The sequence below is a fragment of the Mesorhizobium sp. YL-MeA3-2017 genome (assembly GCF_030814575.1).
Taxonomy (GTDB): Bacteria; Pseudomonadota; Alphaproteobacteria; order Rhizobiales; family Rhizobiaceae; genus Mesorhizobium; species Mesorhizobium terrae.
The window spans coordinates 5144691-5199881 of the sequence record NZ_JAUSVH010000001.1; the positions used below are offsets into that span (position 1 = coordinate 5144691).

55 protein-coding genes and 1 pseudogene (2 of these 56 running past the window's edge) are annotated in these 55191 nt (G+C 64.1%); 22 read left to right on the top strand and 34 right to left on the bottom strand.

What is annotated here, in order from left to right; genetic code table 11:
* The 5 genes from QFZ88_RS24285 to QFZ88_RS24305 form a co-directional block, all read right to left on the bottom strand.
* Nucleotides 1-1240, bottom strand: the 5' portion of a protein-coding gene (locus tag QFZ88_RS24285; protein ID WP_024926591.1) for a tripartite tricarboxylate transporter permease. Its footprint begins 272 nt before the window's first position; the window shows 1240 of its 1512 coding nt (coding positions 1-1240); the start codon lies at nt 1238-1240; its stop codon lies off the left edge, out of view.
* 4 nt (nt 1241-1244) lie between these two features.
* The gene (locus QFZ88_RS24290) at nt 1245-1715 is read right to left on the bottom strand and encodes a tripartite tricarboxylate transporter TctB family protein (RefSeq protein WP_024926590.1); all 471 of its coding nucleotides are present in this window, start codon (nt 1713-1715) and stop codon (nt 1245-1247) included.
* Nucleotides 1716-1894: 179 nt separating this feature from the next.
* On the bottom strand, nt 1895-2872 hold the full coding sequence (locus QFZ88_RS24295) for a tripartite tricarboxylate transporter substrate-binding protein (RefSeq protein ID WP_024926589.1): 978 nt from the start codon (nt 2870-2872) through the stop codon (nt 1895-1897).
* A gap of 222 nt (nt 2873-3094) precedes the next feature.
* Nucleotides 3095-4453 (bottom strand): sigma-54-dependent transcriptional regulator, encoded by a 1359-nt coding sequence (locus QFZ88_RS24300; protein ID WP_024926588.1) that lies wholly within the window; start codon nt 4451-4453, stop codon nt 3095-3097.
* Nucleotides 4450-6294 carry a sensor histidine kinase gene (locus QFZ88_RS24305; RefSeq protein ID WP_024926587.1) on the bottom strand — a complete coding sequence of 615 codons (1845 nt, stop codon included), beginning with the start codon at nt 6292-6294 and terminating at the stop codon, nt 4450-4452. The genes QFZ88_RS24300 and QFZ88_RS24305 overlap by 4 nt, the downstream gene beginning before the upstream one ends.
* A gap of 140 nt (nt 6295-6434) precedes the next feature.
* On the opposite strand from QFZ88_RS24305, the gene ade reads away from it, so the two are divergent.
* Both ade and plsY read left to right on the top strand, forming a co-directional pair.
* Entirely contained in the window at nt 6435-8246 is a 1812-nt protein-coding gene (ade, locus tag QFZ88_RS24310; RefSeq protein WP_024926586.1) for an adenine deaminase, read from the top strand.
* 6 nt (nt 8247-8252) lie between these two features.
* Nucleotides 8253-8915, top strand: a complete 663-nt coding sequence (gene plsY, locus QFZ88_RS24315) for a glycerol-3-phosphate 1-O-acyltransferase PlsY (protein ID WP_024926585.1) — start codon at nt 8253-8255, stop codon at nt 8913-8915.
* A 66-nt stretch (nt 8916-8981) separates the two neighbouring features.
* On the opposite strand, the gene QFZ88_RS24320 is transcribed toward plsY, so the two are convergent.
* Nucleotides 8982-9866: an alpha/beta fold hydrolase gene (locus QFZ88_RS24320; RefSeq protein ID WP_244431208.1), complete on the bottom strand. Its 885-nt coding sequence runs from the start codon at nt 9864-9866 to the stop codon at nt 8982-8984.
* A gap of 45 nt (nt 9867-9911) precedes the next feature.
* On the opposite strand from QFZ88_RS24320, the gene QFZ88_RS24325 reads away from it, so the two are divergent.
* Complete coding sequence (locus QFZ88_RS24325; protein WP_024926583.1) at nt 9912-10562, top strand: glutathione S-transferase family protein; 651 nt, start codon at nt 9912-9914, stop codon at nt 10560-10562.
* A 142-nt stretch (nt 10563-10704) separates the two neighbouring features.
* Here the strand turns inward: QFZ88_RS24325 and chrA are convergent, their stop codons facing one another.
* From chrA to QFZ88_RS24350, 5 genes are all read right to left on the bottom strand, one after another.
* Nucleotides 10705-12117, bottom strand: a complete 1413-nt coding sequence (gene chrA, locus QFZ88_RS24330) for a chromate efflux transporter (RefSeq protein WP_051504839.1) — start codon at nt 12115-12117, stop codon at nt 10705-10707.
* Nucleotides 12114-12938 carry a chromate resistance protein ChrB domain-containing protein gene (locus QFZ88_RS24335; protein ID WP_024926581.1) on the bottom strand — a complete coding sequence of 275 codons (825 nt, stop codon included), beginning with the start codon at nt 12936-12938 and terminating at the stop codon, nt 12114-12116. Before QFZ88_RS24335 ends, chrA begins: the two co-directional genes overlap by 4 nt.
* 203 nt (nt 12939-13141) lie before the next feature.
* Nucleotides 13142-13543 (bottom strand): VOC family protein, encoded by a 402-nt coding sequence (locus QFZ88_RS24340; protein WP_024926580.1) that lies wholly within the window; start codon nt 13541-13543, stop codon nt 13142-13144.
* 62 nt (nt 13544-13605) lie between these two features.
* Nucleotides 13606-14769, bottom strand: coding sequence for an alpha/beta hydrolase (locus QFZ88_RS24345; protein ID WP_024926579.1), 1164 nt, complete (start codon nt 14767-14769; stop codon nt 13606-13608).
* 91 nt (nt 14770-14860) lie between these two features.
* Nucleotides 14861-15937 (bottom strand): alpha/beta hydrolase, encoded by a 1077-nt coding sequence (locus QFZ88_RS24350; protein ID WP_024926578.1) that lies wholly within the window; start codon nt 15935-15937, stop codon nt 14861-14863.
* Between the two features lie 199 nt (nt 15938-16136).
* Here QFZ88_RS24350 and ilvA point away from each other — a divergent pair, with 199 nt between their 5' ends.
* Together ilvA and QFZ88_RS24360 are read left to right on the top strand one after the other, a co-directional pair.
* Entirely contained in the window at nt 16137-17393 is a 1257-nt protein-coding gene (ilvA, locus tag QFZ88_RS24355) for a threonine ammonia-lyase IlvA (protein WP_024926577.1), read from the top strand.
* Entirely contained in the window at nt 17390-17941 is a 552-nt protein-coding gene (locus QFZ88_RS24360) for a DUF1697 domain-containing protein (protein ID WP_024926576.1), read from the top strand. The genes ilvA and QFZ88_RS24360 overlap by 4 nt, the downstream gene beginning before the upstream one ends.
* A gap of 12 nt (nt 17942-17953) precedes the next feature.
* Here the strand turns inward: QFZ88_RS24360 and QFZ88_RS24365 are convergent, their stop codons facing one another.
* Both QFZ88_RS24365 and gloA read right to left on the bottom strand, forming a co-directional pair.
* On the bottom strand, nt 17954-18244 hold the full coding sequence (locus QFZ88_RS24365; protein ID WP_024926575.1) for a DUF2218 domain-containing protein: 291 nt from the start codon (nt 18242-18244) through the stop codon (nt 17954-17956).
* Between the two features lie 100 nt (nt 18245-18344).
* Nucleotides 18345-18785: a lactoylglutathione lyase gene (gloA, locus tag QFZ88_RS24370; RefSeq protein WP_024926574.1), complete on the bottom strand. Its 441-nt coding sequence runs from the start codon at nt 18783-18785 to the stop codon at nt 18345-18347.
* A gap of 219 nt (nt 18786-19004) precedes the next feature.
* On the opposite strand from gloA, the gene QFZ88_RS24375 reads away from it, so the two are divergent.
* Nucleotides 19005-19601: a cold-shock protein gene (locus QFZ88_RS24375; RefSeq protein WP_024926573.1), complete on the top strand. Its 597-nt coding sequence runs from the start codon at nt 19005-19007 to the stop codon at nt 19599-19601.
* Nucleotides 19602-19664: 63 nt separating this feature from the next.
* Here QFZ88_RS24375 and QFZ88_RS24380 read toward each other — a convergent pair whose 3' ends face one another.
* The gene (locus tag QFZ88_RS24380; protein WP_024926572.1) at nt 19665-20597 is read right to left on the bottom strand and encodes an SDR family NAD(P)-dependent oxidoreductase; all 933 of its coding nucleotides are present in this window, start codon (nt 20595-20597) and stop codon (nt 19665-19667) included.
* Between the two features lie 237 nt (nt 20598-20834).
* Complete coding sequence (locus QFZ88_RS24385; protein WP_024926571.1) at nt 20835-21404, bottom strand: class I SAM-dependent methyltransferase; 570 nt, start codon at nt 21402-21404, stop codon at nt 20835-20837.
* 139 nt (nt 21405-21543) lie between these two features.
* On the opposite strand from QFZ88_RS24385, the gene QFZ88_RS24390 reads away from it, so the two are divergent.
* The 4 genes from QFZ88_RS24390 (at nt 21544) to QFZ88_RS24405 (ending at nt 24377) form a co-directional block, all read left to right on the top strand.
* A complete protein-coding gene (locus tag QFZ88_RS24390; RefSeq protein WP_307419330.1) occupies nt 21544-22440 on the top strand; it encodes a LysR family transcriptional regulator in 897 nt (298 codons plus the stop codon).
* A 103-nt stretch (nt 22441-22543) separates the two neighbouring features.
* Entirely contained in the window at nt 22544-23074 is a 531-nt protein-coding gene (locus QFZ88_RS24395) for a DUF192 domain-containing protein (RefSeq protein WP_024926569.1), read from the top strand.
* An 18-nt stretch (nt 23075-23092) separates the two neighbouring features.
* On the top strand, nt 23093-23860 hold the full coding sequence (locus QFZ88_RS24400; RefSeq protein WP_024926568.1) for an alpha/beta fold hydrolase: 768 nt from the start codon (nt 23093-23095) through the stop codon (nt 23858-23860).
* Between the two features lie 16 nt (nt 23861-23876).
* Entirely contained in the window at nt 23877-24377 is a 501-nt protein-coding gene (locus tag QFZ88_RS24405) for a GNAT family N-acetyltransferase (RefSeq protein ID WP_024926567.1), read from the top strand.
* Here the strand turns inward: QFZ88_RS24405 and QFZ88_RS24410 are convergent.
* Nucleotides 24374-24982 (bottom strand): hypothetical protein, encoded by a 609-nt coding sequence (locus QFZ88_RS24410; RefSeq protein ID WP_024926566.1) that lies wholly within the window; start codon nt 24980-24982, stop codon nt 24374-24376. The genes QFZ88_RS24405 and QFZ88_RS24410 overlap by 4 nt on opposite strands.
* On the bottom strand, nt 24979-25758 hold the full coding sequence (locus QFZ88_RS24415) for an enoyl-CoA hydratase-related protein (RefSeq protein ID WP_024927652.1): 780 nt from the start codon (nt 25756-25758) through the stop codon (nt 24979-24981). The genes QFZ88_RS24410 and QFZ88_RS24415 overlap by 4 nt, the downstream gene beginning before the upstream one ends.
* Before the next feature lie 125 nt (nt 25759-25883).
* Here QFZ88_RS24415 and cysE point away from each other — a divergent pair, with 125 nt between their 5' ends.
* Both cysE and QFZ88_RS24425 read left to right on the top strand, forming a co-directional pair.
* The gene (cysE, locus tag QFZ88_RS24420; RefSeq protein WP_024926564.1) at nt 25884-26732 is read left to right on the top strand and encodes a serine O-acetyltransferase; all 849 of its coding nucleotides are present in this window, start codon (nt 25884-25886) and stop codon (nt 26730-26732) included.
* Between the two features lie 246 nt (nt 26733-26978).
* Nucleotides 26979-27182, top strand: a complete 204-nt coding sequence (locus tag QFZ88_RS24425; RefSeq protein ID WP_024926563.1) for a DUF3126 family protein — start codon at nt 26979-26981, stop codon at nt 27180-27182.
* An 85-nt stretch (nt 27183-27267) separates the two neighbouring features.
* On the opposite strand, the gene QFZ88_RS24430 is transcribed toward QFZ88_RS24425, so the two are convergent.
* Nucleotides 27268-28008 carry a hypothetical protein gene (locus tag QFZ88_RS24430; protein WP_024926562.1) on the bottom strand — a complete coding sequence of 247 codons (741 nt, stop codon included), beginning with the start codon at nt 28006-28008 and terminating at the stop codon, nt 27268-27270.
* Nucleotides 28009-28189: 181 nt separating this feature from the next.
* Here QFZ88_RS24430 and QFZ88_RS24435 point away from each other — a divergent pair, with 181 nt between their 5' ends.
* Complete coding sequence (locus QFZ88_RS24435; RefSeq protein WP_024926561.1) at nt 28190-28717, top strand: gamma carbonic anhydrase family protein; 528 nt, start codon at nt 28190-28192, stop codon at nt 28715-28717.
* 159 nt (nt 28718-28876) lie between these two features.
* On the opposite strand, the gene QFZ88_RS24440 is transcribed toward QFZ88_RS24435, so the two are convergent.
* The gene (locus tag QFZ88_RS24440; protein ID WP_024926560.1) at nt 28877-29479 is read right to left on the bottom strand and encodes a transglutaminase-like cysteine peptidase; all 603 of its coding nucleotides are present in this window, start codon (nt 29477-29479) and stop codon (nt 28877-28879) included.
* 434 nt (nt 29480-29913) lie between these two features.
* Between QFZ88_RS24440 and QFZ88_RS24445 the strand changes: the two genes are divergently transcribed.
* Complete coding sequence (locus QFZ88_RS24445; RefSeq protein ID WP_024926559.1) at nt 29914-34302, top strand: PAS domain-containing protein; 4389 nt, start codon at nt 29914-29916, stop codon at nt 34300-34302.
* 94 nt (nt 34303-34396) lie between these two features.
* On the opposite strand, the gene QFZ88_RS24450 is transcribed toward QFZ88_RS24445, so the two are convergent.
* Both QFZ88_RS24450 and QFZ88_RS24455 read right to left on the bottom strand, forming a co-directional pair.
* Nucleotides 34397-35014, bottom strand: a complete 618-nt coding sequence (locus QFZ88_RS24450; protein ID WP_024926558.1) for a PilZ domain-containing protein — start codon at nt 35012-35014, stop codon at nt 34397-34399.
* Between the two features lie 110 nt (nt 35015-35124).
* Entirely contained in the window at nt 35125-35766 is a 642-nt protein-coding gene (locus QFZ88_RS24455; protein WP_024926557.1) for a PAS domain-containing protein, read from the bottom strand.
* A 395-nt stretch (nt 35767-36161) separates the two neighbouring features.
* Here QFZ88_RS24455 and QFZ88_RS24460 point away from each other — a divergent pair, with 395 nt between their 5' ends.
* Both QFZ88_RS24460 and QFZ88_RS24465 read left to right on the top strand, forming a co-directional pair.
* Nucleotides 36162-36884, top strand: a complete 723-nt coding sequence (locus QFZ88_RS24460; RefSeq protein ID WP_139116496.1) for a rhomboid family intramembrane serine protease — start codon at nt 36162-36164, stop codon at nt 36882-36884.
* Nucleotides 36885-36988: 104 nt separating this feature from the next.
* Nucleotides 36989-37420, top strand: a complete 432-nt coding sequence (locus tag QFZ88_RS24465; RefSeq protein ID WP_024926555.1) for a CBS domain-containing protein — start codon at nt 36989-36991, stop codon at nt 37418-37420.
* Nucleotides 37421-37506: 86 nt separating this feature from the next.
* On the opposite strand, the gene QFZ88_RS24470 is transcribed toward QFZ88_RS24465, so the two are convergent.
* From QFZ88_RS24470 to QFZ88_RS24485, 4 genes are all read right to left on the bottom strand, one after another.
* Nucleotides 37507-37764 (bottom strand): YjhX family toxin, encoded by a 258-nt coding sequence (locus QFZ88_RS24470; RefSeq protein ID WP_024926554.1) that lies wholly within the window; start codon nt 37762-37764, stop codon nt 37507-37509.
* 281 nt (nt 37765-38045) lie between these two features.
* Nucleotides 38046-38702 carry a methionine ABC transporter permease gene (locus QFZ88_RS24475; RefSeq protein WP_024926553.1) on the bottom strand — a complete coding sequence of 219 codons (657 nt, stop codon included), beginning with the start codon at nt 38700-38702 and terminating at the stop codon, nt 38046-38048.
* Nucleotides 38695-39801, bottom strand: coding sequence for a methionine ABC transporter ATP-binding protein (locus QFZ88_RS24480; protein WP_373426397.1), 1107 nt, complete (start codon nt 39799-39801; stop codon nt 38695-38697). Before QFZ88_RS24480 ends, QFZ88_RS24475 begins: the two co-directional genes overlap by 8 nt.
* A 119-nt stretch (nt 39802-39920) precedes the next feature.
* Nucleotides 39921-40775 carry a MetQ/NlpA family lipoprotein gene (locus QFZ88_RS24485; RefSeq protein WP_137900465.1) on the bottom strand — a complete coding sequence of 285 codons (855 nt, stop codon included), beginning with the start codon at nt 40773-40775 and terminating at the stop codon, nt 39921-39923.
* Nucleotides 40776-41093: 318 nt separating this feature from the next.
* Between QFZ88_RS24485 and gatB the strand changes: the two genes are divergently transcribed.
* Complete coding sequence (gatB, locus tag QFZ88_RS24490; protein ID WP_024926550.1) at nt 41094-42596, top strand: Asp-tRNA(Asn)/Glu-tRNA(Gln) amidotransferase subunit GatB; 1503 nt, start codon at nt 41094-41096, stop codon at nt 42594-42596.
* A 5-nt stretch (nt 42597-42601) separates the two neighbouring features.
* Complete coding sequence (locus QFZ88_RS24495; RefSeq protein ID WP_024926549.1) at nt 42602-43084, top strand: GNAT family N-acetyltransferase; 483 nt, start codon at nt 42602-42604, stop codon at nt 43082-43084.
* 54 nt (nt 43085-43138) lie between these two features.
* Here QFZ88_RS24495 and QFZ88_RS24500 read toward each other — a convergent pair whose 3' ends face one another.
* A complete protein-coding gene (locus QFZ88_RS24500) occupies nt 43139-43762 on the bottom strand; it encodes a TetR/AcrR family transcriptional regulator (RefSeq protein ID WP_051504842.1) in 624 nt (207 codons plus the stop codon).
* 102 nt (nt 43763-43864) lie between these two features.
* Between QFZ88_RS24500 and QFZ88_RS24505 the strand changes: the two genes are divergently transcribed.
* Nucleotides 43865-44386 (top strand): hypothetical protein, encoded by a 522-nt coding sequence (locus tag QFZ88_RS24505; RefSeq protein ID WP_024926548.1) that lies wholly within the window; start codon nt 43865-43867, stop codon nt 44384-44386.
* A 22-nt stretch (nt 44387-44408) separates the two neighbouring features.
* On the opposite strand, the gene panC is transcribed toward QFZ88_RS24505, so the two are convergent.
* Together panC and panB are read right to left on the bottom strand one after the other, a co-directional pair.
* Nucleotides 44409-45260, bottom strand: coding sequence for a pantoate--beta-alanine ligase (gene panC / locus QFZ88_RS24510; protein WP_024926547.1), 852 nt, complete (start codon nt 45258-45260; stop codon nt 44409-44411).
* Entirely contained in the window at nt 45257-46096 is an 840-nt protein-coding gene (gene panB, locus QFZ88_RS24515) for a 3-methyl-2-oxobutanoate hydroxymethyltransferase (RefSeq protein ID WP_024926546.1), read from the bottom strand. The genes panC and panB overlap by 4 nt, the downstream gene beginning before the upstream one ends.
* Before the next feature lie 240 nt (nt 46097-46336).
* Here panB and QFZ88_RS24520 point away from each other — a divergent pair, with 240 nt between their 5' ends.
* Together QFZ88_RS24520 and QFZ88_RS24525 are read left to right on the top strand one after the other, a co-directional pair.
* Nucleotides 46337-46735: an NADH:ubiquinone oxidoreductase subunit NDUFA12 gene (locus QFZ88_RS24520; protein WP_024926545.1), complete on the top strand. Its 399-nt coding sequence runs from the start codon at nt 46337-46339 to the stop codon at nt 46733-46735.
* 403 nt (nt 46736-47138) lie between these two features.
* Nucleotides 47139-47567: pseudogene (locus QFZ88_RS24525) on the top strand (DUF2155 domain-containing protein); the annotation flags it as partial.
* Between the two features lie 36 nt (nt 47568-47603).
* On the opposite strand, the gene ftrA reads toward QFZ88_RS24525, so the two are convergent.
* A complete protein-coding gene (ftrA, locus tag QFZ88_RS24530) occupies nt 47604-48572 on the bottom strand; it encodes a transcriptional regulator FtrA (RefSeq protein ID WP_036253300.1) in 969 nt (322 codons plus the stop codon).
* Between the two features lie 82 nt (nt 48573-48654).
* Here ftrA and QFZ88_RS24535 point away from each other — a divergent pair, with 82 nt between their 5' ends.
* Nucleotides 48655-49050, top strand: coding sequence for a rhodanese-like domain-containing protein (locus QFZ88_RS24535; RefSeq protein WP_024926542.1), 396 nt, complete (start codon nt 48655-48657; stop codon nt 49048-49050).
* 101 nt (nt 49051-49151) lie between these two features.
* On the opposite strand, the gene QFZ88_RS24540 is transcribed toward QFZ88_RS24535, so the two are convergent.
* The 5 genes from QFZ88_RS24540 to aroQ form a co-directional block, all read right to left on the bottom strand.
* Complete coding sequence (locus QFZ88_RS24540; RefSeq protein WP_024926541.1) at nt 49152-52133, bottom strand: autotransporter outer membrane beta-barrel domain-containing protein; 2982 nt, start codon at nt 52131-52133, stop codon at nt 49152-49154.
* A 235-nt stretch (nt 52134-52368) separates the two neighbouring features.
* Nucleotides 52369-52980, bottom strand: coding sequence for a leucyl/phenylalanyl-tRNA--protein transferase (gene aat, locus QFZ88_RS24545; protein WP_024926540.1), 612 nt, complete (start codon nt 52978-52980; stop codon nt 52369-52371).
* 116 nt (nt 52981-53096) lie between these two features.
* Nucleotides 53097-54443, bottom strand: coding sequence for an acetyl-CoA carboxylase biotin carboxylase subunit (gene accC, locus QFZ88_RS24550; protein WP_024926539.1), 1347 nt, complete (start codon nt 54441-54443; stop codon nt 53097-53099).
* An 18-nt stretch (nt 54444-54461) separates the two neighbouring features.
* Nucleotides 54462-54926 (bottom strand): acetyl-CoA carboxylase biotin carboxyl carrier protein, encoded by a 465-nt coding sequence (accB, locus tag QFZ88_RS24555; RefSeq protein ID WP_024926538.1) that lies wholly within the window; start codon nt 54924-54926, stop codon nt 54462-54464.
* Between the two features lie 26 nt (nt 54927-54952).
* Nucleotides 54953-55191, bottom strand: the 3' portion of a protein-coding gene (aroQ, locus tag QFZ88_RS24560; RefSeq protein ID WP_024926537.1) for a type II 3-dehydroquinate dehydratase. It continues 196 nt past the right edge of the window; the window shows 239 of its 435 coding nt (coding positions 197-435); its start codon lies beyond the right edge, outside the window; it ends in the stop codon at nt 54953-54955.

The following is a 55191-nucleotide window of genomic DNA, read 5'->3' on the forward strand; positions in this document are numbered from 1 at the left end:
GGTCGAAGGCGCTCGATTTCACCGAATAGACGCCGATGGCCGAAAACGCCATGATCGCCGGGAACAGCACGGTGTAGGGCACCGTAAGAAGCTTCACCCACAGGCCGATCAGCGGCAGGTTGAGCACGATCAGCATCAGGTTGCCGATCCACATCGACACGATCAGGCCCCAGAACAGCGCCGGCCGTTCGGCAGCCACGTCCGGGCCAGGCACGATGCCCTGGATGATCATGGCGCCGATCATCAGCGCCATCACCGGGTTGGCCGGGATGCCGAGGGTGAGCATGGGGATGAAGGAGGTCTGCGCGGCCGCGTTGTTGGCCGATTCCGGCCCGGCCACGCCCTCGATCGCGCCCTTGCCAAACTCCTCGGGATTTTTCGCGACGCGTTTTTCCAGCGTGTAGGAGGCGAAGGAGGCCAGGATGGAGCCGCCGCCAGGCAGGATGCCCAGCGCCGAGCCCAATGCCGTGCCGCGCAGCACCGGCGCCGTCATGCGCCGGAAGTCCTCGCGCGTCGGCATCAGCCCGGTCACCTTGCGGATCATCACCGAGCGGTCGTGCTCGTTTTCCAGATTGCGCAGGATCTCGGCCACGCCGAACACGCCGACCGCCACGGCCACGAAATTCAGCCCGTCGGAGAATTCGCGGATGCCGAGCGTGAAGCGCGGCGTGCCTTCGAAAATGTCGGAGCCGACCAGGCCGAGCAGCAGGCCGAGCACCACCATGGCGAGCGCCTTGACGATGGAGCCGTGCGCGAGCGCGATCGAGGAGACGAGGCCGACGACCATCAGCGAGAAATATTCGGCCGCGCCGAATTCCAGCGCGATCCTGGTCAGCGGCGGGGCGAAGATGGCGACAAGGAAGGTGGCGACGGTGCCGGCGAAGAAGGAACCGAGCGCGGCCGTTGCCAGGGCAGCGCCGGCGCGGCCGTTGCGCGCCATCTGGTAGCCGTCGATGGCGGTGACGGCGGAGGAGGATTCGCCCGGCATGTTGATGAGGATGGCGGTGGTGGAGCCGCCATACTGGGCGCCGTAATAGATGCCGGCCAGCATGATCAGCGACGACACCGGGTCGCCGATCTGGAAGGTGACGGGCAACAGCATGGCGATGGTGGCGGTGGCGCCGATGCCCGGCAGCACGCCGATCAGGGTGCCGAGCAGCACGCCGATCAGGCAGAAGCCCAGATTGGCCAGCGTCGACGCCGTCATAAAGCCGAGTGCGAGATTGCTGAAGAGATCCATCGCGTCAGGCTCCTAGCCCGGCGAGCCACGGCCCGAAACGTTGGAAGGGAAGGCCGAGCGCGTAGCTGAAGACGACGACCGAAAACAGCGTAAGCGCCGCGGCGATGATGATCGCGGTGGTGGGCCGCATGCGCTGCGAAGCGAAGGCGGCAATCAGCGCCGTGAAGAACAGCGACGGCACGAAGCCCAGCCCGCGCACGGTGAGCCCGAAGAAGATCGGGGCCGGCAGGATGAAGAACAGGCCACGCCAGGCGATCGGCCCGATCGGTTCGCCCGCCATGCGCATCGCCTGGATGGCGATGATGGCGCCGAGCAGCACGAGAACGCCCGACAGGACGAGCGGGAAATAACCCGGGCCCATGCGAAAGGCCGTTCCCATTTCCTGCCCGAGCGACTGGTAGCCGAAGAACAGGCCGGCGGCGATGAAGATCGCGCCGCACGCCGCGTTCGTTCGGTCGATGGAAAGCTTGTCCACGGTTCCCTCCCAATGCCTGGTGCGGCCATCCCTCTCACTCAGCCTCCGCATGCTGCGGCTTCGCTGCCGGACCCGGACCGACCTCTCCCCGAGGGAGAGGAGGCCGTCGGCGCCGGATGAGGGGTAGGCTCGCCTGCGATTGCCCTCGGGGTGAGGGGATGCTCGCCCTGCCGTATGCCTTAGTCGGCGTATTGGCCGGCGGCCTCGATCACCGGCTTCCAGCGGGCGATCTCGCCTTCGAGCTTGGCCTTCAGCGCCGCCGGCGTGGCGTCGGCCTCGGGCGACGGCTTGGTGCCGAGCTCGGCGAAGCGGGCGACCACGTTCTCGTCCTTGAGCGCCTTTTGCAGCGACTTGGAGAGCCGGTCGAGCTTTTCCGGCGCCGTTCCCTTGGGCGCGTAGATGCCGTGCCAGATGCCGACCTGGAAGCCGGGCAGGCCGCCTTCCTCGGCGGTGGCGACGGTGGGCAGCACGTCCAGCCGGGCCGGCGAGGTGACGGCATAGGCCTTGATGGTGCCGCCCAGGATCTGTTTGGTGGTGTTGGTGGTCTGGTCGCACATCAGGTCGACCTGGCCGCCGACCAGATCGGTCATCGCCGGTCCGGTGCCCTTATAAGGAACCGTCACGAACGGGGTCTGGATGGCGTTCATGAACATCATGCCGCACAGATGCGAGGCGGCGCCGATGCCGGCATTGGCAAGGGTGACCTTGTCCTTGTTGGCCTTCACATAGTCGATCAGGCCCTTGAGGTCGGTCGGCTCGAAATCCTTGCGTGCCACGATGGTCATCGGCACGTCGGTGACGAGGCCGACATAGTCGAAGGCGTTCAAAGTATCGTAGGCGAGCTTGCGGTAGAGCGTGGCGCTGGTGGCCATGCCGATGTGGTGGAGCAAAAGCGTATAGCCGTCCGGGTCGGCATCGGCGACGCGGGCCGCGCCCAGCGTACCGCCGGCGCCGCCGACATTCTCCACGATCACCTGCTGGCCGAGATCCTTGGACATGGCCTCGGCGACCAGCCGGGTAACGGTGTCGGTCGGGCCCCCGGCCGAGAACGGCACGATGACGGTGATGGTGCGGTCTGGATAGCTTTCGGCCATGGCCGAACCGGTCAGCATGGCAATGGCGGCAGCCGTCGCCAGCGAGGCGATGAGCGTCTTCATGGAGTCCTCCCAAATATGCGTGCCCTGCCGACGCCCTGGTTTCCTCCAGCGCAGGCAGTGGATGGCGAATAGGAGGGGCCAGAGCCGCGTTCGGCAACACGACGCAGGCGCAAAACGGCGGCATTTCCGCAAGGAGTGTCGCGCGATGGGTGGAAATCGTAACATCGCCGCTCCGGCGTGTGTGGGTTTCCACACATGCGGGCGCGGCAGTCGGAGCCGGACCTAGTCGGCGGCTTCCGAAACGCCCAGCCGCTTCTTGTCGAGCCCGTAGCGCTGCATCTTCTCATAGAGCGTCTTGCGCGAGATTCCGAGCTGTTCGTAGACCGGCTTGAGGCTGCCGCCATGGGCAAGCAGCGCCGCCACGATGACATCCTTCTCGAATTCGGCGACGCGATCGGCGAGACGCAAGTCTCCGGCGTCCGCCCCGGCCGGCTCTTCGGCGCCATGCTGCCCGAGGCCAAGGACAAAACGGTCGGCGGCATTGCGCAGTTCGCGCACATTGCCCGGCCAGTCGCGGCTGGCGACATCGGCGATGATGTGCGGTGGCACGTCGGTGTCGTCGCGGCGATAGCGGCCGGTGGCCTCGCGCACCAGTTGCAGGAAAAGCAGCGGCACGTCTTCCCGCCGCGCGGCAAGTGAAGGCATGCGCAGCGTCACCACATTGAGGCGGTAGAGCAGGTCGGCGCGGAAGCGGCCCGCCGCGACTTCTTCGTCGAGGTCGACCTTGCTGGCGGCGATGAAGCGGACGTCGAGCAGTATCGGCTCGTTGGAGCCGAGCCGGTAGATCACCCGGTCCTGGATGACGCGCAGGAGCTTCGCCTGCAGGTCGGCCGGCATCGAGCCGATCTCGTCGAGGAGCACTGTGCCGCCCCTGGCATGTTCGAACTTGCCGAAGCGCGGGCGCAGCGCGCCCGGAAAGGCGCCGGCCTCATGGCCGAACAGCTCGCTTTCGATCAGCGTGGCGGGCAGTGCCGCGCAATTGATGGCGACGAAAGGTTTGGTGGCGCGGCCGCTGATGTCGTGCAGCGCGCGTGCCGCCACTTCCTTGCCGGTTCCGGTATCGCCGATCACCAATATGTCGGCGTCGGTGGCGGCGATGGCGCGCAATTTGTAGCGCAACTCGACCATCACCTGGGTGCGCCCGGGCAGGCGGGTTTCGAGGTCGTCGTTCTTGCCGGCCGCCGCCCGCAGCTGGCGGTTTTCCAGCACCAGCTTGCGCCGGTCGATGGCGCGCATGGCCATCTCCACCAGATGCTGCGTCGCATAGGGTTTTTCGATGAAGTCGTAGGCGCCCTCGCGCATGGCGCGCACAGCAAGCTGCACGTCGCCATGACCGGTGACGAGGATGACGGGGATGTCGGCGTCGATCTCGCGGATGCGCCCGAGCAGTGTCATGCCGTCCATGCCTGGCATGCGGATGTCCGACATGACGACGCCGTGGAAACCCTGCGTGATGAAATCGAGCGCGCGCTCGGCGGAAGCGCAGTCCTGCACGGCGAGACCGGCGAGGTCGAGCGATTGGGCGGCAGCACGGCGCGGCTCCTCCTCGTCGTCGACCAGGAGCACGATGGGCGGCTTCATTCGGCCGCCTCGCGCACGCCGCTGCGCGCCGCGTCGAGCTCGATGGTGAACAGGGCGCCACCCTCGGGATGATTCAAAACAGCAAGGTCCCCGCCGAAATCCTTGACGATGTTATAAGAAATCGAAAGGCCGAGACCAAGACCCTTGCCGACGCCCTTGGTCGAGAAGAACGGGTCGAAGATGCGTTCCGCGATCGCCTCGGCGATGCCGGGACCATGATCGCGTACCGATATCGCCACCTTGCCGGCCCGCCGTTTCGCCACCAGTTCGATCCGCCGGTCCGGCAAACCTTCGACGGCATCGGCGGCGTTGGTGATGATGTTGACCAGCACCTGCTGCAGCCGCACCGAGCCGGCCTTGACCGTCAGCGGCGCGCGGCCGAGATCGACCGTGAGCGTCGCGTCCGCCGCCTTCAGCCGCCAGGCGACGATCTCCTGCGTGTCGCGGATCACTTCGGCGAGGTCGACCGGCCCGAGTTTTTCGTTCGGCTTGCGGGCGAAATTGCGCAGATGCCGGCTGATCGAGGCCATGCGGTCGGCGAGGCTGGAGATGCGCGCGACATTGTCGCGGGCCTCGGCCGCGCGCTCGCGGTCGATCAGTACGGCGGCGTTGTCGGCATAGGTTTTCACCGCCGCCAGCGGCTGGTTGAACTCATGCGACAGCGCCGCCGACATCTGGCCGAGCGCGGCGAGCTTGCCGGCCTGGATCAGGTCTGCTTGCGTTTGCCTGAGTTGCTGTTCGGTGGCGCGGCGCTCGGTGACCTCGGTCTCCAGGCGCGTGTTGACCAGCGCGAGGTCGTGGGTGCGTTCGTCGACGCGGCGTTCGAGCTCGGCCTGGGCGTTGCGTTGCAGAAGCAGCCGCTCGGCCAGCCGGGCCCGTCGCTGCAGGAAAACAAAGCCGGCCAGGGCGGCAAGGCCGAGCGCCAGCAGCGCGACGGTCACGGTGATCAAGGCCTGGGTATGCGCCGAACGTGTGTCCAGCAGCACACTGATCGTCCAGCCGGCGTCCGGCATCGCCTCCGACAGGACCAGATATTCGCTGCGCTGGCTTTCGAAATTGACGGTCATCAGCGGAAGCCGGTCACCGAAGCTGCTGCGCGTGATCGGCAGTTCACGCAGCGTGGCGGTCGCGTAACGCCGCGAGGCGGCGGTGCGGGCAAGCCGGTCCGGTGTCAGCGGCAAAAGGCTGGAATAGAGCCACTCCGGCCGTTCCGCCATGAAGATGATGCCCTCGGGGTCGGTGACGATGATCTCGTCGTCGCCGCCAAGCCATGAGGCCTCGATGGCATCGACCTCGACCTTGAACACCACGACCCCGCGGATGGCGCTGCCGACACGCACCGGGGCCGAGAAATAGTAACCGCGCTTCAGCGAGGTGGTGCCGAGCGCGAAAAAGCGGCCGCGCTTGCCTTCGATCGCGTCTTGGAAATAGGGTCGATAGGAAAAATTCTCCCCGACGAAGCTGATCGGGCGGTCGAAATTGCTGGCGATGATCGTCTCGCCGTCCGGGCCGATCACATAGATGTCGGAAGATTGCAGCAACGCGTTGATTTGCCTGAGATAGGCATTGCCCCTGGCGCGGAGTTCCGGATTGCCGGGGTCGGCCAGCAAATCCTTGATGTCGTCATTGTCGGCGATCAGCGAGGGCAGCGGTTCGAAGCGGTTGAGCTGCCCCTGCAAGGCGGCGACGGCCAGTCTCAGCGTGGTTTTGCCGCGCGATGCCGCTTGGTCGAGATAAGCGCGCGAGGCGAAGCTGCTGCCATAGAAGGCGAGCGCCACAGCCAGCGTCGCGACCGCGAGCGCAGGCCAGATCCAGCGGCGACCTTTGAGGAACTGCGGCATCGGAAGTCCATGGCAGGTCCTAAAGACCCGGAACAATTCTGTTATCGAGTATAGCCACGGTCTCAGTTCAAACAACCGAGCCGCTGTTTTCCGCGGCGGCTTTCGCTACAGTCGCGAAGAAACACGGGAATCTCCTTGCAATGCCGAAAAATTCATCCTTTTCCAAGCCGCGACCCTGGACCGAAATGGCGACGCTGCTGGTCGACGTCGCCATGGGCCGCAAGCCGGCCGACCTCGTCGTGCGCAACGGCCGCTGGGTCAATGTCCATTCCGGCGAGATTGTTTCCGGCACCGATATCGCCGTGGTCGGCGGGCGCTTCGCCTATTGCGGGCCCGATGTCTCGCACGCCATCGGCCCTGATACGCAGGTGGTCGATGCCGGCGGGCGCTATCTGGTGCCCGGCCTGTGCGACGCGCACATGCATGTCGAAAGCGGCATGGTGACGGTGACCGAGTTCAGCCGTGCCGTCATTCCGCACGGCACCACCTCCATGTTCATCGACCCGCATGAGATCGCCAATGTGCTGGGTCTGCCCGGCGTGCGGCTGATGCATGACGAGGCGCTGGCCATGCCGATCAACGTGCATGTGCAGATGCCGTCCTGCGTGCCTTCGGCGCCGGGGCTGGAAAATGCCGGTGCTCAGCTCACCGTCGAGGATGTCGTCGAGGCGATGGGCTGGGAAAACATCATTGGGCTCGGCGAGGTTATGAACTTCCCGGGCGTCGCCGCCAACAATCCGGTGATGTCGGGCGAGATCGCCGCGACCGTGCGCGCCGGCAAGACGGTGGGCGGCCACTATGCCTCGCCGGATCTCGGCCTGCCGTTCCACGGCTATGTCGCCGGCGGTCCGGAAGACGACCATGAAGGCACCCGCGCCGACGATGCGATCGCCCGCGTACGCCAGGGCATGAAGGCGATGCTGCGTCTCGGTTCGGCATGGTACGACGTCGCCGAACAGATCAAAGCCGTGACGGAACAAGGCATTGACCCGCGCAACTTCATCCTGTGCACCGACGACAGCCATTCCGGCACGCTGGTCAATGACGGCCATATGGACCGCGTCGTGCGCCATGCGATCCAACAGGGCCTGAAGCCGGTGACGGCGATCCAGATGGCGACCATCAACACCGCCCAGCATTTCAGGCTGGAGCGCGAGATCGGTTCGATCGCGCCGGGGCGGCTGGCCGATTTCCTGATCGTCTCGAACCTCGCCGAAATGGCGATCGACGAGGTCTATGGCCGTGGCGTTCGCCTCGCCGCCGCCGGCAGGCTGGAGGCCGATATCCCCGCCTACGACTATCCGGCCAGCGCCAAGAATACGGTGAAGCTCGGCAAGCGCCTTGCCGCACACGACTTCGACATCAAGGCGCCGGAAGGCGCCAACAAGGTGCGCGCCCGCGTCATCGGCGTCATCGAGAACCAGGCGCCGACCCGCGCGCTGGAGGCGGACCTCGCCGTCGAGGACGGTCTGGTCGCCATGGACCGGCGCAATGACGTCTGCCAGATCGCGCTGGTGGAGCGCCATCGCGGCACCGGCGGCGTCACCAACGCTTTCGTCTCGGGTTTCGGCTATGGCGAGGATTGCGCCATGGCCTCGTCGGTGGCGCATGACAGCCATCACATCATCGTCGTTGGTACCAACAAGGAGGATATGGCGCTGGCCGCCAACCGCCTGGCCGAGGTCGGTGGCGGCGTCGTGCTCTATTCGAAGGGCAAGGAACTGGCGCTGGTCGAAATGCCGATCGCCGGCCTGATGTCGGACGAGCGCGCCGAAATCGTTGCAGCCAAGGCCGAGAAGTTGACTGAGGCGATGCGCCAGGTGGGCTGCTCGCTGAACAACGCCTACATGCAGCACTCGCTGCTGGCGCTGGTGGTGATCCCCGAGCTGCGCATCTCGGATGTCGGGCTGGTCGATGTACGCACCTTCGAGAAGGTCGACCTGTTCGTGTGAGGTTTTATGGCGTTCTGGCTGGCAAGTGCCGTTGGATTGGTGGTCGCCTACCTGCTGGGGGCCACGCCCACCGGGTACCTGGCGGGGAAACTGCTGCGGGGCATCGATATCCGCGAGCATGGCTCCCGATCCACCGGGGCGACGAATGTACTCAGAACGCTGGGCAAGGGACCGGCGCTGGTCGTGCTTCTCGTCGATGTGCTGAAGGGTATAGCCGCCATCGTCTTCGCGCGCTGGTTTTATTCCTGGCTCGCGACGCTGCCGTCCTTCGCGCCGCCGGCGGCGATCGATCTCCAGGCCCTGGTGCCCTGGGCCGTCTGCCTGTCGGGGCTGGCGGTGCTGCTCGGGCACGGCCGCTCGATCTGGCTGAACTTCACCGGCGGGAAGGCCGCCGCCACGGGGCTCGGCGTTTTGCTGGCGATGTCCTGGCCCGTGGGGCTCGGCGCGTTCGCGGTCTGGGGCATCGTGCTCGCCGTCTCCCGCATCGTCTCGCTCAGCTCGATCCTTGCCGCGATAACGGCGATCATGCTGGTCTTCGCTTTCGAGCAGCCGCTGCCTTACCGGCTGCTGGTGATCGCCGGCGGCCTCTATGTGATCCTGCGCCATCGCGCCAACATCCAGCGGCTCCTGTCCGGGTCGGAGCCACGGTTGGGCCGGAGCGGCGGGTGAGGGACGCCGTGCCGGGGCGCCGATGTCGACACTGGCCAAGTTGCGGACATCGCGGCCGTGTGAGGCTCAGGCTTGTTTCAGCAGTATTTCCGCGAGGGCTTCGGGTTCGAGCTGCGGCACGTTGTGTCCGCAGTTCAGGGCGTAGGTTTGCCAGTCCGGGTCATTGCTCAAGCGTTCATGGAGGTCGCGAAACGGACTGCCCTCCCACCCATGCGCGCCGACATAGAGCTTGCGCGGAACGTCGCGCCAATGCCCGGTCAGGGTGATCGCCTGGAGAAAAGTCGCCATCGGATGCGGGCGGCATCGCGGCTCGCGGTTGGAGGGTGGCACGCAGGTCAGCCCGTCGGCTTGCGATCCGGCGATGAAGATATCGCGAAAATCGGGGCTGGTCAGCGACCAGACGGACTCGCCGGTTTCGGGAACATAGGCATCGACATAGACCAGGGCCCGGATTTTGGCGCGTGCCCTGTCGGCAACGCCGCTCACGACCATGCCGCCATAAGAATGACCGACCAGGATCAATTCGTCATCGCAATCTTCCGCGACTTGAACGGCTGCCTCTATGTGACTGGAGAGATTGGCCGCCGGCGCCGGAACATCGCCGAGGCCGGGGAGGGTGAGCGCGAGTACCTTGTGTCCCGATGCGGTCAACAGATCCGCGACCGGATCAAAAGTCCAGCCACCGCGCCATCCACCCGGAATGAGGATAAAAGTCGTCATTTGGCACCGATCGTTTGTCTGGCAATAGGGGATGCACCTAGGCTCAATCACGAACGGAGCAAAAGCAAGGTCGAGGCGGAGCTCGACTGGCAACGCCCCGGACGGATTGCTCTCGCCGCGAAATCTCACGAAAAATGAGCCGAGGTGTCGGGAACTGCGTCGGTCGTTCGTCCTTTGGAGGCAAAGCGCAGGAACTGGATCGCTGGCCATGGGAAGGATCGCCGCAATCATGCGCACTGGTCTCGCCAGCATCATTCAATCGTCGGGAGCGATCCAATGATCCCCACCATCACCGCCTTTGAACGGTCTCCAGATCGCGGCAGGGGACAGGCGCGCGACATGCGTGTTCGCTGGGCGCTGGAGGAAGTGGGACAGCCCTACGACGTTCGCCTTGTTTCGTTCAGCGCGATGAGGGAAGGCGCGCATCGCGCGCTGAATCCTTTCGGGCAGATTCCGACCTATGAAGCGGGTGATCTCACTCTGTTCGAGTCAGGCGCGATCGTGTTCCATATCGCCGAGCGCCATCGCGGCCTCTTGCCCGACGAGGCAAATGCCCGGGCGCGCGCCATCACCTGGATGTTCGCCGCGCTGAGCACGATCGAGCCGCCGGTCCTGGAGCGGGAAGCCGCTGTCCTCCTCGAGCGCGACGCACCCTGGCACGCCGAGCGCCTGCCTCGGGTCGAGGACCGCATCCGCCACCGGCTGCGCGCGCTCTCCGATCATCTCGGCAATGCCGATTGGCTGGACGGCGCGTTCAGCGCCGGCGACTTGGTCATGGTCGGGGTGCTGCGCAGGCTGATCACATCGGGGATACTCGACGAATTTCCCAATATCGCCGCCTATGTCGCCCGCGCCGAGGCGCGGCCGGCCTTCAGGCGCGCCTTCGCTGCCCAGTTGGCGGTTTTCACCGCCGTATGGGGCGGCTGATCGAGGCTGCGGGACAGCAACCACAAGCAGCACATGCCGTTGGGGCCGGCCGTGATCCGGCGCGCCTCCCCAAAAGTCGGGTCGGTCGATTGGGACCTTCGAGAAAGCTGCCCCGCTCGTGTGAACGGGAGCCTCGATCTCGCTAGATGGCGCCGCTCGCCAGACCATGGATCACGCCCAGCAGCGAACAGCCGCCCAACACCCAAAGCATGCCAAGCTTGAAGCGGAACACGGCGAGCAGGGCGATGATGGAAAGGCCGAGCGCCGCCGGGTTCACACTTGTGAGGACCGGGATGTCGAGGGTTGCGCCCGCCAGATGGATTTCGCGCAGTTCGCCGAACAGGACGTGCAGCGCGAACCAGACCGCGAGGTTGAGGATCACGCCGACGACCGCGGCGGTGATTGTCGCCAGCGCCGCCGAGAGCGCCTTGTTCGAGCGCAGCGTCTCGATGTAGGGCGCGCCAAGGAAAATCCACAGGAAGCAGGGCGTGAATGTCACCCAGGTGGTGAGCAGACCGCCCAGGGTGCCGGCCAGCAAGGGCGGCATCGCACCCGGTGAGCGGAAGGCCCCCATGAAGCCGACGAACTGGGTCACCATGATGAGCGGACCGGGCGTGGTCTCGGCCATGCCCAGCCCATCCAGCATTTCGCCGGGCTTCAGCCAGCCATAGGTGCCGACGGCTTGCTGGGCGACATAGGCGAGCACGGCATAGGCGCCGCCGAAGGTGACCACGGCCATCTTCGAGAAGAACATGGCGATCTCGGCAAAGACGTTTCCCGGCCCCTTCAACAGAAGCAGGGCCGCGACAGGCGTCAGCCAGAGCACCAAAAGAATGGCCGCCATCCTGAGCGACCAGGCCGTCGCATTGCGGGCATGGGCAGGAATATCATCGCCAAGCGCGGTGTCGGCATCGGCGACTTGGTTCTTACCCATCTTGCCGTGGCCATTGGCAGCGGCGAACGCTGCCCAGCCGGCCCGGCCACCGACATAGCCGATCAGCGCGGCGGAGAGCACGATCAACGGAAACGGCACCCGGAAGACGAAGATGGCGACGAAGGCGGCGGCTGCCAATGCCACCATCACCTTGTTGCGCAACGCGCGCTTGCCGATGCGGGCGACCGCTTCCAGCACGATCGCCAGCACGGCCGCCTTGAGGCCGAAGAACAGGGCCTGCACGACCCCGACATTGCCGAAGATCGCATAGATCCAGCTCAGTGCCATGATGGCGACGAGGCCCGGCAGCACGAAGAGGATGCCCGCCACCAGCCCGCCTTTCGTCCGGTGCAGCAGCCACCCGATATAGATCGCCAGCTGCTGCGCTTCCGGGCCAGGCAAAAGCATGCAGTAGTTCAGGGCATGCAGGAACCGGGTCTCGCCGATCCAGCGCTTTTCCTCGACAAGGATGCGGTGCATGACCGCGATTTGCCCGGCCGGGCCGCCAAAGCTCAGCGCGGCGATCCTGGCCCATACCTTGACCGCTTCGCCGAAGCTGATGCCATGCGCCGCACGGCGGTCCGGCGTGGTGGTCGCTTTGTTCGGAACCGACACAGTCATTGCGCGGCTCCCTGCCTGACGTTCGGCCAATTGTGAGTCTCGTCGGTCGCGTCGCGGCACCAGCGGTAAAAAGCGTCGTAAAGCAAGATGCCGGCCTCCAGCTGGGCAAGGTCGTCGGAATACATGCGCGAAAGGCCGAGCGATGCCGCAAGCAGCCCGGCCGCCTCCGGGGCAAGGTCGAGACGCGCGGTATCGGCACCGCGCACAATGGTTGCAAGCCGAAGCAAGGGATCGCTGGCGAGCCCGAATTCCTCGACCATGGTATCGAAGCTGCATGTGTCGCCGCGATGGCTCCAGAACACGCCCTCCACGTCGAACGGCGTGGCATGGAAGCGTTCAGCCACGCCCGCCACCTCCTGCGGTGCCACGAACAGGAAGGCAGCGGCCGGATCGACAAAACGCCGGATCAGCCAGGGACAGGCGATGCGGTCGATCTTCGGCCGTGCCCGCGTCACCCAGACGGTGCGGCCTGTCGCATCGCGTGGCGGCACCTTGTTGGCGGGCACCGCCGGCAAGCCAGCGGCGAACCAGGCCTCGATACCGCCTTCGAGCGACTCGGCCGGCAGCCCGAGCTGACGCAGCCAGGCAGCGCAGCCTTCGCTGAGCTTCTTGCCGCTTTGGCAGATCACCACCGCCGAAGTCTGGCTGATTGCCGAATGCCAGATTTGAACGTCCTGATATGGTCGCCTGAGCGAGCCGGGCACGAGGCGCGGGTCGAGAGCGAAGTCCTCGTCGTTGCGTACATCGATCAGCGCCGGGCAATGCGGCGTGCCGATCAGGCGGGCGAGCTTGTCGATGGATATGGTCGTTGGGGATGGCATGACGCGTCCTTCCGTTTACCGGGTTTCTGGACGCGATTCTTGGGCCGTAGCCTCGTGGGGAGATCGCAATCCCCATAATGGCGATCATTTGCCCGCCGCCGCGACAAGTCAAGCGGTGGCTTGATTGTGGCCTGCGAAAGTGCGCAACGGATCGCCTTTTCCGAGGGGCACGATCCCCGGGCGCTCTCACGAAATGGCCGGCCTCAGGACCCGGTCGAATTGCCTGGAGCGCCGAGGTTTTGCGGCTCTCCGATCTCGACCGCATGTCCGTCGGGGTCATAGAAGCGGAACACGCGTTGTCCCCAGGCTTGACGCTCGACGGGATGGATCAGCTTCACATGCGGCGTGATGGCCTCGAAAGCCGCGTCGACATCCTCATGCTCGAAATAGAGGAGCAGGTTCCGCCGCCCGTAGGGTTCCGTCGCCTGGGATACCTTGCCCCAGACAGTCTGTTCGAGCACGGGGCCTTCGTGGATCGCGAAGCCGGTCTCGAAAAGGACGAAGCTCCCAAAATCCTCCACTATCTTCAGGCCGAGTCTCTTTTGATAAAACTCCCTGGAGCGGCCGATGTCGCTGACGAAAGGGATCGGATTGATGAAACGCATTGGGCTCCGTTCGCGGCTTCAAGTCGTCATGGCATGCCAGCGCTGCAACCGCGCGCCACCTCTCACTGCCCACCGGTCACCACTGTCAGCACCTTGAACGGCGTGGTCACGACGATCTCGGCAACCGAGCCGACGGCGCGGCCGAGACCGCTGCCGAGGTTTTCGAGCGGCTGGTCGCCGCCGGGCTCGGCCGAGGCGAGCGCCGCCGGCGTGCGCAACTGTTTGCCCAGCAACTGCACCAGGAGCGGGTTGTCGGCGAATTTGGCGTGGTTGAGGCTGTCGCCGCTCTGGGTCTTGGTGAGGTCGGCCACCACCACGCCATACTGGGCGAGATCGGCGGCATTGCCATAGTCGCCGACGCGCGGCTTGTCGCCGGAAATGAAGGTGGAAAGCTGCAGGGCGCGATCGTCGGCCGAAAGCAGCACGGTGAAGGGCCGCTTCGGCTTGCCGTAGCGCAGCATCTGCTTCTTGAAGACGTCGACGTCGATATCGGGAGAGGCCAGAACGACGTAGCCCAGCTTGCCCGAAAGGTCGCGGTCGCCGGTGATCGCCAGCTGGCGCAACGCTTCCATCGCCACCCAGTTGCCCATGGAATGGGCGATGATGTCGATGCTCTTGGCCTTGGTCTTCGCCAGCATCCTCAGCGTCGCCTCAAGATCGTCGCGGGCGGCGTTGGCGCTTTCCTTGTCATAGATGTAGCCGGTGGTCTTGCCAGCCGAGGCCCAGGAAAACAGCACCGGCGTGCCGGGATAGTTTGTGTCTTGCACGATCTGCGTCAGCCGGAAGACGCCGTCGTCGAAACCGTTGTTGTAGCCATGCACGAACACCAGCACACGCCCGTCGGCGCGGGCGATGTCGGCGCCGACCGCCTGCTCGAATTCCTTGGCGTTGCCATAGAGCACCGCGCGCTGGGCGGTGAAATGCTTGGCGGGGTCGCTCTGCCCGCGACCTCTGGCCCGCTCGATCTTGCCGATTTCATGGATCTTCGGCACGGAGACGTCGACGCGCGCATATTGCGTGTGTAGCGAACGGTCGCTGCTGAACACCTGCCTGGGCTCGGTCTTCGCGGGCTTGCGGGTGGTGGCGACATAGATGTCGTGCTTGGCCGCGATGGCGGAAGCCGGCGCTTCGACAGCGGTCTTGTTCAGGAGATCGTGCGTGTTCGAGCCGGCGCAGCCGGAGGCTGCAAGCGCGATGGCGACGACGAACAATGCCTTCCAGCGCATGATGCCGTTCCCGATGTCTTCACGCCGGAGCCTGGCGTCCATCCTCGAATAGTGGCTGAACCGAGCCCAGTCCAGCGCAATCCGGCTTTGTCTACATCATGCCGAGCTGGCGGATACGGTCGGTGACCTGGCGGTCGCTGGCGAAGCCGTCGTCCTCGCGCAACCGCTGTCCGAGCAGCCTGACCATCTCGGGATTGTCGGCGAACTTGTTGTGGTTGAACGCGTCGGTGCCTTGCTTGGACGACAGATCGACCACCGAAACGCCGTACTGTGCCAGGTCGTCGGCGTTCTTGTAGTCGCCGAGCCGCGGCCGCGAACCGGCCAGGATTCCCGACAGGCGCAGCGCCCGGTCGTCGTCGGACAAAAGCACGATGAACGGCTTGTCCGGCTTGCCGTAGCGGCGCATCTGGCTCTTGAACACGTCCACGTCGATGTCGGGCGAGGCCAAAACGACATCGCCCAGCTTGCCGCCGAGATTGCGGTCGCCGGTGATGGCCAGCTGCCGCAGCGTTTCCATCGTCACCCAGGTGCCCATGGAGTGGGCCACGATGTCGATGCGGCGGGCGCCGGTCTGCGCCAGCATGCGCAGCGTCACCTCCAGCTGGTCGCGGGCGACGCTGGCGCTCTCGCGGTCATAGACATAGCTGGTGGTCGAGGCGCCCGAAGCCCACGAGAACAGGACCGGCGTGCCGGGATAGTTGGAATCGTTGACGATCTGGGCGAGGCGATAGACAGCGTCGTCGAACGAGGTGTTGTAGCCGTGCACGAACACGATGACGCGGCCGCCGCGCGCGGCGATATCGGCGTTGAGCGCGGTCTGGAATTTTGGCGACGCGTCGTAGCCGACCATCTGCGAGGCCATGAAATATTTCGACGGATCGTCGGAGGTGCCGCGGCTCTTGCGCTCGATCTGGCCGACCTGGTGCTCCTTCGGCACCGTGACGTTGACGCGCGCATAGTTCAGCGAGGCCGAGCGATCGCCGTCGAAGCCCTGGTTCGGATCGTCGGCGCGCTTGCGGGTCGTGGCGATGAAGATGGCATGATTGCCGACGATGTCGGAGACCGACGCCGTGACAGCCGCACTGCCCAGCACCTCCTGCGACGACTGCGTGGCGCAGCCGGCGGCAAGGAGCGCCGCCGCAATGATCAGGAACCTTCTCAAACGCACGATACGTCCAGCCCTGCTAATGCCGGCTCCCGCCGGTTCTCGGTTAGATGGAAGCAGCCTCCGGACAAGCGAAGTGCGGCCAAAGTAAGTCCAGGGCCGCGAAAACCATGCCCACGGCGATCTGTCGAGAGCCAACTGTTGCACCAAAGCCAAAATGGCGTCAGGAACGGTTACAACAATCGCAACAAGGGCTTGTCCGATGACCAGCTTCGCCGACCGCGTCGCCAATGCCGCCGCCGCGGTACGCCAGATCTTCCCCGAGACGCCCCTGCAGGAGAACGACTACCTGTCACGCAAATTCGGCGCGCGGGTGCTCCTGAAGCGCGAGGATTTGACGCCGGTGCGCTCCTACAAGATCCGCGGCGCCTTCAACTTCTTCCGCAAGGCGCTGGCCGAGGGCAACGAGGCAGAGTTGTTCGTATGCGCGTCGGCCGGCAACCACGCCCAGGGCTTCGCCTTCGTTTGCCGCCATTTCGGCCGCAGGGGCGTGGTCTTCATGCCGGTGACGACACCGCAGCAGAAGATCGACAAGACAAGGCTGTTCGGCGCCGAATACGTCGAGATCAGGCTGGTGGGCGATTTCTTCGACGAATGCTATCGCGCCGCCTTCGAATTCACCGAGCAGAGCGGCGCCCATATGGTGCCGCCCTTCGACCACAAGGATATCATCGAGGGACAGGCCACCGTCGCTTATGAGATCGCCGACCAGATGCCCGGCGCGCGCGTGCCCGACATCGTGCTGCTGCCGGTCGGCGGCGGCGGGCTGGCCGCCGGCGTGTCGCATTATTTCGCCGAGCGGGGCAGGGTGCCGCGTTTCGTCTTCTGCGAACCGGCCGGCGCGCCGAGCCTCAAGGAAAGCCTCGCCGCCGACAAGCGCGTCAAACTCGCCAAGGTCGACAATTTCGTCGACGGCGCGGCGGTGGCCGAGATCGGCCGCGAGCCGTTCCGGCACCTGAAAGGCTTTTCGCAGGATGACGTGCGGCTGGTGCCCGAAAACCGGCTCTGCGCCACCATGATCGAGATGCTGAATGTCGAGGGTGTCGTGCTGGAACCGGCGGGAGCGCTCGCCATCGACGCGCTCAAGGATTTTCCGCGCAAGGAGATCAAGGGCAAGACCGTCGTCGCCGTCGTCTCGGGCGGCAATTTCGATTTCGAGCGCCTGCCCGACGTCAAGGAGCGGGCGCTACGCTTCGAAGGCTTGAAGAAATACTTCATCATCCGGTTTCCGCAGCGGCCGGGCGCGCTGCGCGATTTCCTCGAAATGCTGGGACCTGACGACGACATCGCCCGCTTCGAATATCTGAAGAAGTCGGCGCGCAATTTCGGCTCGGTGCTGATCGGCATCGAGACCAAGGATCGCCGCAATTTCGATCTGCTGCTCGCCAATTTCGACACACATGGCGTGCAATATCAGGACATCACCGAAAACGAGACGCTGGCGGGCTTCATCATATGAGCGAGATTGGTTTCGTCGCGCTGTTTTCCGGCATCAATGTCGGCGGCAACCGCATCGTGAAAATGGCGGAGCTGCGCGCTTTCTTCGAGGAGCTCGGCTTCACCAATGTCGCCAGCTACGTGCAAAGCGGCAATGTCGTGTTCCGCGCGGCCAAGGCGGATGCGGTGGCGCTGACCAGGACGATCGAGGCGGCGTTCGAGAAGCGCTGGGGCTTCTATTCGCGCATCATGGTGCGCGACGCCGCCTGGTTCGAGCGGCTGGTGGCGGACAATCCTTATCCGGAAGTCGCGGAGGACCCGACCAAACTGCACGCGATGGCGCTGGAGCGGGAGCCGACGGCCGAGGAAATCGGCCGGCTCGCCGAAAAATGCACGGGACCGGAGCGTTTCGCGGTTAAGGGCGACGTGCTCTACCTTCACGCGCCGGACGGGCTCGGCAGGTCGAAATTCGCCGAAATCCTGCCGCGCACGCTGAAGGTGCCCGGTACCACGCGCAACTGGCGTTCGGTGCTTGCGCTGGCCGAGATGGTTTCGCCGGCGCCGCGCTGAGGCGGCGAAGGATCAGGCAGCCTGGCGTTGCCAGGCGAAGGCCAGTTCCTCGCGGAAGGCAAAACGCTTGATGTGGTCCTCGACCACGCTCTCCAGGCGCTCCAGCGATGCCGCATCGGCGGCGGTCAGCGCGATGCGCAGCGCGGTGTCGCCGGCGTCCATCACGGTGCGGCCGATGGTCAGCTCGATCTCGCCATGGTTCGGGTCGAAAGAGACCGGAAACTTGTGCGCCCAATGTTTGCAGAGCTGCTGCAGATAGCGGCTGGCATGTTCGGTGGCGACGTCGGCATGACTGTTGGACATGGAATTCTCCGTTTTCGATTGTCCTGGCTGGCGTCACGCTGGCTGGGTGAGGCGGGCCTGACCTGAAATAGGTCGGACCCGCCGGAAGTCAGGTATCTTGTTACCAGGTACCGGTGTTCGGCATCGAGGCCCAGGGTTCGGCCTTGCCCTTGGCCGGCCCCTTCTGCAGCAACTCGATCGAGATGCCGTCGGGCGACTTGATGAAGGCCATGTTGCCGTCGCGCGGCGGGCGATTGATGGTCACGCCCTTGTCCATCAGCTGCTGGCAGGTGGCGTAGATGTCGTCGACCTCGTAGGCGAGATGGCCGAAGTTGCGGCCGCCCTTGTAGTCTTCGGGATCCCAATTGTAGGTCAGCTCGACCAATGGCGCGCGCGCCTCGACGCCGCTTGCCTCGTCTTCGGATGCCGCCAGGAAGATCAGCGTGAAGCGGCCCTGCTCGTTTTCGTAGCGGCGCACTTCCTTCAAACCCAGCTTGTTGCAGTAGAAGTCGAGGGATTGTTCGACATTGGCCACACGGACCATCGTGTGCAGATAGCGCATATTCGTCTCCAAGCTTGGGGTGTGGCGCACCATAGGGGTCGTGAGGATACCCCGCAACGTAGAAAAACAACGCGACGGCAGTCGGCAAACAACGTTTGTGGTGGAGATTGAATGAGCCGGTGAAAAAAGGCACGTCAGCTCTTGCACACCCCGGAAGCCGCAGTGTTAATCTCATGTAAAGAATCAGTTGATGCAGTTTCGGAGAAAGGGGGCGTTCTGATGGGGGAAAAAGCCTCTCTGATCGGGCGGGGTGCGCTTCTAGGCGACACCGCCGGGCTCGACGAGATCGGTGAAACGGCGGACCTTTTGGAGGTCTCCGGCGCCATCAAATGGTTCGACGTTGCCAAGGGTTATGGCTTCATTCTTCCCGACGAAGGCGATTCCGGCGATATCCTCCTGCATGTGACCTGCCTGCGCCGCGACGGTTTCCAGACCGCGCTCGAAGGCGCGCGGGTGGTCTGCCTGGTCAAGCAGGGCGATCGCGGACTGCAGGCGTTCCGCGTCCTGTCGATGGATATCTCGACGGCGGTGCATCCTGCGGAGATGCAGGAACAGCGCACCCATGTCGCGGTTACGCCCGAGAGCGGGCTGGAGCGGGCCCTGGTCAAGTGGTTCAACCGCACCAAGGGATTTGGCTTCCTGACGCGCGGCGAAGGCACCGAGGACATCTTCATCCATATGGAGACGTTGCGCCGCTACGGTGTCACCGAATTGCGGCCGGGCCAGGTGGTTCTGGTGCGCTATGGCCGGGGCGACAAGGGGCTGATGGCCGCCGAAGTCCATCCCGATGTGGGAACCCTGCCGGTAGCGCATTAAGCGCACCGCATTCCCAAAGCGATGGCCGCCGGAAGGCGGCCTTTTGTTTATCCGCCCATGTGTTTATCCGCCATGCGCCGTTTTCCCGCCGTCGATGACGAGCGAGGCACCGGTCATGTAGGGGTGGTCGTTCGAGGCAAGCACCAGCGCGAATGCCGCGATCTCGTCGGCGGTGGCCATGCGGCCAAGGCCGGGCACGTTCGACTTCGCCCATTGCGCGGCCGCGACTTTCCAGGCGGCGTCGGGAATTGCCTCCATGCCGGCGACGCGCCGCACCAGTTCGGTGTCGGTCGTGCCCGGCAGCAGCGCGTTCACCCGGATGTTGTGGGCGGCATAGTCGAGCGCGGCGGCCTGGACCAGCCCGACCAGCGCGCGCTTGCTGGCTGTGTAGGCGGCACGCTTCGCGCTGGTGGCGATGGCGTTGGACGACGAGGTCACGACGATGGTACCGCCGCCCACCGCCATCATATGCGGGAGCTGGTATTTCATGGCCAGGAACACACCGCGCAGATTGGTGTTCACCACCCGGTCCCATTCGTCGGCGCTATATTCGTGCAGCGTCTTTTCCAGCGTGATGCCGGCATTGTTGAACGCCACGTCGAGGCGGCCGTAGCGGTCGACGACCTTGGCGATGAAGGCGCTCACGTCCTCTTCCTTCAGCACGTCGGCGGGCACATAAAATGCATCGCCGCCGGCCGCCTTGATCTCGTCTTCGACCTGTTGGCCGAGATGCTGGCGCCGGCCGCAGAAGCCGACCTTGCCGCCCTCGCGCGCAAAGGCGATCGCGGCGGAGCGGCCGATGCCCGATGTGGCGCCGGTGACGACGACGACCTTGCCTTCGAAGCGCCGGCCTTCGATGCGTGGCGGAGGCGGCGGGCTGGACGATTGGCCAAGCACCACGCCGCCGGACAGGCCGAGCGCCAGCCCGGCGCCCACGCCCACTGCCGCCGTGCCCAATATGCGCCGTCGCGAGGGTTTGCCGGTGTCTTGCGTCATTGTTTTCTCCTTTTGCGGGCGCTGACGTAAGTTCGTTCAGCGCATGTGTGGCCGTTCATCGGCGGCGATCATGGTGCAATCTCCCTTCTCCCCTTGCGGGAGAAGGTGGCCGAGCGCGGCGGCGCAGCCGCCGTAAGCGAGGTCGGACGAGGGGTGCTGGACGGAGTGCGCCCGTGCCAATGCCTCCCCTGAGATCAAGGTGTCCGACCCGCATCGCGTCGTTTCTTCCAACACCCCTCATCCGGCTTGGCGCGTGATGCGGTAGACGGCGGCCGGCGGCACGTTGCGCAGGGTCCTGCCGACCCGCTCGGCCTTGAGGTTGAGCTGCTCAAGTACGGACGGCGCAACCGGGCAGCGCGGTCCGTAGGTGAACTGGTAGAAGGCCGCCTCGGGTCGTAGCCACCGGAACGAACCGGCGAGGATCGCCGTCACCTTGGGCGGCGGCATCGACAGGAGCGGCAACCCGCTTATCGCGGCGCCAGCCATCGCGGCGTCGAACAGCGGTGACTGGCCGATCGCGGCGGCATCGATTTCCAGCACCCTTGCATCTGGGAAACGCAGCCGCAGCAATCTGGCGAAATCCCCGCCGAGCTCGACGAGGGTGAGGTCGCTTTCGACCACCTGCCGCCTGATGAGTGCGCGGGTGAAGACGCCGGTGCCGGGCCCGAGTTCCAGCACCGGTCCCGTCGCGCCGGAGATCTCGCTGGTGATCAGATCGGCCAATGCCTGGCTGGACGGCGTCACCGAAGCCACCCGCAAGGGAGCCGATATCCAGGCGAGAAAGAAGGCGAGTGCGTCGGCCGACATGGCTGATCTCCGGTAGTGTGCCGGCGCCCAACGCGCGGCAAACCCGAAGGTAGGTCTCTTGAAACTGTCCGAGAATACGACATAAACTACATGTACTATGCATTCAGGCTTCATAATTACTCGCGATCAGCTGGACGGTGTGGTTGCGTTCCTGCGCGTCGCCGAATTGCGTTCCTTTCGCGCCGCCGCGCAGGAACTCAGCCTTTCGCCATCGGCGCTGAGCCAGATCGTGCGCGCGCTGGAGGCCCGCATCGGCGTAACGCTTTTGACGCGCACCACCCGCAGTGTCGGGCTCACCGAAGCAGGAGAGCGCTTCGTCGATCACGCCCGCCCGGCGCTGGACCGGCTGATGTTGGGTTTCGAGGCCGCGCAGGCGCTGGGCGCCGAAGTGACCGGCCTGCTGCGCATCACCGTGCCGCGCCCGCTATTGCCGTTGCTGGCCGACGAGTTGCTGTCGGAATTCTGCGGCCGCTATCCGGCGCTGGAAGTCGAACTGTTCGCCGAGAACGCGCTGACCGATATCGTCGGCGAGGGTTTTGATGCGGGCGTGCGGCTGGGTGAGCTTGTCGAGGCCGACATGGTGGCGATGCGGCTGACGCCTTCCTTCCGCTTCGTCGTTGTCGGCGCTCCGCACTATTTTGCCCGCCACGGCCGGCCGCAGCGACCGGCCGACCTGCAGCTTCACCGCTGCATCCGTTCGCGCCGCGCCTCGCGACGCGCGATCTATCGCTGGGAGTTCATCGAGGATGGCCGCGACATCGAGGTCTCGGTCGACGGTCCGCTGATCGTCAATGATGGGGACTTGAACATCGCCGCCGCCATCAAGGGGCTTGGACTGGCCTATGCGCCGGAGCCGCTCGTCATGCCGCTGGTGCGCAAGGGGGAGCTTGAAGTGGTCCTCGAAAAATACGCGCCCGATTCACCTGGATTGTTCCTTTATTACCCCAGCCGCTCCCAGATGCTGCCCAAGCTGCGCGCCTTCGTCGACTTTGCGCGCGAGCGCGTGCGTGCCCGTTTCGCGAGATTGATGGCATGACGGTTGCCGGCTTGGCTTTGCCTGTTCGGCATGCTCCAACAGGCGTCGTCACGATTCCGGCCGCTTTGCATGGGTCGATGGGCGAAGCTGATGTGAGGCCGCGATGGTTCGATTGAATGCCGTGAAGGAAGCCAGACCTTCGCTTGCCGCCGTTGCCATGTTGGCGGCGCTGGTCGCCATCTGCCTCAGCCTGTTCGTGCTCTCGCCGGCCACCGCCGAGAACCAGGCGATGATGCTGCCGGTCGATGCAGCGCCTTTGGTCGCGGTCACCGCCAAGGGCGACCGCGCCTTCCAGATCGAGATCGCCGACACCGAGGACGAACGCGAGGCGGGACTGATGTTCCGGCAGACCATGCCGGACGACCGCGGCATGTTGTTCGTGTTCGATCAGACCGAGGGCGTCGGTTTCTGGATGAAGAACACGCCGATGCCGCTCGACCTGATCTTCATCGGCGAGGATGGCCGCATCAGCGCCATCCGCAAGGGCGAGCCGCAGTCGGAGGCCGTCATCGCCCCTGACGCCCCCGTGCGTTTCGTGCTCGAGCTGAAAGCCGGTACCGCGGCTCGCCAAGGCATCGCCGAGGGCGACCTGATCAAGCACCCGGCCGTCCAGGCCGTTTCCGGCACCAAGTGAAGAGAGCGGGACCACGCCATGCAATCCTTCAGCCATGAAGGCTTCGACCTTGCTTTCCTCGACCGCCAGCCCGCCTCGGGCAGCGGCGACCCGGTGCTGATGATCCACGGTTTCGCCTCCAGCCATTATGTGAACTGGGTGGCGCCGGGCTGGTTCAAGACGCTCAACGATGCCGGCTACCGCGCCATCGCCTTCGATCATCGCGGCCATGGCGCGTCGACCAAGACTTATGACGGCGCCGATTACACGCCCGACAAGATGGCGTCGGACGCGGCGGCGCTGCTCGACCATCTCGGCATCGAGCGCGCCCATGTGATGGGCTATTCGATGGGCGCGCGGGTGTCAGCCTTCCTGGCGCTGTCGGAACCTGGCAAGGTGGCGACGCTGGTACTTGGCGGGCTGGGCATCGGGCTGGTCGACGGTGTCGGCGACTGGGACCCGATCGCCGAGGCGCTGCTCGCAGACGAAGCAGCAGCTATCACCCATGCGCGCGGCCGCATGTTCCGCGCCTTCGCCGACCAGACCAAAAGCGACCGTGAGGCCCTTGCCGCCTGCATCATCGGCTCGCGTGACGAATTGTCGGAGGACCAGGTGGCGCGCATCGCCCAGCCGACGCTGATCGCCGTCGGCACCACCGACGACATCGCCGGCTCGCCGGACGAACTGGCCGCACTCATGCCCAACGCCACGGCTTTCCACATCGAAGGCCGCGACCACATGCTTTCGGTCGGCGACCGCACCTTCAAGAAGCGCGTGCTGGAATTCTATTCCGAACATCCGCTCTGAGCTCTTCAGCAGCGCGATGGTCGAACTCCTCGTCACCTATCTCGACATGACGGCGCCGCCATCGGGGCCAGCGCTGGCCAGTCCTGTTGCCACGGCCACGATCGGCCGCGAAAACCTCTCGCTGGCTGCCTATCTCGATCTTTATCGCGCCGTCGGCGAACCTCTGGATTGGGACCAGCGGCTGCGCATGCCGGCCGCCGAACTCTCGGCCCTGCTTGCCCATCCGTCGACATGGCTCAATGTCCTGCGCGTCGATGGCACCGCCGCCGGCTTCTGCGAATTCAACGGCGTCGGCGAACCGGTCGTGGAGCTGGTTCACTTCGGCCTGGTCGCGGCCTTCCAGGGCAGGCGGCTCGGACCCTATCTGCTAGACAGTTCGTTGCGCGCCGTATGGGCGACGCGGCCGCAGCGCGTGTGGCTGCACACCGACACCAACGATCATCCGAAGGCGCTGTCGGTCTACCAGCGAGCGGGTTTTACCGTCCGCGAACGGCGGATGGAAAATTTCCCCGATTAGGGGCGAGGGCCAAGCCTCAACGCCTCGATCGAGCGCTTCAGATTTTCCCGCGCCTGGCGCTCGAGGCGATCGCGGAAAATCTCGGTGTGGAAGATATGGTCGCGCTCGACGAAGGTCTTCAGCACCGCGCCGCGGCCCGCCACCCAAAGCGGCTCATCCACCCAGGCATATTCGCGCCGCACCGCCGCCTCATAGGCATCGAACACGGGCGGCGCAGCTCCCAGGATCGACAGGTCCATGTCGAGCAGCAGCGCCGCGTCGCGCCGGGCGGGCGCGGGGTCGAGAGCCGGAACCGTATGGGTAGCTGTCGCCTCGATCATTGCGACGATGCGGCCGATGCGCTGCGCGTTGGTTCGCCCGTCCAGTTTCTCGGCGGCGAGCACGGCACTTTGCGCCTCGTTGTCCTTGGCGCGGCTGTCATAGATCGCGTCATGGAACCAGATCGCCGCTTCGACCGCCTCGGGATCGGAGAATGCAGCCCGGTGTTCGTCAAGCAGCCGCAGCAGCGCCTCGATATGGGCGATGCCGTGATAGTGGCGGTCGGCGGTGCGGTAGAGGGCCGAGAGCTCGGCCTTCATCTCATGCGTGAGAAGCGGCGGTTTCATTGTCCGGTGAACTCCGGCCGGCGCCGTGCCTTGAAGGCGGCGCGACCTTCGGCATAGTCGGTGCTGGCGAAGGTAAGGTCTCCGGCCGCGCGGGCGCGTTCTGCGTCCGCAAGGTCGCCGCTCAACTCGGCGTTGATCGCCAGTTTCGAGGCCTGCACGGAAAGCGGCGCGTTGGCGGCGATCGTCGTGGCAATGGCCATCGCGCGTGGTTCAAGCTCGTCGGCGGCGACGATTTCGAGCAGCAAGCCGGCCTCAAGTGCTGCGCGCGCATCGATGCGCTCGCCGGTGAAGGCAAGATAGCGGGCCATCTGCTGGCCGGCCGCGCCGACAATGTCGCGCATGGCATCCTGCGGATAGGCGAGACCGAGCTTCGCCGCCGGCACGGCGAAGAGCGCATCGGGCGCTGCTACCCTGAGATCGGCGGCCGCGGCAAGGCCGAAGCCGCCGCCGAAACACACGCCCTTGAGCGCCGCGATCACCGGCGGGCGGGCATTGCGCACCGCCGCGAAGGCGGCCGAATTGGCCGCCTCGTAGTGACGGGCATTGTCGCCGCCGCGCAGCGTGTCGAATTCGGCGATGTCGGCACCGGCGGAAAAATCAGCGCCTTCGCTGCTCAGGATAATGGCCCGCACCGATGCATCGGCCGACAGCGCCTCGAAGGTGGCGGCCAGCGCTTGCCACATGGCGAAGGTGATGGCGTTCTTCTTCCGCGGGCGGTTGATGCGCACAGAGGCCACGTTGTCGGCGACCTTCACGATCAAGGGTTCGTTTTCCATCGCCGGTTGAAAATCCGCGTGCCAAATCCAATTGAAGATGCACTAAGGAAAATTGAGTTCACCCGTGCTATGATATGGCTTATAGCAGCGGCCGGATAAGACAAGCCTGCCCTTGGAGACTATCCATGAACAGCATCAGCATCGCCCGTCCGAGCGCCTTGCAGCCTGTCGATCCGATCTGGCGGGCGATCCGCGACGAGGCCATGGAGGCTGTGAACCGCGACCCGCTGCTGGCCGCATTCCTCTATTCCACCATCCTCAACCAGGACAGCCTGGAGGATGCGGTGATCCATCGGCTGGCCGAACGGCTTGCCCATCAGGATGTCGGCGCTGACCTGATCCGCCAGACCTTCAAGGCGATGCTGACCGACGATCCCTCGTGGTCGAGCGTCGTGCGGGTCGACATCCAGGCCTATTTCGACCGCGATCCGGCCTGCGACCGCTTCATCATGCCTGTGCTTTATTTCAAGGGCTTCCACGCCATCCAGACGCACCGGCTGGCGCACTGGCTATGGAACCATGGCCGCAAGGATTTCGCGCTCTATCTGCAGAGCCGCTCCTCCTCGGTGTTCCAGACCGATATCAACCCGGCCGCCCGCATCGGCAAGGGCATCTTCCTCGACCACGCCACCGGCTTCGTCGTTGGCGAGACGGCGGTGATCGAGGACGACGTCTCGATCCTGCACGCCGTGACGCTGGGCGGCACCGGCAAGGCCGGCGGTGACCGTCACCCCAAGATCCGCCACGGCGTGCTCATCGGCGCCGGTGCCAAGATCCTCGGCAATATCGAGATCGGCCATTGCTCGAAGGTGGCGGCCGGTTCGGTCGTGCTGTCGGCGGTGCCCCACAACAAGACGGTCGCCGGCGTTCCGGCCCGTGTCGTCGGCGAGACCGGCTGCGACCAGCCTTCGCGCCAGATGGACCAGCTGCTGCCGTCGCAGTCGATGGAGCATGTCGTTTCGTTCGACATCTGAAGTGTTTTCTCCTCTCCCCGTTTACGGGGAGAGGATGCCGGCAGGCAGGTGAGGGGCGGGAACAATCGCCGAAGACTTGCGCAGCCCCTCATCCGGCCCTTCGGGCCACCTTCTCCCCGTAAACAGGGAGAAGGAAGACAGCGTCGACCCGATTGCCTTTACATCGCCATCCTTGCCATGTCAGAAGCGCTGGACGCCGTGTGCGCCGGATGGTGCCAGGCAGCCATTTCCTAGCGGAGAAAGCCGTTGAAACCCGACGAAATCAGAAAACTCGACGCCTATTTCAAGCGTGTCTTCCAGAACCCAAGGCTGGAAGTGAAGGCGCGTCCGCGCAAGGAAGATTCGGCTGAACTCTATCTCGGCGACGAGTTCCTCGGCCTCGTCTACAAGGATGAGGAAGAAGGCGACTACAATTTCTCGATGGCGATCCTCGACATCGATCTCGCCTGATCAGGGCATCGCACTATCTTTGGAGCGCCGCACGTCCAAAGGGACGCGCGGCGCTCTAAATGTTTTTGAAGCTGTGCGCCGCCACCTACTTCTTCGGCGCGACGCCCGTTTTCAGGCCATGCGCCGCAAAGGCCAGAACGGCGGCGTCCAGCGCCTGCCAGTCGGCCAGGAACTCCTTCGGAAAACGGTAGGTGAGGCTGAGCCTCTCGCCGACGAGCACGTCCCGCTCGCAAGGCGCCAGCGACTGTTCGGCGCTCGGCCCGACAAGGCAGCGCGCGACGAACGGGTCCTTGCCCGGCCGCTCGGCCACCGCCAGCATTTCATTCAGATAGCCCGATTTTTCGTTGAAGCCGTAAAGCGTGATGCCGCCCGGGCCCGGCGTTCCTGGCTTGGCGATCAGCGAACTGTAGATCGGCCCGAAGCGGCCGCTCATGTCGCGCGACATCGACTGTTCCTCGAAGGTGAGGAACAGGATGGTCCTGTTGCCGCTGGCATTGTTGAATTCGTCGCGGGCGGCGGCGCTGTAGCCGTCCATCCTGGGATAACGCACATAAAGATCGAGCCGCTCGGCCACGCCGTTGCGCCGTGCCTTGTCGAAGCGGATGACATTGTCGGGCATGGCCAGCACATTGTTGCCGATGACGATTTCGTGCACCGTCGTCGCATCGGAATAGCCACCCATGGCGATGGAGCGGCCGTACCATTTTCCAGCGACGCTGATGGTGGCCGACAACAGCGCGACAATGGCGAAGCCGTAGAGAACCTTCATCATCAGCGTCGAATCGACAACCGTGAATTCATGACTGTCGGCGACGGGCTTGCTCATGCGGGGCTCGACGATTGCGGGTTTCGGATGGTCGCGACGCGCGATTCCGGCAGGCTGAGTATCCGGTTGGACTGTGCGGAATTATGGTAAATGGACCGTAAAGGGCGGCGCCGATGCTTGTCATCGAAGCCGGCGTTCCTCTACTGTCCGCCCGATCCGAATGGAAAGCTCAGGAAGAACAATGCCGCTCTATGCACTGGACGGAAAGGCGCCGCGCTTCGTCGATGCCGACAGCAATTGGGTCGCGCCGGATGCCACGGTGATCGGCGATGTCCGCCTCGGTCGCAACGCCGGCATCTGGTTCGGCGTGGTCATCCGGGGAGACAACGAGCCGATCACGATCGGCGACGACACCAATGTGCAGGAACACACCGTCATGCACACCGATATCGGTTTTCCGCTGACCATCGGCGCCGGTTGCACCATCGGCCACCGGGCCATGCTGCATGGCTGCACGATCGGCGACAACAGCCTGATCGGCATGGGTGCCATCGTTCTCAACGGCGCCAGGATCGGCAAGAACTGCCTGGTCGGCGCCGGCGCCCTGGTGACCGAAGGCAAAGAGTTTCCAGACAATTCGCTGATCGTCGGTTCGCCCGCCCGCGTGGTGCGCAGCCTGGATGACGGCGCAGTCGCCGGGCTGCGCGGCTCGGCCGCACACTATGTCGCCAACGGCAAGCGCTTCAAGGATGGCCTGAAACAGCTTTGAGCGGGCACGTTCCCGTGCCAGCCTCAAAAAAGGCGGAGCCGGCCCGGGGACTGGGCCGGCTCCTTTACCCGGTCTTCGGGGACGGGGAGGGTAGGGACTCGACCGGGTATTCGCTGCTCCACGAAGCGATGGGAGGCCTTGTTGTGGCCTCCCTGTGCCTCAGCGGACGCTGGCGACCGCGTCGGCGCGGCCGTCGGTGATCGTCACCCAAACGCCCGAATTCACTTCGGACTGGCGCTTGAGATAGGTGTAGGGGGTCTCGCTCCACAGCTTGACCTTGGGCTGCAGATTGTCGAGCACGAAGTCGCCCATCGAGGTACGCACGGTAAGCACGGCATGGCCGTCGCCATTCGGCTGGCGGGCAACGGTGATCAAGAGGTCGCCGGCCGGCACGCCCATCGCCATCAGCTCGCGGCGCTTCTCCATCGCATAGTCCTCGCAGTCGCCGTAGCCGTTGTCCGGGTAGGACCAATATTCCTCGACACCGTAGTTCTCGAGATCGGTGCGCGGCTTGATGCGGGTGTTGACCGAATTGTTGACCTGGATGATCTCGGCCCACAGCGGACGGCTGAGCTCAATCGGCGCGCCCTTTGGCGTGCGCTCGTTGCATTCCTGTGGCAGGCGCTGGCAAAGGTCGTAGTGGCCAACCGGCTGCGTGGTACGATCGCTGGTCGGCATGAACTTGGCACCGGCCTCGGCAGTGCCCAGAGCGCCGAACAGAAGCGCCGCCGCCAGAAGCAGTTTGCCCGTCAGTCCCGTCATTTTGCAGTCTCCCCGTTTGCGAGGATAATGACAGGGTCGAATTTATTTGACGCAAAATCGGGGAGTAGATATTGAGTAAAACATAGAATGAATTGAATTCAACATTGAATTGAATAAGTATAAAATAGTTACGATTTTTGTTGGAAATTGTTAACCATGTGAAGCTCGCGGAAACCGTGCTTCCGTTGAAGGGGCGTTTGGCGCGCAATCCGCGATAATGGACGCCGTCTGCTCACCGTCGCGGGTCAGAGCCGCGATGTTGAAATCCGCCAAACGTGGCACGTCAGCCTGCCAGGCTGGGGCGACTTCATCAGCAACATTGCAAGTTTTGATTTGCCGTCGCCAAGTTTTTACCACTTGCGGTCGGTTCGACTAAGGTCGAATATTGGCAAATGAAGGACAAAGCCTAACAACGGTCTGGTTCCGGTGAGATAATGGCTGTTCTGCAAGGCGATGGCCTCCTGCGCAGTGTTTTGGACCGGGCCGCGGTCGGCATGGCGCTACTCGACGAGGCTGGACATTGCCTCTATGCCAACAGCGCTTTTGGCGCGCTTTTCGGTTTCGAAACGCAAGAAAGTATCGACCAAACGCTTGCGGCCATCACCCATCCTGATGATCGCGGCAAGCTGGGCTCGTCTGTGGAGGCGGGCGAAGGTATCGAACGGCGCTATGTTCGCAAGGACGGCACCGCTTTCCACGGCCTCACCAGCATCTCGGCCTTGGGCGAGGCGGCCGCCGGCACGCCGTTCCGTTTCGTTTTGCAGATCGTCGACATCGAAGCCCAGAAGCAGGCCGAACTGCAGCTCGCCGAAAACGAATGGCGCTGGAACAATGCGCTGCTGGGCTCCGAGCAGGCGGTTTGGGACACCGACGTCCTCACCGGACGGATATGGATATCGCCCCAGATCAGGACGATGATCGGTCTCGAGCCCGGCGACGTCGAGATCGACGAAGCCGAATGGGCGCAAAGAATATATCCCGACGATCGCGATCGCGTGCATGACGCGGTCAAGAACATCGTTACCGGCCGGTCATCCACATTCGAGGAAGTTTATCGGCTCCGGCACGAGAACGGGCAGGCGGTCTGGATTCATGCGCGCGGCAAGGTGGTGCGGCGTTCGGCCGAAGGCAAGGCGCTGCGCTTCGTCGGCACCGTCACCGACATCACGCACCAGAAGGAGATGGAGGCCCAGCTTGCGACGGCCTCCGAATTGCTGGAGGTGGCGCTTGAGGTTGGCGGCATCGGCATCTTCCATGTCGATTATCCGAGCGGCAACCGTCACTGGGATGCGCGCACCCATGAATTGCACGGGGTAACGCCGCAGACATTCGACGGTTCGGTCGAAGCGTTCAACGCACTGCTCAGTCCCGAGGACGCCGCCAAGACCAAACGCACCCGCGAAGCGGCCTTCAAGGCGGGCAAGTCCGGCTACCAGCTCGACTACCGTATATTCCTGCCGCGAAAGAAGGCCTACAGGCACATCCGCGTTTCGGTGCGGCTGATCCGTCGCTCGGATGGCACTGTCGAACGCGCGATCGGCGCGTGTTGGGACGTCACCCAGGATGTCGAGCGCAACGCGGAACTGCGCGATACGCTGGCGCAACTTGCAAGCGTGACGGAGCGGCTGCAGCTTGCCCTGGAGGCCGGCGAGGTGGGCACCTATGATGTCGACCACACCACGGGTCTGCGCACCTGGGACGAGCGCACATTGGCGCTCCATGGCGTGGCGGCCGGCGAGTTCGATGGCTCGCGGGAAGCCTATCATCGCCTCATCCACCCGGACGATCTGCAGCGGCTTCGACAGAGCTTGAGCACGTTCGCGGCATCCGGGGACATGTTCCAGTGGATCGAATACCGGGTCGTTCATCCGCGCTCGGGCGAGGTTCATCACATTCGCGCCGCGACCAAGGCCATCCGCAAACCCGACGGCACCGTCCACCGCTTTGTCGGCGTCTGCTGGGATGTCACCGAGCAGGTCCAGCGCACGAAGCAGCTCCACGACACGTTGACCCTGTTGGAAACCGTGATGCGGGGCACACCCGACCTGATCTTCGCCAAGGATCTCGATGGCCGCTACCTCGTCGCGAACAAATCGTACGAAAAGCTGGTCGGTCGGTCGGGCTCCGACCTCATCGGCAAGACGGCGCAGGACCTCTACACCGCCGAAGTCGCGCAACAGATTACCGCCAACGACCGGCAGGTGATGGAAAGCGGCGTCGCCAGCACATTCGAAGAGACGCCGATCAACGAGGGTGTCCGGCGTGTCTTCTCGACGACCAAGGCGCCGCGACGCAACGAGAAGGGCGAGATCGTCGGCATAATCGGCATCGCGCGCGACGTGACCGAAATGAAGGCCGCCGCGGCAGCCTTGCGCAGAAGCGAAATGCGCTGGCAGTTCGCTGTCGACGGCGCCGGCGACGGCATCTGGGACTGGAACCGGGAAACTGATCAGGTCTTCTATTCGCAACGCTGGAAAGCGATGCTGGGTTACGAGGGCGATGAAATCGGTTCAACGGTCAACGAATGGTCGGACCGCGTGCATCCGGAAGACCTGCCCGGTTGCCTCGCGATCATCGAAAAGCATTTCCGCGGCGAGACGCCGGATTTCGCGCTGGAGCATCGGATGCGCGCCAAAGATGGTTCCTGGCGCTGGATCTACGATCGCGGCAAGGTGATCGAGCGTAGCGACGACGGCAAGCCGCTGCGCTGCATCGGTACGCATACCGACGTTACCGAGCGCAAGCGCGTTGAGGCGGCGATCCTTGCGCTGAACCAGCGTTTGCAATTGGCCGTCGAGGCCTCGGAGGCAGGTATTTTCGATCTCGACTTCGCCACCGGGCAGTTTACCTGGGACGAGCGCATGTACGAGCTGTACGAACTGTCGCGCGACGGATTCGACGGCACGCTCGACCATTGGATGACCTTCATCCATCCCGACGATGTGCCCGAAGTGCTTCGTCGCTACGAAGTCGGCGTCCAGGAAACGTCGGTTTTCTCAATGGATCTGCGCATCAGGCAGCAGCGCTCGGGTGCCATGCGCCACATCCGCTCGCTTGCCAAGCTGACACGAGACGACAATGGCGCGCCGCTGCGCGCCGTCGGCATGAACTGGGACATCACCGATCATGTCGAGCTGACGGAGGCGCTGTTCGAGGAGAAGGAGCGGCTGCGCATCACGTTGCATTCCATCGGCGACTCGGTGATCTCGACGGACGCGCAGGCGCGCATCACCTTCATGAACCCGATCGCCGAGGAAATGACCGGCTGGCTGGCCAGCGAAGCCGCCGGCAAGCCGCTGCGCGATGTGTTCAGGATCGTCGACGAGCAGACCGGCGACGCTATCCCGGACCCGGTCGAGACCTGCCTCGACCGGATGCAGCCCTTCTATCTGAGCGACGGCGCGATCCTGATCGCCCGCAATGGCGAGCGCCGCAGCGTTCGCGATTCCGCCGCCCCCGTGCGCACGGCGACCGGCGAGGTCATCGGTGCGGTGCTGGTGTTCCAGGACGTGACCAAGGCACGCACCCTGCAGCAGGCGCTGGAGCACTCCGCCAACCACGACAGCCTGACCGGTCTGCCGAACCGCGCCGCATTCGAACGCGAATTGCGCGTTGCCAATGAAGAGGCGCGCATGCAGCGCCGCGAACATGTGTTGTGCTTCATGGACCTCGACCGCTTCAAGCTGGTGAACGACACCGCCGGCCACGCTGCTGGCGATGCGCTGCTGCGCGAAGTGGCCAATGTGTTGCGCCGTATCTGCCGCACCGACGACATCGCCGCCAGACTCGGCGGCGACGAGTTCGGCCTGCTGCTTTATGATTGCGCCGTCGAACACGGCCAGAAGATCGTCCAGCAGCTTCTGCGTCAGCTGGCGGCGCTCAAATTCGCTTGGGATGAGCGGACCTACCAGGTCGGCGCATCGGTCGGCCTGACGGCAATAGACAGCCAGGGTTTGCGCATCGATGAGTTGATGAGCCAGGCCGACATCGCCTGCTACACGGCCAAGACCGCTGGCCGCAACCAGATCGCCGTCTATGGCGGCGCTGGCAGCGAGGCGCACCGCAACCACCGCCAGGCGCAGGTCGCCGCCGGTATCCGCAACGCCATCGAGGCAAACCGCTTCCGTTTGTTCGCGCAGGAAGTGCGGCACCTGAACGGGAAGATGAACGGCGGCCGCCACTACGAGATTTTGCTCAGAATGCTGGGCGATGACGGCAGCATCGTCGAACCGGCCGCCTTTATCCCGGCGTCGGAACATTACGACCTGATGGGCAATATTGACCGCTGGGTGATCCGCACCACCTTCCAGGACTACGGTCCGCGTCTTGCCGAGGCGACCAACCTGTCCTTCGCCATCAACCTGTCGGCCAATTCGCTCAACGACCCCTTCCTGTGGCCGTTCCTGCAGGAGGAGCTCGATCGCTCCGGGTTGTCGCCGCGCCGGCTGCATTTCGAGATCACCGAGACCGCGGTCATCAACAACCTGACTGCTGCCAAGCAATTCCTGTCCAAGGCGCGCACGGCGGGCTGCGGCGTGATGCTGGACGATTTTGGCACGGGCCTCAGTTCCTTCACCTATCTGCGGCAGTTTCCGGTCAACGGCCTGAAGATCGACGGCGGCTTCATCCGCCAGATGACCGAGAACGATCTCGACAGGGCGATCGTGGAATCGATCAATGCCGTCGGCCATCGGCTGGGCGCGGTCACCGTGGCGGAGCAGGTCGAGGACGAAAAGACGCTGGAACTGGTGCGCGAGATGGGCATCGACCAGGCGCAGGGCTTTGCCATCGCGCTGCCGCAGCCGCTGGAAACGATCTTCTGAGCGTCGAAGATAACCAAGGCTGGCGGTCGACGCGATCCGCCAGGCAAGCCTGTGCCGAAACAGGCGAGATTTCGGCGGCGAACAGGAGAGGAGGCTAAGCCCGCGGCCGGTTGAACTCGGAATCGAGTGTCTCGGGACGCTGCACGACGGCGAACTCGATGGCGATGCCTTCCTCGAAATGGCGCACCACCTGGCCGCGCATAGTGCCCAGCACCACTTGCACGCCGATCGCCGGCTTGACGTCGATCTCGATCGCCGCGCCCGAAAGCGACAGGTCGATGATGCGGCACTGATACTGGCGGCCGTCGGAAAGATGCAGCACGCTCATCGGGTTGCGCGGCGCCACGCGCTCGTGGCGGCGGTCTTCCGGCAGGTCCAGCTCATGCTTGTTGGCCAGCCACGTCAATTGCGCGGCCAGCTTGTCGCGCTTGCGCTCCGAGGCAACCACGGTCATGGCGAAACCGTCCTGCAGGCGACGCGTCATCACGCCTTCGATGCGGCCGATATGGTCGAGATAGGCGATGATCTTTTCACCGGGTTCACCAGTGCGGTCCGCACGCAGGGCGACGTTGCCGGGTGACATGTCGATCACCTGGCAAGGATGCTCGCTGCGGTCTTCCAGCATGAAGCGGCCATAAATCTTCACGCGGACACGCTGAAAGTTGCGTCTTTCAGCTGCCGCCGGCGCGTGCTCGATCGCCGCTGACCTCATCACCACCCGTACCTCGTTGGCATTCCTACGCCGTTGCGAGGAATTTCGGGGGAACGCTACAGCATGAGAAGTTAAAAAATCAGAAAATGTTAACGTCAGCTTAGCTGCGTTTACTCTTCTTCACGCCCGCCCTCCAGCACGACGAGATGGCGTACCTTGCGTCCGCGCCCGAGAGGGCCGAGACCGTCGCGCCGGTCGAGGTCGATCGGCGCCAGCGAGGGTGGCGTGATCGCGGTGCGGCTGGCCAGGGCGGCCATCTCCTTGTCGGGGTCGACGATGCGGATCGACTCGATCAGCGCGTCGACGATCGGGTCGGAGCCGAGCCAGAATGGCCTTTCCGCCACCGAGACGATGCCCAGGCAGCGCGGGTGTTCGACGCCGCCGTCGAGCGGCAGCGCCAGAAGCTCGAACTTGCAGGGCCGGCCGCTGCGGCTGATCCCTTCATAGGTGATCAGAACCACCGATCGCTGGTCGAAGACGCCGTGAATGAGGCGCGACACCAGCCGCTGGTCCTTTTCGCGCCACAGCGAAGGAAAGGAGAAGCCTTTCAACTCGCGCCCATGCGTCGCGCACAGCCTCGTGCCCGCCAGCCGAAACACAGCCTCGCCGCGCGTGTCCTTCTCCAGGATGAAGGTATCGGCGAGCAAAGCCTTGATGTCGGCTGGCTCGACTTCGGTCCGCCGGGGGGCCGGGCGGCCGGCGCGCAGCCGATTCCAATATTGGAACAGTGCGATCGATCCGTTCAGGTTCATTTTCGATATGCTCCGCGCTGCCCTTTCACCGGATGTGCCATCGGGGAACAGGAGTGCGTCTTCCGATGACCTACATGGGACGCGGAGCAGGATGCGTGCCAGCTTGCCGGGCGTTTGTTAACCGGTCGGGGACGTTAAGGTTAACGAAAGGTTTAGATTGCCGCTCAAACTTGGCCGTGCAAGATTGAAATCACTCCAGTTTTCGCTGCCGCCTCGTTCCAGGCGGCGGCGCAGCAGGCAAAGACTTTCAGGGGAGCAAGGGGGCTCGACCAACCGCCCGAGGGAAACTTCGGGCGGTTTTCTTTGATTCGCAGGCCTCGATTCGGCGCCGATCTCCATTTGTGAAATAACGCGCCTTGCCTTACATGCTCGCGGACCGAAACGGGATGAACGCGATGAACGAGGCAGGACAGGCCGAGCCAACGCAGGATGAGGCCTTGCCGCACGAGCCCGTCTTCAACCTGCCGGCTGTCATCATCGCGATCGTCGCCGTCTGCTTCGGCGTGCATCTGGTGCGCCTCTATCTGCTGACCCAGCAGCAGGATATCGAGCTTCTCATCCGCACCGCCTTCATTCCGGTTCGTTATTCCGGGCAATACGATCTTGATTTTTATGCTTTTTCGAGCCCGTTCACCTATACGTTCCTGCATGGCGGCTGGGCGCATCTGATCGTCAACATGGTCTGGCTGGTGGCGTTCGGGTCGCCGCTCGCCAACCGCATCGGCGCGATGCGCTTTATCCTGTTCTTCGCGTTCACCGGCCTTGCCGCGGCATTCTTCTTCTTCGCCATCCATCCGACCATGCAGGCGCCGCTGGTCGGCGCCTCGGGCTCGATCTCGGGCATGATGGGAGCGGCCGCGCGTTTCGCCTTCAGCATCGATCGCTCCACCGGCAAGGGCGCATTTGGCGGTGCGCCATTGCCGTTCAGCGCCGTGCTGCGCTCGCGCGCCACGCTGAGCTTCCTCGCCGTCTGGATGGTCATCAACATCGTCACCGGCGTCGTCGGTTTCGTGCCGGGCAACGACAGCCAGATCGCCTGGGAAGCGCATATTGGCGGGTTTCTCGCTGGCTTCCTCTGCCTGCGCTTGTTCGATCGCCGGCAAGCCCGGCAGGCTTGATCGGAATACTTGAAAAGCGACCGATCACGGCGCACCATGTCTCTGCTTGACGTCGTTGTCCGCCCGACTGTGAGGGGCAGGCGGATCATGCAGAGGAGGACGCCATGACTGTTAAGGCAATTCTTGAGGCAAAGGGCCATGCGGTCGTCACGCTCGGCCCCAACGCGAAACTGGCCGAAGCGATCCAACTTTTGGCCGACCGCCGCATCGGCGCTCTGGTGATCACCAATGGCGATCGCAAGATCGTTGGCATTCTCTCCGAGCGCGATGTGGTGCGGGTCGTGGCCAAGGAAGGCGCGGCGGCGCTGGAACTTCCGGTGCGCGCCGTGATGACGCCGAAGGTCAAGATCTGCAACGCCAACCACACCGTCAACGAGGTCATGGAAATCATGACCAATGGCCGCTTCCGCCATCTGCCGGTGGAAAAGGACGGCTTGCTCGACGGCATCATCTCGATCGGCGACGTGGTCAAGCGGCGCATCGAGACGGTGGAACGCGAGGCCGAGCAGATCAAGGCCTATATCGCGACGGCCTGATTTCTGTCCCTCCCCAAGAGGGACTTGGCGACTGGCGCCTCCCCACGCCGGCGACAGGCCGCGTGGGGAGGCGTTTTCGTTGGATATCAACGATTGTCGAGCTGCGCGCGAACCAGCCTCAGACCCTCACGCGTGATGCGATAAGGCCCGCCATTGCTGGATGCGACGGCACGTTTGCTTTTCAGTTTCTTGAACAGGGTGAGATCGAAGTCCGGATAGCGCCACCCTTCGCGGGTGATGCAATGTGCGAGCTCGATCTTGCCGTTGTCGTCTTTTTCGACGTCGATGCGTCCGCCCCGCGCGAGCAGGTGCAGGATGCGCTGTTCCAAGCGCGATACGTTCATTTGGAAAATTCCCGGAAAACCTGGCCGGCGCGTCGGCCCGAAACCGGAACCGGTTTCGGCAAGCGCGATGCGCAAACTCTGGACGGCCAACAACAAAAACCGCAGCCACGCGAACGCGGCACGGGGTTTCAGGTTTTCACGCCCCGCCTTCAGAGGAAGGTCGGGGCCTTAGCGGGACTCAGACGAAGTAAACATCCACACTCCATGGGATGGAGGGCATATAGGCGAAGTCCGGCAAAAAACCAAGCTGGCCGGAGCGAGCCTATCAAACGCGGACGAAATCAGCCCCGATGATCGAGCCGCGCCACCAGCCGGTCGCCCAGCCACTGAATGCCGCAGACCAGCACGATCAGCACCGCTACCACCGCGATCATGACGCTGGTCTCGAAGCGCTGGTAGCCATAGCGGATGGCAAGGTCGCCGAGCCCGCCGGCACCGATGGCGCCTGCCATGGCGGATGCGCCGACCAGCGTCACCAGCGTCACCGTGAAGCCGGCGACGATACCGGGCAGGGCCTCTGGCACCAGCACTTCGCGGATGATGGTCCAGCGGTTGCCGCCCATGGCGCGCGCCGCCTCGATCAGACCGCGGTCGACCTCACGCAGCGACACTTCAGCGATGCGGGCATAATAGGGCGTCGCCGCGATCGACAGCGGCACGATCGCCGCCCATGTGCCGATCGAGGTGCCGACGATCAGCCGCGTCACCGGGATCAGCGCGACCAGCAGGATGATGAACGGTACCGAACGGAAGCCGTTGATGATGGCACCGAGAACGCGGTTCAGGGCAAGGTTCTCGGCGATGCCGCCGCGCTCGGTGGCGATCAGCGCCAATCCGAGCGGCAGGCCGGCGACGAGCGAGATGAGGCCGGAGGCGGCCGTCATCACAATCGTCTCCCAAAGCGAGCGCAGCAGAAGCTGAAACATGATTTCAGACATAACCGAGCACCTTTGCCCGGGCGCCCCGGGCGGTCAGGAAATCGAGTGATTTGGCGACCTGGCCGTCTTTGGCGGCAATGCCGAGGAACAGGCTGCCGATGGGCTCGCCCTGGACATGGTCGATGCCGCCATGGATGAGGCGGAAGCGGCCGGGAACGGCCGCACCTAGCTCGGCCAGCAGCGGACGCCGCGCGGCATCGCCGGCTACGTCGACGCGCAGGATCGCCTCCCTGCCGGGAACGGGCGAAAGCCTTTCGGCGATCGCGGCGGGAAGCTGCGGGCGGATGCCGCCAAGCAGGCTCTGGGTGATCTCGGATTGCGGATCGGAAAAGACCGACCAGACCGGCCCTTCCTCGACAATGCGACCGGCGTCGATCACCGCGACGCGGTCGGCGATGGAGCGGATCACTTCCATCTCGTGGGTGATCAGCAGGATGGTCAGGCCGAAGCGCTGGTTGATGTCCTTGAGCAGGGCCAGGATGGAGCGCGTCGTCTCGGGGTCAAGCGCCGAGGTGGCCTCGTCCGACAACAGCAGCGCCGGCCCGGCAGCGAGCGCTCGGGCAATGCCGACGCGCTGTTTCTGGCCGCCCGACAGTGACGAAGGATAGGCTTTGGCCTTGGCGGAAAGGCCGACGAGCTCGAGCAGTTCTGCAGCGCGCGCCCGGCGCTCCGCTTTCGGCCGGCCCTCGATCTTCAGCGGCAGGGCGACATTGTCTTCCACTGTCTTGGCCGACAGGAGGTTGAAATGCTGGAAGATCATGCCGATGCGCCGCCTGAGCGGCTGCAGTTCGCCCTCGGAGAGGCGGCTGATCTCGCGGCCCTCGACATGGACCTCGCCGGAATCCGGCCGCTCCAGCCCGTTGAGGCAGCGGATCAGCGTCGACTTGCCGGCGCCGCTGCGGCCGATGATGCCGAGGATTTCGCCCTTGCGCACGGTCAGCGAAACGCCTTCCAGCGCCGGCGTCTCGCCGAAGCGGCGCTTGAGGTCGACCAGGCGCACGACCTCTTCGCCGGCTGCAGGGGCGGGCTGGGCCGGCCGGACGTCGTCGTCCGACAGCTCAGCCGGATCGGGTATTTCCGCCAGGACGTGCTGGTTCACGGGATATCCTTTCAGCTCCACGACTTCCCGCGGCGCCGCATCGAGCGGCTCCATGTCGGACAGCCCGCCACCCCAGGGGCCGCGGGCTGCATGCCGTTCCAGATAGGGGTGCATCGCGCTTAGTAGGCGCTGATGCCGGTGCCCTTGTAGACGCGGTCGAACTCGGCCTTCACGGTCGGGTTCTGGTAGGCGGCGACCAGCGTCTTCACCCATGGCGCGGTTTCATTGCCCTGCTTGACCGCGATGAAGTTGCGGTAGGGGTTGTCGGCGATCGGCTCCTGGGCGATGCGGTTTTCCGGCGTCAGCCCGCTTTTCAGTGCCCAGTCGGTGTTGACGACAGCGGCGTCGAGATCCTCCACCGAGCGGCCGACGATGCCGGCGTCGAGTTCCTTGATGGTGATGCCGCCGGGGTTTTCGGCGATGTCGGCTGTGGTGGCCAGAATGCCGGTGCCATCCTTCAGCTTGATCAGCTTGGCGCCTTCAAGCACGCGCAGGGCCCGGCCTTCATTGGAAGGATCGTTCGGCACGCCGATCACCGCGCCCTTGGCCAGATCGGCCACCTTGGCGTGTTTCTTCGAATATAGGCCGATCGGCCAGACGCCGGTATAGCCCACCCGCACAATGTGATAGCCCTGCGTCTTGATCTGGTTGTCGAGATAAGGCTGGTGCTGGAAGGCGTTGGCGTCGATCTCGCCGCGCTCCAGCGCCTCGTTCGGCTGGGTGTAGTCGTTGAAGACAACGGTCTGGATGATGAGGCCGGACTTCGCCGCCTCGGCGGTGACGACGCGCCAGACATCCTCGTCCTCGCCGGAAATGATGCCGACCTTCACCGCCTTCTTGTCTTCCGCATAGGCGGATGAAGGTGCCGCGAAAGTGACGAGGGCGACAGCCGAGGCAAGCAGCGCCGCAAGGCCGGCGCGGCGGGTGATCCTGGCAGACAGCGGGCCGGATTGGTTTTTCAAAGTGATGGTCATGGCGGTCCTCAATCGAAAAAGCCTTGGGAGGCGAAAAGGGTGGCGGCGCGGAATGCGAAGCCTGTCTTTATCGTTCACAAAGCCGGCTTTCCGTTCAAAGGACCGCTTTGCCCGGCGCATGGTATGTGCGGAATATCGTCTCAAAGATTCCGGCGATCGGAGCAGAACGAACCTCGCCTTCGCAGTTGCGAGATGACGAGGTGCAAAGTTTTTCCTACAAGAGGTGAAGCGAGGCGGAGCTTTCGGCGTCTTGCCTCATGCGGCTGGTTGCGCTAGCCCAAACCGACGATTTTCTCAGCTTCCCGAATACAGGTTCCCATGGCCCTCATCGACACCCGCACGCCCGACGCGAAACGCCTGATCCCCGGCGCCACCGGCGATTGGGAAGTGATCATCGGCATGGAGGTCCATGCCCAGGTGACTTCGGAAGCGAAACTGTTCTCCGGCGCCTCGACCGCCTTCGGTGCCGCGCCCAATGCCAATGTGTCGCTGGTCGATGCCGCCATGCCCGGCATGCTGCCGGTCATCAACGAAGAATGCGTGCGCCAGGCCATTCGCACCGGCCTCGGGCTGAAGGCCGAGATCAACCACAAGTCGGTGTTCGACCGGAAGAACTACTTCTACCCGGACCTGCCGCAGGGCTACCAGATCTCGCAGTTCAAGCAGCCGATCGTCGGCGAGGGCACGGTCATCGTCTCCGTAGGCCCGGACAAGAAGGGCGAGTTCGAGGATATCGAGGTCGGCATCGAGCGCCTGCATCTCGAACAGGACGCCGGCAAGTCGATGCACGACCAGCATCCGACCATGTCCTATGTCGATCTGAACCGCTCCGGCGTGGCGCTGATGGAGATCGTGTCGAAGCCCGACATTCGTTCCTCCGAAGAGGCCAAGGCCTACATCACCAAGCTGCGCACCATCGTGCGTTATCTCGGCACCTGCGACGGCAACATGGACGAGGGTTCGCTGCGCGCCGACGTCAACGTCTCGGTGCGCCGGCCGGGCGAGGGTTTCGGCACGCGCTGCGAGATCAAGAACATGAACTCCATCCGCTTCATCGGCCAGGCCATCGAATATGAGGCGCGCCGCCAGATCGCCATTCTGGAGGACGGCGGCAAGATCGATCAGGAAACCCGCCTGTTCGACGCGGTGAAGGGCGAGACCCGCTCCATGCGCTCCAAGGAAGAAGCGCATGACTACCGCTATTTCCCCGACCCGGACCTTTTGCCGCTGGAATTCGACCAGGCCTATGTCGATGCCTTGGCCAAGGACCTGCCAGAACTGCCGGACGACAAGAAGACGCGGCTGGTCGAGAAGCTCGGCCTCTCCGCCTATGACGCCTCGATCCTGGTCTCGGAAAAGGCGATTGCCGACTATTTCGAGCAGGTGGCGGCGGGCCGCGACGGCAAGACGGTGGCGAACTGGGTCATCAACGACCTGCTGGGCGCCTTGAACAAGTCTGGCAAAGCCATTGAAGAGACTCCGGTTTCGCCGGCTCAACTCGGCGGTGTCATCGACCTCATCAAGGAAGGCACCATTTCCGGCAAGATCGCCAAGGACCTGTTCGAGATCGTCTGGGCCGAGGGCGGCGACCCGAAGGAGATCGTCGAGAAGCGTGGCATGAAGCAGGTCACCGACACCGGCGCCATCGAAAAGGCAGTGGACGATGTGATCGCGGCCAACCCCGACAAGGTCGAGCAGGCGCGCGCCAAGCCGACCATGGCGGGCTGGTTCGTCGGACAGGTCATGAAGGCGACCGGCGGCAAGGCCAACCCGCAGGCGGTGAACGACCTGGTCAAGGCCAAGCTCGGCATCACGGAATAGTCGCCATGTTCGTGCGCACGGCGGGCGAGCGCGACCTTGAGACGATCAGGGCGCTGCTCGCCGAGACATGGCATGCCACCTACGACGCCATTTATGGCGTGGAGGGCGTGACGGCGATTTCCGAACACTGGCACTCCGTGACTTGGCTCAAACAGCTTTTGAGGCAACCGCGTTCGGAATTCATCGTTGCTGACACCGGTGCCGAGCTTGCCGGCGTGGCTCATGCGGTGATGAAGGAAGACGAACTGGTCGAAGTGACGGAACTCGACGTGCGCCCGTCAATGCAGGGCAGGGGCGTTGGTGGCCTGCTGCTGGCCGAACTGGAAGATTCTTTTCCTGAATGCAGGCTGATGCGGCTGGAGGTCGAGGAAAAGAACCAGCGCGCGCGGGACTTCTACCGGGCAAACGGCTTCGTCGAATTTGGCAGGCGCCCCGCCACTCAATGGGTCGACGCCATGATTGTGAGTATGGAAAAGCGGTTGGGGTGAAGGCGCGCCCTGCGTTTTTCTCGCGGGAGCGCGGCGCGCCTGTGGACCTGTCAGCTACAGGTGCAGGAAGGCCGACGCGGCGCCGCGGGCGCGCTGCCTGATCTTTCCCGGCTCAGGCGGTTCGGCAAGGCCGAGCAGCAGCTTCATCAACAGGTCGCCCCACAGCAACGCCAGGAACAGCTCCGTCAAATCGACAGTGTCTCCGACCAGCAGGCCGCGCGACCGCGCCTGTTCCAGGATCGCCGTCAACTCATTGCGCGCCGCCGCCCGGCCAATCGAATCCAACGCCCGCGCGATCTCCGGTGCCCGTTCGGCCTCGGCGATCGCCAGGCGAAAGACGCCCAGCACAACCGGGTCACTGATCTCGCGAAGCAGTCGCTCGCCGAATGCCGACAAAACGTCGGCGAGACTTTCGCGATCATCAAGCTCAGGCGTGCCGGCCAAAGGGCGCATGCGGCCGGCGCGCTCCGATATGCAGGCGACCAGCATGTCGTGCTTGTTGCCGACCAGCGCGTAGAGCTCGCGCTTGGAGACTTTGGCGCGGGTTGCGATCTCCAGCATGCTTGTCTGAGCATAGCCGTGCACGCCAAAGGCCGCGAAGGCGGCGTCGATGATGCGCGCCCGCGCCGGCTTCCGGTCCGCATCATCCGGCGGCGAGGTCTCGGATGCTGTTGCCACGGCGTCCTCCTTGACTTTGGTACCGATGGGTACCATCATAGCGGCCGATGTTGTCGCATTCCATCACTCATGCTGATCGGGCGGTCCCGACGGGAGATGTTTATGTCGCCGGCGACTATTTTCACAATCCAACTCGTCCTCGGCTATGTGCCATGGTTGCTGATATTAGGCACCTATGTGTTGCCGAAACTGAAGTCGATGGACCATTTCCAGGTGCAGCGCGCCATCGCCACGCTGCATAGTTTCCGCTTTTTCGGGCTGGTCTTCATCCTTCCCGGCGTCGTCGGTCCGGATTTGCCCGCAGGATTTGCGCCATCCGCTGCCTATGGCGATTTCATCACCGGGGTGCTGGCCATGGTTGCGCTGCAGGCGGTCCGGGTGCGGCCGCTGTTCTGGCTGTTCGTCGTCGCCTTCAACGTGGTGGGAACGGCCGATCTCATCATCAACTATTATCACGGCGTGCAGCTGGGGCTTCCGGATCGGGCTGGCGCACTGGCTGCTGCCTATTGGGTTCCGATCCTCTATGTACCGGCCTTGATGATCACCCACGTGCTGGCATTCTATCTGCTGGCCCGGCCGCAGCCCAAGACGGCTGAGATCATCGCCGGAGGGTTGGCGTCCTGACGCTCCGGATTGGGCAGAGCCCTCAAATCCCCGTCACCTCGATATTGTCGATGAGCCGTGTCGTGCCGAGCCAAGCCGCGGCTAAGATGCGCCCGGCGCGGTCGCGGCGCCAAGGCGCAAGCGTGTCGCTCTCGCGCGCTTCGACATAGTCGACGCGGCCGAAACCGGCCTCCAGGATATGCAGCCGGGCGGTTTCGAGCGTTTCTCCAGGATCGGCGCCCAGCTGAAGCGCCGATGCGGCGTGGCGCAGGATGGTGTTGAGCTGCCGGCCAACCGCCAGTTCCGCCGGCGAGAGGTAGGCGTTGCGCGAGGACATGGCCAACCCCTGCGCATCGCGCACGGTCGGCGCGCCGATCACTTCGACAGGGATATCGAGGTCGCGGCAGAGCTTCTTCACCACGCAGAGCTGCTGGTAGTCCTTCTCGCCGAAGATCGCGCAGTCTGGCAGCGCCTGCAGGAAGAGCTTGGCCACAACGGTGGCGACGCCGTCGAAAAAGGTCGGGCGGAAGTCCGTCTCGAGCCCGGCCGAGGGGCCGCCAATGGCAATTTTGGCGGCAAAACCGTGCGGATACATTTCCGCCGCCGTCGGCGTGAAGGCGAGTTGCACGCCGGCGTGCGCCAGCCGCTCGAGGTCGGCGGCAAGCTGGCGCGGATATTTGTCGAGGTCTTCGGTCGGCGCGAACTGCGTCGGATTGACGAAGATCGACACCACGCAGCGATCGGCACGTTCCAGCGCGATGCGCATCAGCGAGACATGGCCGTCATGCAGGGCGCCCATGGTCGGCACCATAGCGACGCTCAGGCCCTGGCTGCGCCAATCCCGCACCACGGCGCGAAGATCGGAAACAGTTTCAATGACTTGTGGCTGTTTCATGATTCTGCCTTGCCCTTGGGCTGGAAGACATGTTCGGGGCCGGGGAAGCTGCGGGCGCGCACCTCCGAGCCATAGCGTGCGGCCGCCTCGGCCACGATGTCGCGCAGCACGGCATATTCCTTGACGAATTTCGGCACGCGGTCGACGGTCAGCCCGATGGCGTCATCTATGACCAGGATCTGCCCGTTGCAGACCGCACTCGCGCCGATGCCGATGGTGGGAATGGCGGACCGGCGGGTGATTTCGGCGGCCACCGGTTCCATCGTGCCTTCGATGACCATTGAGAAGGCACCGGCGCGCTCGACCGCCTGTGCATCGGCAAGCAGCGCGGCAATGGCGTCGTCGGTGCCGCCCTTGATCTTGTAGCCGCCGTCCTTCTCCACCGACTGCGGCTGCAGCCCGATATGGCCCATCACCGGGATGCCGGCGCTGGTGATCGCGGCAATCTGCGCCTCCATGTCGACGCCGCCTTCCAGCTTGACCGCGTCGCAGCCGGTTTCGGCGATCAGCCGCCGGGCGGAGGCCAGCGCTTCGGCGGAGGAGTGCTCGTAACTGCCGGCCGGCATGTCGAGCACCACGCAGGCATGGGACGAACCACGCATCACCGCCTGGCCGTGCAGGATCATCATCTCCATGGTGGCACCGAGCGTCGTCTTGTGGCCGTGCAACACCATGGCGACGCTGTCGCCGACCAGGAGAAGATCGACATGCGGATCGAGCAGCCGGGCGATCGGATAGGTGTAGGCGGTCAGGCAAACGATGGGCGTGCCGCCCTTGCGGGCCATAAGCTCGGCAGGCGTGATGCGGGGCGTGGCCGCAGTCGCGTCGGAAGCCATCTTTCTCCTCCCTCGACGGACGGGCGGGGCCTGTCCGAGAGCCCGGCGGACCGGACCTGCTAGGGATACGGAGCGGCTAAGTTTTTTGCAAGTGCGAGATAATTATTGAGCAATTGCGAAAAGATAGACGCTTGCCTTCTCCCGCAAGGGGAGAAGGAGAAGCAGCAACCATCTAAACCCTTGCCTTCCGCCGAGTGGAGCGCCATAAGCAGGCAACCGCATACGCCCGCGAGGACCAGCATGGCAGGCTTTCTGACGCAGTTTTTCACCTGGTGGAACGGCCAGACGCTGGGCACGCGTTTCCACACCTGGCGCCACGGCAAGAAGGTCGGCCAGGACGAGTTCGGCAACGTCTATTACGAAGGCGGCATCAATTCGGACGGCCTGACCCGTCGTTGGGTGATCTATGCCGGAAAGTCGGAAGCTTCGGCGATCCCGCCCGGCTGGCACGGCTGGATCCATCACCGCGTCGACGTTGCGCCGGTCAACGAGACCTACAAGCCGCGCGAATGGCAGAAGCCGTATCAACCGAACTTGACCGGCAGCCCCGCCGCCTACCGGCCGAAGGGTTCCATTCTCGGCACGCAGCATCGTCCCCAGGTGACGGGCGACTACGACGCCTGGACGCCGGGTTCCTGAGCCGGTTTGGGCTCTCGCTATATTCGGGTTCTCGCCACATTTGCCGTTTAGCTGGTTCGCTTCGCCGGAACGCTCTACCTTTGGGCGTCGAGAATCAATTGCCCAAAGACGGGTCGTCCGTATGAAATCTTTCAGCCGCCTTTCGACCGGTGCCTTGGCAGCGATGCTGGCGGTTGCTCACCCGCTTCATGCGAATTCGCAGCAGATGCCCTGGGACCCGCCGGCGAACGAAACGCCGTCCAATGTGCCGTTCCAGGTCCAGCCGGACCCGAATCTCGGTCAGCCCATGCAGGAGCAGCCTGACCAAGGCCAGCCGGCTGAACAAGCCGCTCCGGGTCAGACAGTCAAGCCGCAACCTGCCCAGAACCAGCCCGGCCAAAACCAACCCGCCCAAAGCAAGCCTGCCCAGAACAAGGCGGCCAAGGAACAACCTTCCCACACGCCGGCGGTCGAGCGCGTCGCCAATCCGGTCGCTGAATTCTCCGGCATCGACAAGATCACCGGCCGCATCATTTCGTTCGACGTCTATATCGACGAGACGGTGCAGTTCGGCGCGCTGCAGGTCACCCCGCGCGTTTGCTATTCGCGCCCGGGCGCCGATGCGCCGAAGACCGATTCCTTCGTCGAGGTGGATGAGATCACGCTGGACCGCAAGATCCGCCGCATCTTCACCGGCTGGATGTTCGCCGAAAGCCCCGGCTTGAATGCCGTCGAGCACGCCGTTTATGACGTCTGGCTGAAGGGCTGCAAGCAGAAGTCCGACGTGCCTGCGCCGCAGGCGCCCAACACGCCGTCGTCCGGCGCTCCGGCCAAGGTCAACGCCAAGAAGTAGCTGGCGGCGGCCTGCCGCTACCGACGCGTCGCATGATCAGGTCAGCTCCGCCATGAAGCGCGCGCGGTATTCGGTCGGGCTGATGCCGACATGCCTGCGGAAATGGTGCCGAAGCGTGTAGGCGCTGCCAAAGCCGACGGCTTCGGCGACGTCGTCGATGCTGAGGGGCCGCCGGCACAACAACTGCTTTGCCCATGCGATGCGTTCTTCGACGAGCCAATCGCCGGGCGAGGTTCCGGTCGCGTCGGCGAATCGGCGCACGAAGGTTCGGGCGCTCATCCGGCATTCGGCGGCCATGGCCTCGACGGTCCAGCGCGACTGCAGATTGGCGCGAAGCGTGTCGAGCAGCGGGGCGATCTCCGAGCCCTTGCGGTGAGGCACCGGTCGTTCCAGAAACTGCGCCTGTCCGCCGGCGCGGTGCGCGGGCATTACCAGCCGCCGCGCAACCGAGTTCGCGGCGACGGCGCCAAAATCCTGCCGCACGATCTCGATCATCAGGTCTATGCCCGCCGCGCTGCCGGCGGAAGTCAGGATGCGGTCGTGCTCGCGGTAGAGCGAGGTTTCGTCGACGGTAATGCCGGGAAAACGGCGCCGAAACGGTTCGGCATAACGCCAATGCGTTGTGGCCGTGCCGCCATCCAGCAATCCTGTCGCCGCCAGCACGAAGGCGCCCGAACAGATCGACGCTAGGCGTGCGCCCCTGGAATGGGCATCGCGAAGTCGCCGGCACAACTCCTCGGGCACCGGAGCATCGGCGCCGCGCCAGCCCGGAACGACAATGATGTCCGCCTGCTCGATCAGTTCGGGCGCGCCGTCGGCCACCAGCCTGAGGCCGCCATGGGCGCGCATCGGGCCCTCATCGACCGGGCAACTCGCGAAGCGATACCAGTTCGGGCCCATTTCGGGCCGTGCCAGGCCGAAGATTTCGGCGACGATGCCGAATTCGAACGTGCACAGGCCGTCATACAACAGCGCAACGACGAGCGGTTCGGAAGGGTTTGGCATGATCTTTACGTATATTGTCATTCACGCCATTTGCAAGCCGGCGCGCAGGAGATGACAAGGGGCGGACCAAAGGAGAGACGCCATGCCGAGCTATGTAACCGCCGTGAAGCCGGCGCCAAGCGACCGCGCCCGCGCGCATTTCGTCGCCGAATTCGAGTTTGAAACCGACTGCTGGGATGTTCACGAATCGCTGTCGAAAGGTGCTGATTTCGTACTGCTCGATGTGCGCAGCCCGGCCATGTTTGCGAAGGGGCACGTTCCCGGCGCGATCAACCTGCCGCACGGCAAGATCGTAAGGTCGAAGATGGAGGCGTGGGACGAGGAGACCATCTTCGTCGCCTATTGCTCAGGGCCGCATTGCAACGGCGCTGCGCGCGGCGCCTTGCGCCTTGCCGAGCTCGGAAGGCCGGTCAAGATCATGAGCGGCGGCATCAGCGGCTGGCGGTATGAAGGTTTCGAACTGGCGGCCGGTTCGTGACGGTTCGTTGAGCCAATACGCCGCCTGTGGCAGGAGCAGGGCGCAGGTAACCAGGGGAAGATCGGCCGCGTCCCCGCGGCCGATCTTCAGCGGTCCATTCCTTAGAATGAAATCTTCAGCTGCGACCTGAACCCATTGTCGCGCGCCTTGCCGGCGAACTGGCCGCTATAGGAGACACCGAGCGTGGCAACGGGCGATACCGCAAAATCAACGCCGGCGTCGATCACCGCGGCATTTTCGGCGATCGGCGTGCCCGTTACCGTGAAGGCGCCGCCATTGGCAAAAGCAAGCCCCGACTGCGGAACGACATCGCCAAAGGCATGACGCCAGCCGATCATGCCGCGTGCCGATGCCTTGACATCGCCCAGCGTGAAATCGGTCTCGGCGCGCAAACCAATGGTGGTGAACGTCGCATCTGACGCGGCTGAGCTGGCGGTGAGTGCCGCGGCATTGCCTTTTTCGGTAAAGCCGTCGTTCCGGACGCTGACATAAGCGAGGCCGACAAAAGGTTCGAAATGGAGCGCATCCGTATCGAAGCGGTAGCCGGCCTCGCCGAAGACCTGCGCGGTTCCGGCATCGTAGTCGGCGGCAAGGGCGTCCGAGAACCCGCTAAAGTCGACGGTGCGGGCTGTTTCCAGCTTATGCCTGGTGTAGGCGCCGCCGGCGCGTAGGCCAAACGCCCCCCACTGGCCGCCGCCAAAGACGCCGAGATGGTAGTTGTCGCTATTACCGGACGATGCGCGGGCATCCAAGTCGAAGCTGGTGTGGCTGTAACCGGCAACCAGGCCGGCGCGCCAATGATCGCCGATCGCGGCATCGCCGCCCATCAGCAGCCCTCCGGTGGAGCGATCGAACCTTGCTGTATTGGCGCCGCCGTCCCATCGTCCCCAGGAACCGAAGGCGTCCGCCCAGAGGGCGAGCTTGTCGGGATCCTCAATGGCAATGTCCGTGCCACCGGGGCCGAAGGACATGATCGGCAAGGCGGTCGGGCCTGTATCGCGGGATGTTGCGCGCAGCCGGGCCAACACCGCGTCACGCATGGCGTGGCTGTCCTCCAGGAGCATGCTTTTGATCGAGGCATGCATCTCGCCGGACAAGAGATCGAATGCGCCGCGGGCCGAAGCCGCATCCAGCACCAGCAGGCGGTTGTAGAGCGCCAGTGAGGCTCCCTTCTGCTCAAGCCTGTCCAGGGCGCCTGCCGTGGCGTACTGGTTCTGCGTCTGCGTCACCGTAGTGAAAAGCGGCGGCGCTTCGGGCTTGGGTTTGACGATTGGCGGCACTACCACCACAGGAGGTGTTTTCGTCGCGATCACCAGGGCCACGGCGTTGGCCGTGTGGTTGAGATCAGCCTGGAGAAACGCGGATTTCGACAGAACTGTCGGGTCGAATGTTCCGACTACGCCGCCTGCCGCGGTCAGGATCGTGTAGCTTTGGCCATTCCGGTAGCTGGCCTCGGGATCGAGCGCGGTCACGGAAACGGTGCCGCCCTGCAATATCGCCTTGCCGGTAATGCTCAACAGGTCCGCTGTGCCGCCCCCGCCGATTTCGACGGCATAGACCGACCCGCTTCCCAGCGTGAGATCGCCGGCTACGTGTAGCGTTCCGATGGAATTGCCGGGTGCCACGGTCGCGCCGCTGGTGACGATGGTGGTGCCTAGCGTGCCGTTGCCTTCCAGCAAGGCGCCGGCGCCGACGGTCGTCGCCGCGTTGAAATTGCCATTCACGGAAAGCTCGCCCGCGACGATCTTTATGCCATTGGCAAACGTTCCGCTGCCCGTCAATTTCCAGACACCACCGCTGGAATCGACCTCAAGCGCGGCAATGTTGAGGATGTCGCTGGAAAGCGTGCTGCTGCCTGCACCGGTGAGCCGCAAGGTATTGATGCCCGCTTCGCCGTCTATCTTGCCGTTGACGATCACACCCGTCGCGATCTCGAGTTTGGAATCGCCAGAGCCGAGCTTGATATCGCCCTGAATGTTGCTGCCCTGGCCAAGCTTGAGGTCGAATGTTCCCGAGCCGCCCTGGATGGCGGCCGCCCGGCCCGAAATCGTGGCGTTGCTGACCGTCATGGTGGTCTTGCCACTGTCTCGGAATATCACGCCGACGCCGGTGGCGTCGGTCATGCCGCCGGTGATCGAGCCGCCGCTCACGGCCACGGTGGTATCGCCCTTGGTCAGGACCGAAAGGCCGTGCCGTCCACCTTCGAGCTTGCCAGCAGTTTGCTTGAAGGACGCGACGCCTGTCCCCGTATGCAACGCAACCGCGTGAAGCGTGGTGCCTTGTATCGTGCCGGAGTTGGTGACATCGGCGGTTCCGCCGGAAACGAACATGCCGAGATCTCGCCCCTTGATGAGGCCCGAATTGTCGGCGACGACTGCGCCGTTCACCATCATCACGGAGGAAGTCTGGCTCGTGGCGCCGACAGCGCTATAGGTGCCGGAGTTTATGAAGTTGATATCTCCGGCGCTATAGAATGTCTGGCCTACATTGGTGAATTCGATGGTTCCGGAATTGTTGACGGAACCGCCTTTGCTCATGGTGATGCCGTACGGGTAGCCGTAGTCGTTACCATTGCCTGAGATCGAGCTCTTGTTGATAAAAGTGCCGGGCGCGTTGCCGAAGGCCACGCCGCCTACGATTGTGCCTCGATTTTCGGCGACACCTCCCGCATCGATGTAGATGGCGGCGCCTTTCTGTCCACGGATTATGCCGTCATTCTGGACATTGCCGAGGCTGCTCCGGATTTCTATTCCGGTTTGCGTGCCTTCGACCTGGCCGGTGGACGAGACGTTGACCGTTCCGCCACCGAGAAGCTGAATGGCGTTGTACGTGTCTGCGCCGGGGAGAACCTTGAGGCTGCCATCGACATTGATTGTCCATGTGCCGAACGGAGCGACACTGCCTGTCCAGATGGCGTTGTTGTTGTTGAGAGTGATGGAACCGCTGTTTGTAACGTGGAGGGTTCCGATCGGGCCGGACAACAGAATGGGCACCGTCCGCGGCACTGAAAGCGTGAATTGTGCCGCTGCTTGGGAAGCCCACATGGCGGTGGAAATGGCGACAACGGACGCCGTTGCGATCACGCCTGATCGCCCAAATGCTTTGTACTGCAAAATGCCCCCTGCCGGAATTTACGGGTCACCAGCCGGTGTATTCAATCCACCGACGCCCGAATTCCGATTGTTGTTTGAAACCCACCCAGTCCCGTGACCATAGGTAAGCGTGCGCTAAAAAGATAGCCCATCTGCTTGAAATGCCCGGCTTTTTTGATTTGGTCCAACATCGGGGCATCAATCGAACCAGCCGAAATGCCAGGTGCTAGAAGTCGGCGCGACCCTGCAAGGCGGCGGCCAGCATCTTCTCGTAGCGGGCGCGTGGCACGTCGACGGCGCCGAAGCGCTTCAGGTGCTCGGTGGTGAACTGGGTGTCGAGCAGGGCAAAACCGCGCGCGTTCAGCCTTTGCACCAGATGGACAAGGCAGATTTTCGAGGCGTCGGTCTCGCGCGAAAACATGCTCTCGCCGAAGAAGACGCGCCCCAGCGACACGCCATAGAGCCCGCCGACCATTCGGCCTTCCTGCCAGGCCTCGACCGAATGGCAATGCCCCATCTCGTGCAGTTTCACATAGGCTTCGCGGATCGGCGCATTGATCCAGGTCGACTGGCGCACTTGGCGCTGTTCGGCGCAGGCATCGATGGTCGCGGCAAGGTCGTGGTCGAAGCGGATGTCGAAGGGTGCCTTGCGTATCGTCTTGGCAAGGCTTTTCGGCACATGGAAATCGTCGAGCGGAATGATGCCGCGCGTTTCCGGCCGCACCCAGAACACCTCCGGATCGTCGGCGCTCTCGGCCATCGGGAAGACACCCGAGGCATACGCCTTGAGCAAAAGGTCGGTCGGGATGCGATAGCCGGGCGCGAAGGGGCGAGTCATTGGGCCTTTATAGCGCGCCTGGTGCATGGCCTTCGAGATGTCGAAAAGTGCGATGCCGCCAGTCTCGCCGGGAGGAAGATGCCCTTCTCCCGTAAAAGAGAAGGGCCTGCCATTTTTTACTCGGCCGTGGCTGCCAGGTACTTTTCCAGCCAGTGGATGTCGTAGTCGCCATTGGCGATATCGGCATTGCCGACCAGGTCGCGGAACAGCGGCAGCGTCGTCTTGATGCCGTCGACCACGAATTCGTCGAGCGCGCGGCGCAGCCGCATCATGCATTCGACGCGGTTGCGGCCGTGCACGATCAGCTTGCCGATCAGGCTGTCATAGTAGGGCGGGATCTTGTAGCCCGAATAGACGCCGGAATCGACGCGAATGCCCAGGCCGCCGGGTGTATGGAAATGCGTGATCGTGCCGGGCGATGGCGTGAAGGTGCGCGGGTCCTCGGCGTTGATGCGGCACTCGATGGCGTGGCCGTTGAACTTGATGTCCTCCTGCCGCACCGAAAGCCCGCCGCCGGAAGCGACGCGGATCTGCTCGTGCACCAGGTCGATGCCGGTGATCGCTTCCGTTACCGGATGCTCCACCTGCAGGCGGGTGTTCATCTCGATGAAGTAGAATTCGCCGTTTTCGTAGAGGAATTCGATGGTGCCGGCACCCGAATAGCCGAGATCGGCGACCGCCTTGGCGCAGATGCCGCCGATGCGGGCGCGGGCTTCCTCGTTGAGGGCAGGCGAGTTCGCTTCTTCCCAGACCTTCTGGTGACGGCGCTGCAGCGAACAGTCGCGCTCGCCGAAATGCACGCCATTGCCAAAACCGTCGCCGAACACCTGCAATTCGATATGGCGCGGCTTCTCGAGATATTTCTCGATATAGACCGCGTCGTCGCCGAAGGCCGCGCCCGCTTCCGACCGGGCCGTGGCAAGCGCCACTTCCAGATCGTCTTCCGTGCGCGCCACCTTCATGCCGCGTCCACCACCGCCGGCTGAGGCCTTGATGATGACCGGGTAGCCGATCTCGGCGGCCACGCGCTTGGCTTCCTTTTCGTCGGTGACCGCGCCTTCCGAACCTGGAACGACCGGGATGCCGAGGCGCTTGGCAGTGCGCTTGGCCTCGATCTTGTCGCCCATGATGCGGATATGGTCGCCCGAGGGGCCGATGAAGGTGATGTTGTGCGCCGCCAGGATGTCGGCGAACTTGGCGTTCTCCGACAGGAAGCCATAGCCCGGATGCACGGCATCCGCACCGGTGATCTCGCAGGCGGCGACGATCTGATGGATGTTGAGGTAGCTGTCGCGCGACGGCGGCGGGCCGATGCACACGCTCTCGTCGGCAAGGCGCACATGCATGGCGTCGGCGTCGGCAGTGGAGTGCACGACAACGGTCTGGATGCCGAGTTCCTTGCAGGCGCGCAGGACCCTCAGTGCGATTTCGCCGCGATTGGCGATCAGGATCTTCTGGATCATTCCGTCCGTCCCCGCGCCTTACTCGATCACGACGAGCGGCATTCCGTATTCGACCGGCTGCGCGTCCTCGATCAGGATCGCCGTCACCGTGCCGCCGCGCGGCGACGGGATCTGGTTCATGGTCTTCATGGCTTCGATGATCAACAGCGTCTGGCCTTCCTTCACCTTCTGGCCGATCTCGACGAAGGGCTTGGCGTCGGGCGAGGGGGCGAGATAGGCGGTGCCGACCATGGGCGAGGGGACCGCGTTCTTGGAAACATCGGCCGGGCTTGCCGCTGCCGCCGGCGCAGCGGCGGTTGCCGCGGCCTGCTGGGCAATCATGGGCGCCGGCGCCGCGATGGCGTGAACCGCCGGTGCATGGCGCGAGACGCGCAGCTTCAGATCGCCGAGCTCGACTTCGATCTCGGTTAGATTGGTGTCGTTCAGGATGCCCGCGAGATCGCGGATCAGTTGCTGATCAACACCGGTTTTCTTCGTCGTCATGTCCGACCCTTCTTTTGTCTTTCCGCTCATATGCGAGCGGCAAGCGCCTGCAGCGCCAGCGTGTAGCCAAGCGGCCCGAAGCCGCAGATCATGCCCACGGCGTGCGGGGCGATCCTGGACACATGCCGGAACGGCTCGCGCGCGTGGATGTTCGAGAGATGCACTTCCACGACGGGCAACGGGGCAACGCCCCTGATGGCGTCGTGGATGGCGATCGAGGTGTGAGTGTAGGCGCCGGCATTGATGACGACGCCGGCCGCAAGCT

What these genes read in the sequence shown, in the direction of transcription:
- QFZ88_RS24295 (WP_024926589.1), bottom strand. Translation starts at nt 2,872, where the DNA reads ATGAAGACGCTCATCGCCTCGCTGGCGACGGCTGCCGCCATTGCCATG.
- QFZ88_RS24300 (WP_024926588.1), bottom strand. Translation starts at nt 4,453, where the DNA reads ATGAAGCCGCCCATCGTGCTCCTGGTCGACGACGAGGAGGAGCCGCGC.
- QFZ88_RS24305 (WP_024926587.1), bottom strand. Translation starts at nt 6,294, where the DNA reads ATGCCGCAGTTCCTCAAAGGTCGCCGCTGGATCTGGCCTGCGCTCGCG.
- ade (WP_024926586.1), top strand. Translation starts at nt 6,435, where the DNA reads ATGCCGAAAAATTCATCCTTTTCCAAGCCGCGACCCTGGACCGAAATG.
- plsY (WP_024926585.1), top strand. Translation starts at nt 8,253, where the DNA reads ATGGCGTTCTGGCTGGCAAGTGCCGTTGGATTGGTGGTCGCCTACCTG.
- QFZ88_RS24320 (WP_244431208.1), bottom strand. Translation starts at nt 9,866, where the DNA reads ATGATTGCGGCGATCCTTCCCATGGCCAGCGATCCAGTTCCTGCGCTT.
- QFZ88_RS24325 (WP_024926583.1), top strand. Translation starts at nt 9,912, where the DNA reads ATGATCCCCACCATCACCGCCTTTGAACGGTCTCCAGATCGCGGCAGG.
- chrA (WP_051504839.1), bottom strand. Translation starts at nt 12,117, where the DNA reads ATGACTGTGTCGGTTCCGAACAAAGCGACCACCACGCCGGACCGCCGT.
- QFZ88_RS24335 (WP_024926581.1), bottom strand. Translation starts at nt 12,938, where the DNA reads ATGCCATCCCCAACGACCATATCCATCGACAAGCTCGCCCGCCTGATC.
- QFZ88_RS24340 (WP_024926580.1), bottom strand. Translation starts at nt 13,543, where the DNA reads ATGCGTTTCATCAATCCGATCCCTTTCGTCAGCGACATCGGCCGCTCC.
- QFZ88_RS24345 (WP_024926579.1), bottom strand. Translation starts at nt 14,769, where the DNA reads ATGCGCTGGAAGGCATTGTTCGTCGTCGCCATCGCGCTTGCAGCCTCC.
- ilvA (WP_024926577.1), top strand. Translation starts at nt 16,137, where the DNA reads ATGACCAGCTTCGCCGACCGCGTCGCCAATGCCGCCGCCGCGGTACGC.
- QFZ88_RS24360 (WP_024926576.1), top strand. Translation starts at nt 17,390, where the DNA reads ATGAGCGAGATTGGTTTCGTCGCGCTGTTTTCCGGCATCAATGTCGGC.
- QFZ88_RS24365 (WP_024926575.1), bottom strand. Translation starts at nt 18,244, where the DNA reads ATGTCCAACAGTCATGCCGACGTCGCCACCGAACATGCCAGCCGCTAT.
- gloA (WP_024926574.1), bottom strand. Translation starts at nt 18,785, where the DNA reads ATGCGCTATCTGCACACGATGGTCCGTGTGGCCAATGTCGAACAATCC.
- QFZ88_RS24375 (WP_024926573.1), top strand. Translation starts at nt 19,005, where the DNA reads ATGGGGGAAAAAGCCTCTCTGATCGGGCGGGGTGCGCTTCTAGGCGAC.
- QFZ88_RS24380 (WP_024926572.1), bottom strand. Translation starts at nt 20,597, where the DNA reads ATGACGCAAGACACCGGCAAACCCTCGCGACGGCGCATATTGGGCACG.
- QFZ88_RS24385 (WP_024926571.1), bottom strand. Translation starts at nt 21,404, where the DNA reads ATGTCGGCCGACGCACTCGCCTTCTTTCTCGCCTGGATATCGGCTCCC.
- QFZ88_RS24395 (WP_024926569.1), top strand. Translation starts at nt 22,544, where the DNA reads ATGGTTCGATTGAATGCCGTGAAGGAAGCCAGACCTTCGCTTGCCGCC.
- QFZ88_RS24400 (WP_024926568.1), top strand. Translation starts at nt 23,093, where the DNA reads ATGCAATCCTTCAGCCATGAAGGCTTCGACCTTGCTTTCCTCGACCGC.
- QFZ88_RS24405 (WP_024926567.1), top strand. Translation starts at nt 23,877, where the DNA reads ATGGTCGAACTCCTCGTCACCTATCTCGACATGACGGCGCCGCCATCG.
- QFZ88_RS24410 (WP_024926566.1), bottom strand. Translation starts at nt 24,982, where the DNA reads ATGAAACCGCCGCTTCTCACGCATGAGATGAAGGCCGAGCTCTCGGCC.
- QFZ88_RS24415 (WP_024927652.1), bottom strand. Translation starts at nt 25,758, where the DNA reads ATGGAAAACGAACCCTTGATCGTGAAGGTCGCCGACAACGTGGCCTCT.
- cysE (WP_024926564.1), top strand. Translation starts at nt 25,884, where the DNA reads ATGAACAGCATCAGCATCGCCCGTCCGAGCGCCTTGCAGCCTGTCGAT.
- QFZ88_RS24430 (WP_024926562.1), bottom strand. Translation starts at nt 28,008, where the DNA reads ATGAGCAAGCCCGTCGCCGACAGTCATGAATTCACGGTTGTCGATTCG.
- QFZ88_RS24435 (WP_024926561.1), top strand. Translation starts at nt 28,190, where the DNA reads ATGCCGCTCTATGCACTGGACGGAAAGGCGCCGCGCTTCGTCGATGCC.
- QFZ88_RS24440 (WP_024926560.1), bottom strand. Translation starts at nt 29,479, where the DNA reads ATGACGGGACTGACGGGCAAACTGCTTCTGGCGGCGGCGCTTCTGTTC.
- QFZ88_RS24445 (WP_024926559.1), top strand. Translation starts at nt 29,914, where the DNA reads ATGGCTGTTCTGCAAGGCGATGGCCTCCTGCGCAGTGTTTTGGACCGG.
- QFZ88_RS24450 (WP_024926558.1), bottom strand. Translation starts at nt 35,014, where the DNA reads ATGAGGTCAGCGGCGATCGAGCACGCGCCGGCGGCAGCTGAAAGACGC.
- QFZ88_RS24455 (WP_024926557.1), bottom strand. Translation starts at nt 35,766, where the DNA reads ATGAACCTGAACGGATCGATCGCACTGTTCCAATATTGGAATCGGCTG.
- QFZ88_RS24460 (WP_139116496.1), top strand. Translation starts at nt 36,162, where the DNA reads ATGAACGAGGCAGGACAGGCCGAGCCAACGCAGGATGAGGCCTTGCCG.
- QFZ88_RS24465 (WP_024926555.1), top strand. Translation starts at nt 36,989, where the DNA reads ATGACTGTTAAGGCAATTCTTGAGGCAAAGGGCCATGCGGTCGTCACG.
- QFZ88_RS24470 (WP_024926554.1), bottom strand. Translation starts at nt 37,764, where the DNA reads ATGAACGTATCGCGCTTGGAACAGCGCATCCTGCACCTGCTCGCGCGG.
- QFZ88_RS24475 (WP_024926553.1), bottom strand. Translation starts at nt 38,702, where the DNA reads ATGTCTGAAATCATGTTTCAGCTTCTGCTGCGCTCGCTTTGGGAGACG.
- QFZ88_RS24485 (WP_137900465.1), bottom strand. Translation starts at nt 40,775, where the DNA reads ATGACCATCACTTTGAAAAACCAATCCGGCCCGCTGTCTGCCAGGATC.
- gatB (WP_024926550.1), top strand. Translation starts at nt 41,094, where the DNA reads ATGGCCCTCATCGACACCCGCACGCCCGACGCGAAACGCCTGATCCCC.
- QFZ88_RS24495 (WP_024926549.1), top strand. Translation starts at nt 42,602, where the DNA reads ATGTTCGTGCGCACGGCGGGCGAGCGCGACCTTGAGACGATCAGGGCG.
- QFZ88_RS24505 (WP_024926548.1), top strand. Translation starts at nt 43,865, where the DNA reads ATGTCGCCGGCGACTATTTTCACAATCCAACTCGTCCTCGGCTATGTG.
- panC (WP_024926547.1), bottom strand. Translation starts at nt 45,260, where the DNA reads ATGAAACAGCCACAAGTCATTGAAACTGTTTCCGATCTTCGCGCCGTG.
- panB (WP_024926546.1), bottom strand. Translation starts at nt 46,096, where the DNA reads ATGGCTTCCGACGCGACTGCGGCCACGCCCCGCATCACGCCTGCCGAG.
- QFZ88_RS24520 (WP_024926545.1), top strand. Translation starts at nt 46,337, where the DNA reads ATGGCAGGCTTTCTGACGCAGTTTTTCACCTGGTGGAACGGCCAGACG.
- ftrA (WP_036253300.1), bottom strand. Translation starts at nt 48,572, where the DNA reads ATGCCAAACCCTTCCGAACCGCTCGTCGTTGCGCTGTTGTATGACGGC.
- QFZ88_RS24535 (WP_024926542.1), top strand. Translation starts at nt 48,655, where the DNA reads ATGCCGAGCTATGTAACCGCCGTGAAGCCGGCGCCAAGCGACCGCGCC.
- aat (WP_024926540.1), bottom strand. Translation starts at nt 52,980, where the DNA reads ATGACTCGCCCCTTCGCGCCCGGCTATCGCATCCCGACCGACCTTTTG.
- accC (WP_024926539.1), bottom strand. Translation starts at nt 54,443, where the DNA reads ATGATCCAGAAGATCCTGATCGCCAATCGCGGCGAAATCGCACTGAGG.
- accB (WP_024926538.1), bottom strand. Translation starts at nt 54,926, where the DNA reads ATGACGACGAAGAAAACCGGTGTTGATCAGCAACTGATCCGCGATCTC.